General features: G+C 70.1%; 51 protein-coding genes and 1 riboswitch (1 of these 52 cut by a window edge). Of the genes, 19 read left to right on the forward strand and 32 right to left on the reverse strand.

Going from position 1 to position 56,749, the window contains the following annotated elements; all coding sequences use genetic code 11:
- Positions 1 to 1,144 carry the 5' portion of a DUF1996 domain-containing protein gene (locus tag QSK34_RS29350; RefSeq protein WP_285588716.1) on the reverse strand. Its footprint begins 335 nt before the window's first position, so the window shows 1,144 of its 1,479 coding nt (coding positions 1–1,144); the start codon lies at positions 1,142 to 1,144; the stop codon falls past the left edge of the window.
- 147 nt (positions 1,145 to 1,291) lie between these two features.
- Here QSK34_RS29350 and QSK34_RS29355 point away from each other — a divergent pair, with 147 nt between their 5' ends.
- Positions 1,292 to 1,942, forward strand: coding sequence for an HAD family hydrolase (locus tag QSK34_RS29355; RefSeq protein ID WP_285588718.1), 651 nt, complete (start codon positions 1,292 to 1,294; stop codon positions 1,940 to 1,942).
- A gap of 85 nt (positions 1,943 to 2,027) precedes the next feature.
- Here the strand turns inward: QSK34_RS29355 and QSK34_RS29360 are convergent, their stop codons facing one another.
- The 5 genes from QSK34_RS29360 to QSK34_RS29380 all read right to left on the reverse strand — a co-directional run bounded on the left by QSK34_RS29360 (position 2,028) and on the right by QSK34_RS29380 (position 6,239).
- A complete protein-coding gene (locus tag QSK34_RS29360; RefSeq protein ID WP_285588719.1) occupies positions 2,028 to 2,423 on the reverse strand; it encodes a hypothetical protein in 396 nt (131 codons plus the stop codon).
- Between the two features lie 233 nt (positions 2,424 to 2,656).
- The gene (locus tag QSK34_RS29365) at positions 2,657 to 4,150 is read right to left on the reverse strand and encodes a glycoside hydrolase family 13 protein (protein WP_285588722.1); all 1,494 of its coding nucleotides are present in this window, start codon (positions 4,148 to 4,150) and stop codon (positions 2,657 to 2,659) included.
- Position 4,151: 1 nt separating this feature from the next.
- Entirely contained in the window at positions 4,152 to 4,529 is a 378-nt protein-coding gene (locus tag QSK34_RS29370) for a globin (RefSeq protein ID WP_062354566.1), read from the reverse strand.
- A 34-nt stretch (positions 4,530 to 4,563) separates the two neighbouring features.
- Positions 4,564 to 5,451, reverse strand: a complete 888-nt coding sequence (locus QSK34_RS29375) for a mechanosensitive ion channel family protein (protein ID WP_285588726.1) — start codon at positions 5,449 to 5,451, stop codon at positions 4,564 to 4,566.
- Between the two features lie 527 nt (positions 5,452 to 5,978).
- On the reverse strand, positions 5,979 to 6,239 hold the full coding sequence (locus tag QSK34_RS29380) for a hypothetical protein (protein WP_030456760.1): 261 nt from the start codon (positions 6,237 to 6,239) through the stop codon (positions 5,979 to 5,981).
- 315 nt (positions 6,240 to 6,554) lie between these two features.
- On the opposite strand from QSK34_RS29380, the gene QSK34_RS29385 reads away from it, so the two are divergent.
- From QSK34_RS29385 to QSK34_RS29400, 4 genes are all read left to right on the forward strand, one after another.
- Positions 6,555 to 8,138, forward strand: coding sequence for a tetratricopeptide repeat protein (locus tag QSK34_RS29385; protein WP_285588729.1), 1,584 nt, complete (start codon positions 6,555 to 6,557; stop codon positions 8,136 to 8,138).
- Positions 8,135 to 8,641 (forward strand): GNAT family N-acetyltransferase, encoded by a 507-nt coding sequence (locus QSK34_RS29390; RefSeq protein WP_285588730.1) that lies wholly within the window; start codon positions 8,135 to 8,137, stop codon positions 8,639 to 8,641. The genes QSK34_RS29385 and QSK34_RS29390 overlap by 4 nt, the downstream gene beginning before the upstream one ends.
- 217 nt (positions 8,642 to 8,858) lie before the next feature.
- Positions 8,859 to 10,730 carry a tetratricopeptide repeat protein gene (locus QSK34_RS29395; protein WP_285588732.1) on the forward strand — a complete coding sequence of 624 codons (1,872 nt, stop codon included), beginning with the start codon at positions 8,859 to 8,861 and terminating at the stop codon, positions 10,728 to 10,730.
- Positions 10,727 to 11,893: an MFS transporter gene (locus QSK34_RS29400; RefSeq protein ID WP_285588734.1), complete on the forward strand. Its 1,167-nt coding sequence runs from the start codon at positions 10,727 to 10,729 to the stop codon at positions 11,891 to 11,893. Before QSK34_RS29395 ends, QSK34_RS29400 begins: the two co-directional genes overlap by 4 nt.
- Here QSK34_RS29400 and QSK34_RS29405 read toward each other — a convergent pair.
- Entirely contained in the window at positions 11,874 to 12,311 is a 438-nt protein-coding gene (locus tag QSK34_RS29405) for an NUDIX hydrolase (protein WP_285588736.1), read from the reverse strand. The two genes, QSK34_RS29400 and QSK34_RS29405, sit on opposite strands and share 20 nt — an antisense overlap.
- Positions 12,312 to 12,392: 81 nt before the next feature.
- Here QSK34_RS29405 and purU point away from each other — a divergent pair, with 81 nt between their 5' ends.
- On the forward strand, positions 12,393 to 13,241 hold the full coding sequence (gene purU / locus QSK34_RS29410) for a formyltetrahydrofolate deformylase (RefSeq protein WP_161482147.1): 849 nt from the start codon (positions 12,393 to 12,395) through the stop codon (positions 13,239 to 13,241).
- A gap of 184 nt (positions 13,242 to 13,425) precedes the next feature.
- On the opposite strand, the gene QSK34_RS29415 is transcribed toward purU, so the two are convergent.
- The gene (locus tag QSK34_RS29415; protein ID WP_285588739.1) at positions 13,426 to 15,492 is read right to left on the reverse strand and encodes a prolyl oligopeptidase family serine peptidase; all 2,067 of its coding nucleotides are present in this window, start codon (positions 15,490 to 15,492) and stop codon (positions 13,426 to 13,428) included.
- A 287-nt stretch (positions 15,493 to 15,779) separates the two neighbouring features.
- Here QSK34_RS29415 and QSK34_RS29420 point away from each other — a divergent pair, with 287 nt between their 5' ends.
- The 3 genes from QSK34_RS29420 (at position 15,780) to QSK34_RS29430 (ending at position 18,087) form a co-directional block, all read left to right on the forward strand.
- Positions 15,780 to 16,289 carry an HNH endonuclease gene (locus QSK34_RS29420; protein WP_062342319.1) on the forward strand — a complete coding sequence of 170 codons (510 nt, stop codon included), beginning with the start codon at positions 15,780 to 15,782 and terminating at the stop codon, positions 16,287 to 16,289.
- A 10-nt stretch (positions 16,290 to 16,299) separates the two neighbouring features.
- Complete coding sequence (locus QSK34_RS29425; RefSeq protein ID WP_285588743.1) at positions 16,300 to 17,115, forward strand: GNAT family N-acetyltransferase; 816 nt, start codon at positions 16,300 to 16,302, stop codon at positions 17,113 to 17,115.
- A gap of 756 nt (positions 17,116 to 17,871) precedes the next feature.
- Positions 17,872 to 18,087 carry an FmdB family zinc ribbon protein gene (locus QSK34_RS29430; protein WP_161482150.1) on the forward strand — a complete coding sequence of 72 codons (216 nt, stop codon included), beginning with the start codon at positions 17,872 to 17,874 and terminating at the stop codon, positions 18,085 to 18,087.
- Between the two features lie 214 nt (positions 18,088 to 18,301).
- On the opposite strand, the gene QSK34_RS29435 is transcribed toward QSK34_RS29430, so the two are convergent.
- The 4 genes from QSK34_RS29435 to QSK34_RS29450 all read right to left on the reverse strand — a co-directional run bounded on the left by QSK34_RS29435 (position 18,302) and on the right by QSK34_RS29450 (position 22,338).
- Complete coding sequence (locus tag QSK34_RS29435) at positions 18,302 to 19,048, reverse strand: serine hydrolase (RefSeq protein ID WP_285588746.1); 747 nt, start codon at positions 19,046 to 19,048, stop codon at positions 18,302 to 18,304.
- Between the two features lie 95 nt (positions 19,049 to 19,143).
- Positions 19,144 to 19,641, reverse strand: a complete 498-nt coding sequence (locus QSK34_RS29440) for a helix-turn-helix transcriptional regulator (protein ID WP_285588747.1) — start codon at positions 19,639 to 19,641, stop codon at positions 19,144 to 19,146.
- 38 nt (positions 19,642 to 19,679) lie between these two features.
- The gene (ilvD, locus tag QSK34_RS29445) at positions 19,680 to 21,515 is read right to left on the reverse strand and encodes a dihydroxy-acid dehydratase (protein WP_161482153.1); all 1,836 of its coding nucleotides are present in this window, start codon (positions 21,513 to 21,515) and stop codon (positions 19,680 to 19,682) included.
- 145 nt (positions 21,516 to 21,660) lie between these two features.
- Positions 21,661 to 22,338 carry a nuclease-related domain-containing protein gene (locus tag QSK34_RS29450; RefSeq protein ID WP_285588748.1) on the reverse strand — a complete coding sequence of 226 codons (678 nt, stop codon included), beginning with the start codon at positions 22,336 to 22,338 and terminating at the stop codon, positions 21,661 to 21,663.
- Between the two features lie 264 nt (positions 22,339 to 22,602).
- Between QSK34_RS29450 and QSK34_RS29455 the strand changes: the two genes are divergently transcribed.
- Entirely contained in the window at positions 22,603 to 24,000 is a 1,398-nt protein-coding gene (locus tag QSK34_RS29455; protein ID WP_285588750.1) for an amidase, read from the forward strand.
- Between the two features lie 6 nt (positions 24,001 to 24,006).
- Here the strand turns inward: QSK34_RS29455 and QSK34_RS29460 are convergent, their stop codons facing one another.
- Both QSK34_RS29460 and pepN read right to left on the reverse strand, forming a co-directional pair.
- Entirely contained in the window at positions 24,007 to 24,975 is a 969-nt protein-coding gene (locus QSK34_RS29460; RefSeq protein WP_161482156.1) for a hypothetical protein, read from the reverse strand.
- Positions 24,976 to 25,046: 71 nt separating this feature from the next.
- Complete coding sequence (gene pepN, locus QSK34_RS29465; protein ID WP_285588753.1) at positions 25,047 to 27,614, reverse strand: aminopeptidase N; 2,568 nt, start codon at positions 27,612 to 27,614, stop codon at positions 25,047 to 25,049.
- A 167-nt stretch (positions 27,615 to 27,781) separates the two neighbouring features.
- Between pepN and QSK34_RS29470 the strand changes: the two genes are divergently transcribed.
- From QSK34_RS29470 to QSK34_RS29480, 3 genes are read left to right on the forward strand one after another with little or no spacing between them, the layout of a single operon-like run.
- On the forward strand, positions 27,782 to 28,402 hold the full coding sequence (locus QSK34_RS29470; RefSeq protein ID WP_285588755.1) for a mycothiol-dependent nitroreductase Rv2466c family protein: 621 nt from the start codon (positions 27,782 to 27,784) through the stop codon (positions 28,400 to 28,402).
- Positions 28,403 to 28,439: 37 nt separating this feature from the next.
- A complete protein-coding gene (locus tag QSK34_RS29475) occupies positions 28,440 to 29,843 on the forward strand; it encodes an aldehyde dehydrogenase family protein (RefSeq protein WP_285588757.1) in 1,404 nt (467 codons plus the stop codon).
- Between the two features lie 43 nt (positions 29,844 to 29,886).
- Entirely contained in the window at positions 29,887 to 31,086 is a 1,200-nt protein-coding gene (locus QSK34_RS29480) for a nucleotide sugar dehydrogenase (protein WP_285588758.1), read from the forward strand.
- Here QSK34_RS29480 and def read toward each other — a convergent pair.
- Positions 31,083 to 31,571, reverse strand: a complete 489-nt coding sequence (gene def / locus QSK34_RS29485) for a peptide deformylase (RefSeq protein ID WP_285588759.1) — start codon at positions 31,569 to 31,571, stop codon at positions 31,083 to 31,085. The genes QSK34_RS29480 and def overlap by 4 nt on opposite strands.
- A gap of 70 nt (positions 31,572 to 31,641) precedes the next feature.
- On the opposite strand from def, the gene QSK34_RS29490 reads away from it, so the two are divergent.
- Positions 31,642 to 32,109, forward strand: a complete 468-nt coding sequence (locus tag QSK34_RS29490) for a ribose-5-phosphate isomerase (RefSeq protein WP_161482162.1) — start codon at positions 31,642 to 31,644, stop codon at positions 32,107 to 32,109.
- Here QSK34_RS29490 and QSK34_RS29495 read toward each other — a convergent pair.
- The gene (locus tag QSK34_RS29495; protein ID WP_161482163.1) at positions 32,106 to 32,252 is read right to left on the reverse strand and encodes a hypothetical protein; all 147 of its coding nucleotides are present in this window, start codon (positions 32,250 to 32,252) and stop codon (positions 32,106 to 32,108) included. The genes QSK34_RS29490 and QSK34_RS29495 overlap by 4 nt on opposite strands.
- Before the next feature lie 10 nt (positions 32,253 to 32,262).
- Positions 32,263 to 33,486, reverse strand: coding sequence for a GNAT family N-acetyltransferase (locus tag QSK34_RS29500; RefSeq protein ID WP_285588762.1), 1,224 nt, complete (start codon positions 33,484 to 33,486; stop codon positions 32,263 to 32,265).
- A gap of 116 nt (positions 33,487 to 33,602) precedes the next feature.
- On the opposite strand from QSK34_RS29500, the gene QSK34_RS29505 reads away from it, so the two are divergent.
- Positions 33,603 to 34,715: a PP2C family protein-serine/threonine phosphatase gene (locus QSK34_RS29505; protein ID WP_285588764.1), complete on the forward strand. Its 1,113-nt coding sequence runs from the start codon at positions 33,603 to 33,605 to the stop codon at positions 34,713 to 34,715.
- A 151-nt stretch (positions 34,716 to 34,866) separates the two neighbouring features.
- Here the strand turns inward: QSK34_RS29505 and QSK34_RS29510 are convergent, their stop codons facing one another.
- Positions 34,867 to 35,472 (reverse strand): response regulator transcription factor, encoded by a 606-nt coding sequence (locus tag QSK34_RS29510; RefSeq protein WP_285588766.1) that lies wholly within the window; start codon positions 35,470 to 35,472, stop codon positions 34,867 to 34,869.
- A gap of 200 nt (positions 35,473 to 35,672) precedes the next feature.
- Here QSK34_RS29510 and QSK34_RS29515 point away from each other — a divergent pair, with 200 nt between their 5' ends.
- On the forward strand, positions 35,673 to 36,974 hold the full coding sequence (locus tag QSK34_RS29515) for a M50 family metallopeptidase (protein ID WP_285588768.1): 1,302 nt from the start codon (positions 35,673 to 35,675) through the stop codon (positions 36,972 to 36,974).
- Here the strand turns inward: QSK34_RS29515 and QSK34_RS29520 are convergent, their stop codons facing one another.
- Positions 36,975 to 37,475 (reverse strand): DinB family protein, encoded by a 501-nt coding sequence (locus QSK34_RS29520; RefSeq protein ID WP_285588770.1) that lies wholly within the window; start codon positions 37,473 to 37,475, stop codon positions 36,975 to 36,977.
- A 58-nt stretch (positions 37,476 to 37,533) separates the two neighbouring features.
- Here QSK34_RS29520 and QSK34_RS29525 point away from each other — a divergent pair, with 58 nt between their 5' ends.
- On the forward strand, positions 37,534 to 38,328 hold the full coding sequence (locus QSK34_RS29525; protein WP_285588772.1) for an SDR family NAD(P)-dependent oxidoreductase: 795 nt from the start codon (positions 37,534 to 37,536) through the stop codon (positions 38,326 to 38,328).
- Here the strand turns inward: QSK34_RS29525 and QSK34_RS29530 are convergent.
- The 10 genes from QSK34_RS29530 to QSK34_RS29575 all read right to left on the reverse strand — a co-directional run bounded on the left by QSK34_RS29530 (position 38,303) and on the right by QSK34_RS29575 (position 52,332).
- Positions 38,303 to 38,722: a MarR family winged helix-turn-helix transcriptional regulator gene (locus QSK34_RS29530; protein WP_285588775.1), complete on the reverse strand. Its 420-nt coding sequence runs from the start codon at positions 38,720 to 38,722 to the stop codon at positions 38,303 to 38,305. The two genes, QSK34_RS29525 and QSK34_RS29530, sit on opposite strands and share 26 nt — an antisense overlap.
- Complete coding sequence (locus QSK34_RS29535; RefSeq protein ID WP_285588777.1) at positions 38,719 to 40,413, reverse strand: MFS transporter; 1,695 nt, start codon at positions 40,411 to 40,413, stop codon at positions 38,719 to 38,721. The genes QSK34_RS29530 and QSK34_RS29535 overlap by 4 nt, the downstream gene beginning before the upstream one ends.
- Positions 40,414 to 40,581: 168 nt before the next feature.
- Positions 40,582 to 41,913 (reverse strand): UDP-glucose dehydrogenase family protein, encoded by a 1,332-nt coding sequence (locus tag QSK34_RS29540; RefSeq protein WP_285588779.1) that lies wholly within the window; start codon positions 41,911 to 41,913, stop codon positions 40,582 to 40,584.
- Between the two features lie 21 nt (positions 41,914 to 41,934).
- Positions 41,935 to 43,140 carry a right-handed parallel beta-helix repeat-containing protein gene (locus QSK34_RS29545; protein WP_285588781.1) on the reverse strand — a complete coding sequence of 402 codons (1,206 nt, stop codon included), beginning with the start codon at positions 43,138 to 43,140 and terminating at the stop codon, positions 41,935 to 41,937.
- A 2-nt stretch (positions 43,141 to 43,142) separates the two neighbouring features.
- A complete protein-coding gene (locus tag QSK34_RS29550) occupies positions 43,143 to 45,008 on the reverse strand; it encodes a right-handed parallel beta-helix repeat-containing protein (RefSeq protein WP_285588783.1) in 1,866 nt (621 codons plus the stop codon).
- The gene (locus QSK34_RS29555; RefSeq protein WP_285588785.1) at positions 45,005 to 47,125 is read right to left on the reverse strand and encodes a right-handed parallel beta-helix repeat-containing protein; all 2,121 of its coding nucleotides are present in this window, start codon (positions 47,123 to 47,125) and stop codon (positions 45,005 to 45,007) included. Before QSK34_RS29555 ends, QSK34_RS29550 begins: the two co-directional genes overlap by 4 nt.
- A gap of 5 nt (positions 47,126 to 47,130) precedes the next feature.
- A complete protein-coding gene (locus tag QSK34_RS29560) occupies positions 47,131 to 48,396 on the reverse strand; it encodes a glycosyltransferase family 2 protein (protein WP_161482176.1) in 1,266 nt (421 codons plus the stop codon).
- 958 nt (positions 48,397 to 49,354) lie between these two features.
- On the reverse strand, positions 49,355 to 50,278 hold the full coding sequence (locus tag QSK34_RS29565; protein WP_285588787.1) for a coiled-coil domain-containing protein: 924 nt from the start codon (positions 50,276 to 50,278) through the stop codon (positions 49,355 to 49,357).
- A 52-nt stretch (positions 50,279 to 50,330) separates the two neighbouring features.
- Positions 50,331 to 50,468: riboswitch (cyclic di-AMP (ydaO/yuaA leader) on the reverse strand.
- A 74-nt stretch (positions 50,469 to 50,542) separates the two neighbouring features.
- Positions 50,543 to 51,559 (reverse strand): galactose-1-phosphate uridylyltransferase, encoded by a 1,017-nt coding sequence (locus tag QSK34_RS29570; RefSeq protein ID WP_285588789.1) that lies wholly within the window; start codon positions 51,557 to 51,559, stop codon positions 50,543 to 50,545.
- Positions 51,556 to 52,332: a DeoR/GlpR family DNA-binding transcription regulator gene (locus QSK34_RS29575; RefSeq protein ID WP_285588791.1), complete on the reverse strand. Its 777-nt coding sequence runs from the start codon at positions 52,330 to 52,332 to the stop codon at positions 51,556 to 51,558. The genes QSK34_RS29570 and QSK34_RS29575 overlap by 4 nt, the downstream gene beginning before the upstream one ends.
- Before the next feature lie 98 nt (positions 52,333 to 52,430).
- Here QSK34_RS29575 and QSK34_RS37970 point away from each other — a divergent pair, with 98 nt between their 5' ends.
- Complete coding sequence (locus QSK34_RS37970) at positions 52,431 to 52,508, forward strand: 50S ribosomal protein bL37 (RefSeq protein ID WP_407929421.1); 78 nt, start codon at positions 52,431 to 52,433, stop codon at positions 52,506 to 52,508.
- Positions 52,509 to 52,520: 12 nt separating this feature from the next.
- Here the strand turns inward: QSK34_RS37970 and QSK34_RS29580 are convergent, their stop codons facing one another.
- Both QSK34_RS29580 and QSK34_RS29585 read right to left on the reverse strand, forming a co-directional pair.
- Entirely contained in the window at positions 52,521 to 53,093 is a 573-nt protein-coding gene (locus tag QSK34_RS29580; RefSeq protein WP_285588793.1) for a TIGR03086 family metal-binding protein, read from the reverse strand.
- Between the two features lie 59 nt (positions 53,094 to 53,152).
- Positions 53,153 to 54,367 (reverse strand): ion channel protein, encoded by a 1,215-nt coding sequence (locus QSK34_RS29585; RefSeq protein ID WP_285588795.1) that lies wholly within the window; start codon positions 54,365 to 54,367, stop codon positions 53,153 to 53,155.
- 153 nt (positions 54,368 to 54,520) lie between these two features.
- On the opposite strand from QSK34_RS29585, the gene QSK34_RS29590 reads away from it, so the two are divergent.
- Entirely contained in the window at positions 54,521 to 54,937 is a 417-nt protein-coding gene (locus tag QSK34_RS29590) for a DUF7144 family membrane protein (protein WP_137251404.1), read from the forward strand.
- Here QSK34_RS29590 and QSK34_RS29595 read toward each other — a convergent pair.
- Positions 54,934 to 56,670, reverse strand: coding sequence for an ATP-binding SpoIIE family protein phosphatase (locus tag QSK34_RS29595; RefSeq protein ID WP_285588797.1), 1,737 nt, complete (start codon positions 56,668 to 56,670; stop codon positions 54,934 to 54,936). The genes QSK34_RS29590 and QSK34_RS29595 overlap by 4 nt on opposite strands.
- Between the last annotated feature and the right edge of the window lie 79 nt (positions 56,671 to 56,749).

The following is a 56,749-nucleotide window of genomic DNA, read 5'->3' on the forward strand; positions in this document are numbered from 1 at the left end:
GCCAGTTGCCGTCGGCGCTGCGGCCGGTCTCGGCGCTGCCGGCGCACCAGAACTGGCCGGAGGCACCCTTGGGGGTCGCGACCTGACGCTTGGCGTCACCCTGGACCACCCGCAGGCCCGGCGGGAACGGCTTGACCTCGGACGGGTCCTTGAGGCGCGAGCCGTAGTAGGCGCGGAAGTTCTTCATCGCGACCGGCTTGCCGTTCTTCAGCAGCGTCGGCGCCCAGTAGGCGCTGTTGTCGCCGGGGGCGTCACAGGTCGTGGTGCTCTTGAGCAGGTCCTCGGTCGTGGTCTTCGCGGAGACCTTCGGGCCGAAGAAGGTGTGCAGGTGCGAGGCGCCGACCAGGCCGGGCAGGACGATCGGGTCGTCTGCGGCCTCGTTGGCCACCGTGCAGTTGGTGTGGAACTCGGGCACCCGGACGATGTTGGCGGGAACCGTCTCGAACGGGATCTTTTCGTACGCGTCCAGCGTCCGCTTCCAGGCGGCCTCGTCCACGGGCACCCAGCCGGCGGCCGGGGTGGTGGGGTTGGTCGTCGGGTTGCTGGTCGGGGTGGTGCTGGGCGTCGGCTTCGTCGGCGTGGCGGTCGGGGTCGGCTGCGGGTTGGTGCCGCCGCCGGCGCCGAAGACCTGGAACTCCCAGAGGGAGACGCCGTACTGGCTGGAGCGCTTGGTGGCGTACAGGCGGACGAAACGGCCGGTCGTGGACAGGTCGATCGTCTGGACGCCGCCCTTGTTCGTGGTGGTGTTGTACACCGTCTTCCACGGGCCGCTGCTGGAGGCGGCGGTCTGGATCTGGAAGGCCGTGGCGTAGGCGCGCTCCCAGTTGATGACGATCTTGTCGATGGCGGTGGACGCGCCGAGGTCGACGGCGAGCCACTGCGGGTCGCTGAACTTGCTGGACCAGCGGGTGCCGGTCTTCCCGTCGAAAGCGGCCGCGGGCGACAGGTCACCGCGCTCCGACGACGAGGCGATGGCGGTACGGCCCTGAGAGACGGGCGCTTCGGCTGCGATGGCCGGGGAGGTGACGCTCACCACGGAGGTGCCCAGGAGGCCGACGAGGGCACCGGCCAGCGCCAGGCTGCGGACCTGACGTGCACCGGACTGGCGTCCGGCTCGGATGCCGCGCGAGGCGGGTGTGCTCATGGTGGATGAAGTCCTTGTCCTGTTGAGGAGACGTGGAGGGGGCGCTCACTACGCGCCGCCACCTAGGAGACCCGCAGGTCGCAGGGGGATAACAAAAACCTGTGAGAAGCCGCGAAGTTTTTTCCCGGACAGGGAACGACCTGTCGAGTGAGAGTGATCACCTTCGACGGCGACGAGACGTTGTGGGACTTCCAGGGGGCGATGCGGCGGGCCCTCTCCCTGGCGGCGGGACTCTTCGACCCGCCGGTCACGGCGGAGTGGCTGAGCCGGGTCCGCGACGACGTGGCGGCCCGGCCCGAGTTCGCCGGCGCGCCGATGGAGGACATCCGCCGGACGGCCTTCGCCGAGTGCGCCCGGCTGACGGGCGCGCCCGAGGACTTCGCCGATCGGGTGCACGCCGCATACATGCGCGCCCGGCACGCCGGGGTGACGCTCTACCCCGACACGCTGCCGTGCCTGCGGGAACTGCGGTCGAAGGGCCACCGGCTGGCGTTGATCACCAACGGGAACTCCCGCCCCGACCTGGTGGGGGTGGCGGAGTTCCTGGCCTGTACGGTCGTCGCGGCGGAATGCGGGCATCGCAAGCCCGACCCGGAGATCTACCGCTACGCGGCGTCCCGGCTGGGCGTGCCGCCGGGGGAGTGCGTCCACGTGGGCGACCATCCGGTCGAAGACGTGGACGCGTCGGCGGAAGCGGGCATGCGCGCCGTCTGGCTCGACCGCGTGAGAGGCCTGGAGAGACCAAGGCGAGCCTGGCTAAGGATCGACAGCCTCGCGGAGCTTCCCGGCCTCCTGTGATCCTCTGGGGCCCTCACCGCGCGCGGGGATCACTCCGGACGACAGATCAAACACGCGGCGCGCACGCCCGGTGCGAAAGCGGGCCTCAATCAGATGACAGGGCGAATGGATCTTCGGGTAAGGCGCAGCCGTAGTCCTGCAACGGCGTGAGATCGCCGAGCATGATCTGCTGGACCTCGCCCGCCGGGGACAGGCCGTCGGGGCGGTCCAAGACACGGTGGCCCGGAGCCGCGCCACCGTAGCCGACCGGCGTCTCCGGCGCGTCGGCCGCGAGCCGTCCGAGCCGGTCGAGGAGGATGCCGACCGCGTCATACACATCCGCGACGCTGTCAGCGGCGACCTCTTCGCTGGCGCCGGGGTGGAGATCGCGGTATGCCGCCCGCGCCGCCGCCATGAAACGCGCCGGATCCACGACCACGACGTCTCGGCGCGTCCGGACACTGATCGTCATGCCTTCTCGCAACAACCTCTGCTCGTCCACCGTCCGAGTCTGGCGAGATCCCGGTTTTCGGTCCAGGCGTGGACGCCCGGTCCGCGCCGTCCCTCTCCGGGTGGAGTTTTTTCCTCCTGAGTGAAAGGCGGCGGGAGAAGAGAACGGGTGGAAATCTTTACTCCTCAGAACACCCCAAGACCGGCCGCATCCGAAGGAACAGTGTGGTGCCCAATGCGATGGCCGTCCGACGCCGGAGGCCGACCGCGGCGCCGTCTGCCGTCTCAGGCCAGCAACCAGGCTCCGCCGTCGGCCGGCAGCAGGTCGTCGATCAATGGTGTCGTCGCCAACACCAGCTCTTTGTGCTCCGGCAAAGGAACCGCGACGTCGCCGCAGTTCACCACGCAGATCACCGACCCCCGCCGGAAGAACAGCGTGTCGGGAGGCCCGGCCAGCCACTCGATCTCGTCGCCGGACATGATCCGCTTCCGCCACGCCAGCGCCGCCTTGTAGAAGGACAACGTCGAAGCAGGGTCGCCGGCCTGTCGCTCGGCGCTCAGCAGCGCCCAGCTCGACGGCTGGGGCAGCCACGGCTCGCCCGTGCCGAACCCGTAAGGACTGGCGGACCCCGACCACGGCAGCGGAACCCGGCATCCGTCGCGCCCCGGCAGTTCCCCGTTCGTCTGGAAGAAGGTGGGGTCCTGTCGCTTGTCCGGAGGAATTTCCTGTACCTCGGGGAGGCCGAGTTCCTCCCCCTGGTAGAGGTAAGCCGACCCGGGAAGGGCCAGCATGGCCAGGAGCGCGGCTTTCGCCCGGTCTATCCCGCCCGACGGCGTCAGGGAGCCCTCCCCATACCGCGTCACATGCCGGACCACGTCGTGGTTCGACAACACCCACGTCGGCGCCGCGATCTCGGTCAGGGTCTTGTCGATCACCGTGCGGAACGCGTCGGCCGACCACGGAGCCTTCAGCCAGGCGAAGTTGAAGCTCTGGTGGAGTTCGTCCGGACGTACATAAAGAGCGAGGTCCTCCGGAGTGTCGGTCCAGACCTCGCCGACGAAGGCACGCTCGCCGGGGTAGGTGTCGATGAGCGCCCGCCACTCCCGGTAGACCCCGTGGACCTCGGGGCGGCTCGACATCGGGCTGCCGGACACGAAGCCGGCGGTGGTGTCGGGCAGGTCTTCGGCCTTGTAGAGGCCGTTGGCGACGTCGATGCGGAAGCCGTCGACGCCCCGGTCGAGCCAGAAGCGCAGCACGTCGAGGAACTCGGCGTGGACCTCGGGGTTGCGCCAGTTGAAGTCGGGTTGCTCCGGGGCGAACAGGTGGAGGTAGTAGGAGCCGTCGGCGACGCGGGTCCAGGCCGGGCCGCCGAACACCGACTGCCAGTTGTTGGTCTCGGTGCGGAACAGGTAGCGGTCGCGTTTGACGCCGCGCAGCGCCTCCTGGAACCAGGGATGCTCGATCGAGCTGTGGTTCGGGACGACGTCGATCATGACCCGCAGGCCCAGTTCGTGGGCCTTCGCCACGAGGGCGTCGAAGTCGGCGAGGGTGCCGAACGTCGGGTCGACGTCGCGGTAGTCGGCCACGTCGTATCCGCCGTCGGCCATCGGCGAGGTGTAGAAGGGCGTCAGCCAGACGGCGTCGACGCCGAGGTCGGCGAGGTAGGGGAGCCGGCTGGTCACCCCGGGGAGGTCGCCGACGCCGTCACCCGAGGCGTCGGCGAAGCTGCGGACGTAGATCTCGTAGACGACGGCGTCACGCCACCAGGGGGAGGTCATCTCATGCGTTTACCAGGCTGTGGGCGGCGTAAACCAGGTATTGCCACAGCTTGCTCTCCTGCTCGGCGGGGAGTTGGAGCTCGTTGACGGCGTCGCCCATGTGCTTCAGCCAGGCGTCGCGCTCGGCCTCGCCGATCACGAACGGGGCGTGGCGCATGCGCAGCCGGGGGTGGCCGCGCTCCTGGCTGTAGGTGTTGGGGCCACCCCAGTACTGCTTGAGGAACATCCGCAGCCGGTCTTCGGCCCCCTCGAAGTCGTCTTCGGGGTAGAGGGGTTTGAGCACCGGGTCTTCACGGACGCCTTCGTAGAACCGCCTCACCAGCCGGTCGAAGGTCTCCTCGCCGCCGACGAGGTCGTAAAACGTCTGCTCGCTGCTCACCTTCTCAGGTTAAAACAGCTCCCGAGTGCCGGTGTCACGCGATCGTGGCGATGGCCAGGCCGCGCTCGTCGAAGGCCCTCTTGATGCGGGTACGCAGCTCCCGCGCCACCTCGTGCTGCTTGCCCGGGGCGGTCTTGGCGACGACGCGGAAGACGATGGCCGTGCCGGAGATCTGCTCCATGCCGAAGACCTGGGGCTCCTCGACGATGATGCTGTCGCGGTAGGCCTGGTCCTCCCACATCTCGGTCGTCACCTTCACGAGGATGTCGCGGGTCTGGGCCACGTCGGAGTCGTAGGCGACGGGGATGTCCACGAGGGCGCGCGACCAGCCCTGCGACTCGTTGGCGACGCGGGTGATGGTGCCGTTGCGGACGTACCAGACCTTGCCGTCGGCGTCGCGGAGCCGCGTTATGCGCAGGCTGACCGCCTCGACGGTGCCCGTGGTGACGCCGACGTCGACCACGTCGCCGACGCCGTACTGGTCTTCCATCAGCATGAACATGCCGGCGATGAAGTCCTTGACCAGTTCCTGGGCGCCGAACCCTATGGCGACGCCCAGGATGCCGACGCTGGTCAGCAGGGGCGCCAGGTCGAGGCCGAGGCGGGAGATGATCATCAGCAGGGCGGTGCCGAGGATCACTATCGAGGTGACGTGCCGCAGAACCGAGCCCAGGGTCTCCGACCGCTGGCGACGGCGTTCGGCGAGGATCGCGTCGAGGCCCTCCTGCGGGCCGCCGAAGCGGGACCGCAGCCGCTCCGGCATGGACACGGAGGAGGCGCGGGTGGAGATGCGCTTGATCAGACGGTGCACGATCGCCCGCAGGATGACGGCGACCACCAGGATCAGCACGATCGCGATGCTCGCGCTGAGCAGGCCCGCGACGATCTTCGCCCAGTCCGCGTTCCCTATCAGGCCGCTCACCAGATTGCAGATCCCGAAGTCGTCACTGCTGCACAGCGCGTTCGCCGCCGCCTTCGGGTCTATGAGGCCACTCGGAGTGGGACTGGGGGTGGGAGACGGGGAAGGGCTCGGGGAGAGCAGGAACACGGAGTGGATCCCCCTCGGATCGGCTCGGTCGGATTCGGGCAGGCCTGCACCCATATTGCCGATCGAACCGGCTGTCGTCACATTCACGCCGGGGGACGTGAGCACCGTCTCACCGGGCCGCGGAGGGCGGCGGGACCGGTGCTCCTGTGGCGGTCAGCGGGGCGGAGACGCGCACCCGGAAGCGTGTCTCGTGCCTTTCTCCGAGAGGGGGATCCCCCCCAATGCCACCCGCGCCGGCGGGTGGCAGATCAGGGAAAACCGTGGTGTTCGGAGCCGGCGGGCCGGCCACAACGTCCCCTCGGGAACGTTCCGCACCGGGCCGCCCGCCGGCTCCGTGAGGCCGCGGCGGTGACGCCGGGCTCAGGGTGACTGCGCTTCACCCGGCCCGTCGCCGTTTCGATCTACTCGCCCACCGCGGCGAGCACACGGGCGACCTTCGTGGCGGCTCCGGCCGGATCATCGGCTCGATGCATCCGCTCCCCCCAGGACCACCAGTAGTCGGCCGACTTGCAGACGACGTTCTCGGTGAGACTCGTCGCCTTCGGGTTGATCACTCGCACGAAGGCCCGACCCGATTGGGTGGTTACGACCCGTGCGAGGAGTCCCCGCGAGTCGAGCTCCGAAGCGAGCCGCTCCAGATGCCCGAAATCGTCCTCCCCCACCGTTCGTCCTCCTCCTCCCGCGATCCGAACCCTGTGTTCGTTGCCGGTTGGCCCAAGATGACTCACCGGGCCGGATGGGTCAACGAGGCCATAAGTAGGCGTTGGATGCGGTTAACACCAAGTGGGTTGAAGAATGTCGCCCGCCGGTGGACGATCCTCTATCAGCACGTTCTATTGCAGGTCCGGGCCACACCAAATCTGGTCCATTATTTCTCCTGGGCGTAGTGCAACCCCGAGGTTACGCTGTGTCAACGAAATGTGGACCGGTCGGGACATGTGGACGGCGCGTACGGCCGGCCACGGAGAGGGGCCGGTATGTCCGGCAGGCAGCACAAGGAAACGGAGACCGCCCGGCGGGTGCGGGCCAGGGGCCTGGCCGCGGGGCGGAGTCTGGCGAGCATCGCTGAGGAGATCTTCGAAGCGTGCTCGGTTCAGTTCGGTACGTCCCGGATCAAATGCCACCGCCTCTCGCACGGCATAGCACTCGCCGACGTCATCGAACAGGTACGCGCTCTCTTCGAGCGAGACGGCAAGAACCCTCCGGGGATCGGGGAGACCCTCCTGTCGGCGTACGAGTCCGGGCTCAAACGGCCCGGGCCCGAATACCTCCACTACCTGTGCACCGTCTACCGGGTTGAACCGGTCGCCCTCGGATACGAGGGCCCGTGCATCTGTGGCCATGGCCACCGCATGCCGGGCGTCGTACGCGGCGGCGACCCACAAGAGGCAAGACCCGACGTTTCCCCGATCCCGCGCGAGCTGCTGCTCCAACCGGACAGCGGTGACACCGCGCAGGGCGGGGGCGAGGAGGACGAGAACGTGCTACGGAGGACGCTGCTGAAGCTCCTCGCCGGTGGAGCCGGAGGATCGGCCATCGGGCTCGACGCCCCGGTCCTGGCTGCCACGGAGAACATCCGGCGCAAGCTGGACGAGGTCATGGTGTCGGCCACGGTTTCCCCGGCGATGCTCGACCAGTGGGAAGAGGCCACCATCGGCTTCGGCAGGCAGTACATGAACACCCCGCCCTTACGCTTGCTCTGCGACGTGCTCTTGGAGCTGTCCGCGGTGCGCAAGGCGCTGGAGCGGCGTCAGCCGGTCGACCTGCAGGAGCGGTTATGCCGCCAGGCGGCCCAGTTATCCGGCCTGACCGGCATGATCCTGATCGACCTGGGCGACCACCGTCTCGCCCGGACCTACTTCCGCACCGGCCGCACCGCCGCCGACGAGACCGGCGACCGCGCGTTGCGGGCGTGGGTGACGGCCCGCGAATCCCTGGTGCCGCTCTACTACGGCGACCCGCGTGAGGCCCTGACCCTCGCGAAGAAGAGCCGCGACCTGGCGGGGCAGACCCCGTGCGCGGCCAAGACGATGGCCCCCGTCGTGGAGGCCCGCGCGCTGGCGATGCTCGCCGGGGCGACCGGGCAGAAGAAGGACGTCGTCGAGCAGGCCAAGCGGGCCCTGTCGCGGGCACGGGCGGCCTTCGCCCAGATGGTGCCCTCGGAGCAGGAGGACGCCGCGTTCGGCTACACCGAGCGGCAGCTCTACTTCTATCAGGGCGACGTCCTGGTGAAGCTGGGCGAGACGCTGGAGGCCGACGTGGTCCTGGAACAGGCCCTCGGCCAGTACGCCGGCGAGCCGCTCGACCAGACCCTCATCCGCATCGACCTGGCCATGTGCCGGCTGCTCGAAGGAGACCCCGAAGAGGCGGTCAAGCAGGGCCTCGACGCCCTTCACCGCATCGAGTACATTCACCGGACGGAATTGGTCATGGGCCGTGTCAACGACCTCATCAAGGCGATCGTCACCAAGAACGGCGAGGGTGTGCCCGGCCTTGAGGCCCTGAAGGCGGAGGCGCTGCTCCGCGCGCCGATAGAGTTCACGCCGATGGGCAACGCGTGACGGCCCCTTTGCGGGTGCGCCGCTACCGCTGGTCGGATCTCGACGAGGTGTGGGCGATGCACCAGGCCGGTCTGGCACAGGTCGGGCTGACCCCCGGCGACGGCATCTACTACGACGACGACTTCCCCCGCATCCAGGAGGTCTATCTCGACGACCGGGGAGAGTTCCTGGTCGGCGAGGTGCCCGGTGGGCGGCTGGCCGCCATGGGCGCGCTGCGGCGGGTCGACGACGAGACGGCCGAGATGTGCCGCCTGCGCGTCCACCCCGATTTCCAGCGGCGCGGCTACGGCGCGCTGATCCTGGAGACCCTGGAGGAGCGGGCCCGCGAGCTCGGCTACTCCGTGCTGTGCGCCGACACCACGCTGCAGCAGAGCGCCGCGGTCGCGCTCTACCGGAAGTACGGCTGGCGCGAACTGCGCAGGGAGGAAAGAGGAGTTTCGGTTGTTCTTTATGTCGAGAAAGTCCTGACTTCTGCCCGTTCTTCGCTATTTCCCCCGAAATAGTCGGTCTCCACTATTGGCGAGACGCACATTCGTACTAATAATTGTGCGTTGTTGCCCAAAGTGGGGAACCCTTTAGCGGGGAAAGAGGCACGATGAAGAAGATCATTGTCCGTAAGCCCGGCACGGTGAAACTCACCGGCACCGCGAGCGTCATCCACAAGGGGTGAGGCCGGGGCCTCGGCGGATCTGGGTTCGGGGAGATCTCTCTCGTGACCGTATGGCGGCGCTCCGCACTCTCGGGGCGCCACCGCTCTTCATGGCCGTCGTCAACGCGCATCGGCGGCTGCGCGGGCCCTACACGTTCGGTGGAGCTCTGCTCCGCGTACTCGTGACCGAGGCCTTGGAGCGTTCCCCCGGCCTAGCCGACCGATTCGACATCGAGATCGACGCCGTCCTCCCGGGATCGCGGGAGCGTGCTCCCGGGAGGCGGCGTCCGATCGACGCCACCCTGCCCGAAGACGAGCGCATCCTGGTCCCGGCGCCGCGCCGCACGCTGCGCCTGGCCAACGGGATCGCCGAGCTGGCCCTCGCGGTCATGCCCGAGGGCGTCTCGCTGGTGGCCGACAACGTCCACGAAGCCGACCCGACCGACCTGGAGCTGCTCGAGGTGCTGTCCCGGCGGCTGCCCGGCGTCACCGTGATCACGTTCGACACCTCGTCGGCGCCTGCCGACGTGATCGCCTCCGACGGGACCACCGACGACCCCGCCGCCTGGGCCGCCTACGAGGCCCTCGATCCGCGGGAGCGCACGAGCCGCCACGACCGCCGCGCCGCGGAGCTCGGACCGGCGGAGATGCTCGGCGCGCTGCCCTGGCACCTGGAGCGGGGGAGCGACCCGGCCGCCGCGGTGGAGGCGCTGTGGGCCGCCGTCGACCGCTGCGTCGGCGAGGGTTTCCTGCACGCCGTCGTGGACCTCGGGCGCCGGGGCCTGGCGCTCTCCGAACCGGGTTCGCCCGGCTGGTGGCGCTTCGCCCAGCGCACCGCGACCGCCCTCGGCGGCCTCGGCCGCCGCACAGAGGCCCTTGAGGTGTACGACCAGGCCCGCCGCACCAGCGTCGACCCCGCCGTGCACGCCGCCTCGGCCTACGGCACCGCCATGCTGGACGCCCGCCACCCCGACCCCGCCCAGCGCGACCTGGGCCGCGCCACCGCCTGGATCAACCAGGCCATCGCGATCTCCACGATCCTGCCCGACCCTCACGAACGCGCCTTCAAACTGGGCTTCGACCAGAACGGCAAGGCGCTCGTCGAACTGCGCCAGGGCCGCCTCGACGCCGCCCTCGACCTGGTCGAATCGGCCCTCACCCTGGCCGAGGAACTGCCCGTGGGGGCCCACCCGCTGCACCGCATGGTCCTGCACGCCAACCGCGCCCAGCTGCTGGCCACGATGGGGAACCCGAAGGAGGCCCTGCACGACCTCGACCGGGCCATCGCCTACGACCCCGCCGTCCCCGACCACTACCTCGACCGGGGCAACCTGCGGCTGCGCCTGGGCCAGACCGACGCCGCCCTGGCCGACTACGAGACGGCGATCGAGGTCAGCCCGCCCCTCCCGGAGGCCTTCTACAACCGCGGCGAACTCCGCCTCGGCCAGGGCGACCTGACGGGCGCGAAGGCCGACTTCGACCACGTCCTGGAGCTCGACCCCGGCTTCCTGAACGCCTACGTCAACCGAGCGGGCATCCTGGAGATGCTCGACGACCACGAGGCCGCGCGCGCCGACGTGCGGGCCGGCCTGGCCCTCGACCCGCGCAACCCCCACCTGCACGCCGTGCTCGGCCAGCTCGAAACCGCCCAGGGCGACCACCGGGCCGCGATGGCCGCCTTCGACGTGGCCCTCGAAGGCGCCCCCGGCCTGGCCTCGATCTGGGCCAACCGCGGCATCCTCCGGTACGAGACCGGCGACCCCGCCGGCGCGATAGCCGACCTCACGAGAGCCCTGGAACTCGACGAGGACGCCGCCGTCTACTTCAACCGCGCCGTCGCCCACCGCGCCCTGGGCCAGGAGGAGGCGGCCTTGGACGACCTCAGAAGGGCTCAGGACCTCGACCCGGCCGACCCCGACATCCGGCACGCCCTTGACGCATGATCCGTGACTACGTCCTGTTCTGGACGGGTTCGACGATCTCGTTCCTCGGCACCAGGGCGACCGCGATCGCCTACCCGCTGCTGGCCCTGGCCGTCCTGCACTCCCCGGTCGCCGCCGGCCTGATCGCCTCGGTCGGCATGATCCCCTACGTGGTGCTCTACCTGCCGGGAGGGGTGTACGTCGACCGCCGCGACGCCCGCACGCTGATGATCGCCGCCGAGACGGCCCGGCTGGCGACCGCATCGGCCATGGTCGCGGTGGTGCTCACCGGGAAACCCGGCTTCGCGCTGTTCGCCCTGGTCGCGTTCGCCGACGGGACCGCCGCGGTGATCTACTCGCTGGCCGAGGTCAACCTGCTGCGCGGCATCGTCGACCAGCCCAGGATCGCCGGCGCCCTGGCCGGGAACGAGGCCAGAACCAGCGTCGCCGGGCTGCTGGGCCGCCCGGTCGGCGGCCTCCTGTTCGGCCTCGGCCACGCCGTGCCGTTCGCGGCGGGGGCGGTCACGTCACTGGTGTCGATCGGCACCCTGGCCTCGCTACGGCCCGTGCCCCCCGGCCCGCGTACGGACAAGGCCCTGCTGACGGAGGTGGCCGAAGGCCTGCGCTGGCTCCTGCGCGACCGTTTCCTGCGCGCCACCACCACGTTGTCGGGCCTGGAGAACGTGGTCGCGCACGCCCTCTTCCTCGTCTACCTGGCCGTCATGCAGGACCGCGGCGTCACGGCGGCGGCCACCACCGTGGCCTTCGCGGCGACCGGCGCGGGCGGCCTGGCGGGCGCCGCCTGCGCCCAGTGGTTCTTCCGCCGGTACGGCTACCGCCTGTTCTCCCTCAGCCTGTGGGTGTGGGCGCTGGCGATGATCCCGCTGGTCTTCTGGCTCACCCCGGCGACCTTCGCGATCAGCTCGTTCACGATGACCTTCGCCGGGATCGTCGGCAACGTCGCCTGCGGCACCTACATGTTCACCGAGGTGCCCCCGGGCATGCTGGCCCGCGTGAAGTCGGTCGACATGCTCCTGGAGACCGCCGGCGTCGCCCTCGGGCCCCTGGCGGGCGGCCTGCTCATCGCCTCGCTGACCCCGTCGGCGGCCGTCGCGGTCCTCCTCGCCGGCACGCTGCTGATCGCCGCGGCCTCGCTCCCGACGCTCAGACCAGGCGGTCGATGACGTCTCTGAGGTTCGGCGGTTCCACCCGCTCGGGCAGCGTGTCGAGCGAGTCGGGCGTGTGCCAGGCGTGCCCCCGGTAGGTGCCGGTCTCCTCCACGGTGAAATCGGCACTGCCGACCTGCGGCGTGCCCGCGAACCGGGCCAGGAAGAACGGCTCGGTCTTCACGTAGTGCACGCCCAGCCAGTGGAAGTCGCGTTCCACCTGCACCCAGACGTCCTCGACCGCCTCGCCGGGCAGGCCGGTCTCCTCGGTCAGCTCGCGCCGGGCCGCCGACAGGGCCGACTCGCCCGGGTCGATGCCGCCGCCGGGCGGTTCCCAGAAGACCTCGTCGCTGACGTGGTCGTGCCAGCGGAGCAGCAGCACCCGCCCGTCGCCGTCGAGGCAGATGACGCGTGCGGCCGGTCTGGTCTCAGCCACAGTGCCGTCCCCCATTCGCCAGTGCCGGTCCGGGTATCATTCTCCGTCCGAGTCACCCCGTCGACTGAAGGTTTGCGGAATATGACCGCCGAATACGTGCTGACGCTTTCGTGCCCCGACCGCCCCGGAGTGGTCGCCGCCGTCTCGGGGCTGCTGGCCCGCCACGGCTGCAACATCACCGAAAGCCAGCAGTTCGGGGACCCCGTCTCCGAACGGTTCTTCATGCGCGTGCAGTTCACCGCCGCGACCGCCGCCGACGTGCTGCGCGGGGACTTCGCCGCCCTCGCCCCCGACTTCGGCATGGAACTCCAGCTCTTCGACCGGGCGGTGCTGCCGAGGGTGCTGGTGCTGGTCTCAAAGTTCGACCACTGCCTCAACGACCTGCTCTACCGGGTCAGGTCGAAGTCGCTCGGCATCGAGATCGTCGCGGTCGCCTCCAACCACCCTGACCTGCGTCCCCTCACCCAGTCACACGGCATCGACTACCACCACCTGCCCGTCACCCCGGCCACCAAGGAGCGCCAGGAGCAGGAGATCCTGACCCTGGTCGACCACTACCGCGCCGACCTGGTGGTGCTGGCCCGCTACATGCAGGTGCTCTCGGCCGACCTGTGCGGCAAGTTGTCGGGCCGGGTGATCAACATCCACCACTCGTTCCTGCCGTCGTTCAAGGGCTCGCGCCCCTACCACCAGGCCCACGCCCGCGGCGTGAAACTGATCGGCGCCACCGCCCACTACGTGACCGCCGACCTCGACGAGGGCCCGATCATCGAGCAGGAGGTCGCCCGGGTGAACCACACCCACTCTCCGGAAGACCTGGTGGCGATCGGCCGGGACCTCGAATGCCAGGCCCTCGCCCGGGCCGTCAAGTGGCACGCCGACCACCGCATCCTCCTCGATGGCCACAAGACGGTCATCTTCCCCCGCTAGGGGGTCGGGACCGCCCTGCCGTTGCGGGGCGTGGCGGAAACGGGCGTCGGCGCCGGGTGCGGCCCTTGCCGGAGGCGGCGGGCGGGGTGAGGGTAGGCGGAGCCGTAACGGAAAAGGATCTTGAAGTCCGTGAGAGGAAGGACCCGGGCATGGCCCGGGTCCTCCTCTCTGTGGGATCCGGCGATCAGGCCCTGAGCCCCAGGTGGGTCGCGAAGAAGGCGAGCTGGTCGGCGGCGAGTTCCACGCTCTTGCTGACCGCACGCGCCCCGTGCCCCGCCTCGGCCTCGTTCCGGAGCAGGATCGGCCGGTCGCCGCTCGTGGCGTGCTGGAGGGCCGCGGCGGTCTTCCAGGCGTGCAGCGGGTGGACGCGGGTGTCGCTGGCGAAGACCGTGAACAGGGTCGCCGGGTAGTCGACGCCCTCCTTCACGTGGTGGTAGGGCGAGTAGGCCCAGAGCCAGCCGAACTCCTCGGGGTCGTCGGCCGAACCGTATTCGACGTTCCAGGTCGCGCCCAGGCCGAACTTCTCGTAGCGGATCATGTCGAGCAGCGGGGCCGAGCACACCACGGCCGCGAACAGGTCGGGACGGCGGGTCAGCGCCGCGCCCACCAGCAGGCCGCCGTTGGAGCCGCCGGAGATGCCGAGCATCTGGGGCGTGGTGACACCCTGGGCGATCAGGAACTCGGCGGCGGCCTCGAAGTCGCGGAAGGTGTTCTGCTTGTTGGCGAGCATGCCGTCGCGGTGCCACTCCTCGCCCTGCTCACCACCACCTCTGAGCTGGGCGATCGCGTAGACGCCGCCCGCCTCGACCCAGCTCAGCACCGACGCCGAGTAACCGGGCGTCATCGAGATGCCGAACCCGCCGTAGCCGTTGAGGATGGTCGGACGCGGCCCGTCGCGGTCGACGGGGGAGATCACCAGCAGGTGGACCTCGGTGCCGTCGGCCGACGGGTAGACCAGGTGCTCGGTCTGCACCGGCGGAACGTCGACCGTGCCCGGGGAGGCCGCCCACAGGGTGGTCTCGCCGGTGCGGGCGTCGAACCGCTGGATCGTGGGCGGAGTGGTGTTGTCGGTGTAGCCGAACCACGCCTCGTGGCCGCCCTCGGGACGTTCGGAGATGCCGCCGATCGTGCCGATGCCGGGCGTGGGCACCGAGCCGATGCGCTCGCCGGTCTCGAGCCGGTGGATGGTGATCTCGGAGATCGCGTGGCGGGTCCAGCCCGCCAGCATGACCGGCTCGTCGAGGTCGTCGAGGATGGCGTAGTCGCTCAGCACCGCCTCGGGGTCTTCGGGCAGCAGGTCGCGCCACGACTCGTAGCCGGGCTGGTCGGGCGTGGTCACGCACACCCGGGCCCGGGGCGCGTCGCGGTCGGTGAAGACGTAGAGCCGCCCGTCGCGCCCGAAGTGGAGCCCGGTCTGGGCGTCGACCCCTTCCTGGACGGTCACCAGCTCCGGCGCCGCGATGTCGCCCGCGCGCAGGTCGGCCAGCCACAGGTCGTTGCGCGGCGCGGTGCCCCGGGAGGCGGAGATGGTCAGCCACGACCCGTCGCGCGAGACGGAGACCCCGTAGTAGTTGGTCTTCTCGAGCCCTTCGCCGAAGATCAGGACGTCGTCGTCGGGCGAGGCGCCCACGGTGTGCAGGTAGACCCGCCGGTGGTACTGCTCCTCGTCTTGGGGCACCAGCTCGGGGGCGAGCCGGCGGACGTAGTAGAACCGTTCCCCGCCGGGCAGCCAGGCCACAGGGGAGTAGCGGCAGCGGTCGATCGGGCCCTCGACGATCTCGCCGGAGTCGACGTCCATGACGTAGAGCTTCGACTCCTCGTCGCCGCCCACCGAGATCTGGTAGGCGAGCAGGCGGCCCTCCTTGTCGGGCTGCCAGGTGTCGAGGGTGGTGAGGCCGCTCGGGTCGAGCGCCATCGGGTCGAGCAGGGCCCGCTCGGCGCCGTCGGCGTCGACGACGTAGAGGACCGCGTGTTCCTGCTCGGGGGTGCGCCGCATGAAGAAGCGCCGCGCGCCCCGCCAGGCCGGGACCCCGATCGAGCCCGACTTCAGCAGTTCCGCCACCCGGCCGCGGAACCGGTCACGGCCGGTCAGCTCGGCCTCGCCGAACAGCTTGGCCTGCGCCGCGAGCCAGTCGGCGACCTCGGCGGAAGCCGGCTCCTCCAGCCACCGATAGGGGTCGGGCACGGTGGTGCCGTGGAGCAGGTCGGCCACGTCGGCACGCCTTGCGGCGGGGTAGGAAGGTCGCGTCATGCCTGGCACTCTAAGGCAGCTCACCGACAGCCCGACACCGTAGGCCGACACGCTTGGCGGGGGGAGTAAAAAGATGATCGCCGGGGCATAAAGAGCATCAGGCGTACCAGTTGCCCAGGTTATGGGGTGGCGGACTTGTCTTCGCAAAGGACACACTTTGGTTGAGGACGGTGCCGTGGTGACCATCCGCTGGGCCGTCCGGCGGAGGTCCGTGTGAAAGAACGACCCGAGTCCCAACAGACGGGGCCACAACTTCGGCGCACAGCCATGGCCGGGGAGGTCGGCTGATGCGCCAGGTTCTACTCCTCAACGCAACCTACGAGCCACTGACCACTCTCTCGATGCACCGGGCGATCGTGCTCGTGCTCCGCGAGAAGGCCGACATCATCCATCGCGACGGCCGCGGCGGTGTGCTCCGCTCCGCGACCCGGACCCTCGACATCCCGTCGGTGATCCGGCTTCGCCGCTATGTCCGCATTCCCTACCGGTCGAGGATCCCGCTCACGCGGGCGGCGCTGATGCGCCGCGACGACTTCCGCTGCGCCTACTGCGGCCAGCGGGCCGAGACGATCGACCACGTCATCCCCCGCTCCAAGGGCGGCCCGCACACGTGGGAGAACTGCGTGGCGTCCTGCATGCCCTGCAACCATCGCAAGGCCGACAAACTCCTGGAGGAGATCGGCTGGCAGCTCCGGGTGCTCCCGGTGGTCCCGCGCGGACCCCACTGGAGGCTGATCGGCGCCCAGCTCGACGGGGACCCGCAATGGGCCCCCTACCTCGAGGAGTCGGCGGCCTAGGATCCGGTGCATGACCTGGGTTCTGAGCGACGATGTCACCGGTTTCCCCGGTGACGCCGAAGACTGGCTGCTCCGCGACCCCGTGCGCAACACGGTCCCGCTGACCGTGCTGCGGGGGTTGCGGAGCGGCGTCTTCCGCGACGACAACCTCTGCGGCTGGTTCGTCGAAGACGATCAGGTCGCCGGGGCGATTCTGCATACCCCGCCCTACCCGCTCCTCCTGGGCGCGGTGCCCGTGCGCACCCTAGGGGCGCTGGCCCGCGAGTTGATCGCGATCGACCATACGATCCCCGGCATCTCCGCCCCGCTGGAGGTGGCCGAGGCCTTCGCCCAGGTCTGGTGGCGCCCCGAGACCTCCCGCCGCAGCGAGCGCCTCTACCGTCTGACCACCCTGGCCCCCCACACAACCCCCGGCTCCTCCCGTACGGCCACCGCCGCCGACCGCGACCATCTCGTCTCCTGGTTCCGCGCCTTCCAGAACGAGGCCCACGTCGACCGCGACGCCGACCCGACCCCCCTGGTCTCGGCCCGGACCAACCGGGAGGAACTCGTCTACTGGGACGACGGGGGATCCCCCGTCTCCATGGCCGCCTTCTCCCAGCCGATCGCCGGCATGTCGCGCATCGGCCCGGTCTACACGCCGCCGGAACTGCGCGGGAAGGGCTACGGCACGGCGGTCACCCACGCGGCCACCGCCGCCGCCCAGGCGGCCGGGGCGACCGAGGTGCTGCTCTTCACGGACCTGTCGAACCCGACCTCGAACTCGATCTACCAGAAACTCGGCTACGTCCCGGTGGGCGACTACGCCTCGGTGTTCTTCACCTGAGCCGCAGATCCGGGCGACGCACCGGGGGTTGTGCACCCGGGCCACGCATTGGGCCGTGTGCTTGAGCCGCTGGCCTGGGCAGCTCGCTTGGGTCGCGCACCGGGCGGATTGGGTGGGGCGCTCACCTGGGTCGTTCCCGAGGCTGCGCGCCAGCCGTGCGATTGGCTTGCCTGTCTGAGCAGCTCCTCTGGGCCGCACACCGTGCCGCTCGCCAGGGCCACTTATCGGGGCAGCTCGCTTGGGCCGCGCCCTTGGGCCGCTCACCAGGTCGTTCCCGAGCCGCCCACCCGTCGTGCACTTGGCCCGCTTGCCTGGGCAGCTCATCCGGGTCGCGCACCGACTCGCTCGCCAGCGTCACTTGCCTAGGCGCCTCACTTGGGCGACTCGCTTGGGTCGCTCGCTTGGGCCACGAATCGGGCTTGCGAACCAGCCCGAGAACTGGGAGCGCAAACGGGGGCCGCGCAGCAACCCGCTATTGGGCCCGTTCACCTGGGTCGCTGAGCCCGTTCACCTGGGTCGCGACTTGGGTCGTGCGCTCGGGCAGCTCCCCTGGGTCGCCCATCGAGCCGTGCGCTGGAGCCGCTTAGCTGCGCAGCTTGTTTGGGCAGCTGGTTTGGGCCGAGTACCGGACGGCTTGCTGGGGTGGCTCGCCTTGGCGTTCGCTGACGATCAACTGGCCATGGGCGCGATCGTCAAGATGGCGCCGGAGGGGCCTTCGGGCGTGAGTCGGCGGCGCGGGGACCGTACCCTGGTCCCATGCCGCGTTATGACTACCGCTGCCGCGCCTGCGGTTCGACCTTCGAGCTCAACCGCCCCATGGCCGAAGCCAACGCCCCCGCCTCCTGCCCCGGCGGCCACGACGACACGGTGAAACTCCTCTCCACGGTCGCGGTGACCGGCACCGCCTCAGGCTCCGCCCCCCGCCCGTCAGGTGGCGGTGGCGGCTGCTGCGGCGGGGGTTGCTGCGGCTGACCCGGGGCCCGCCGCTAGGAGGTCCACTCTCAGCGGCGGATCGCCGAAACTACGCGGGGGGCGGCCTGTGCCCTGGGGGTTCGCCGCGAGGACGTGCACCCCTCGGCGGCGGATCGCCGCGAGCCAGTTCGTGACCTGGGCTGCGACCCCACAGCGGCGGATCGCTGTGATCACGCAGCAGGCCAGTTCGTGATCCGGGCCGCGGGTACGTCCCTCATCGGCGGATGGCCGAGATCACGAGCCCGGCCAGTTCCTCCGTCGTCCTGACACCCGTCCCCTTGTCGGGGTTGCGTTCGGTCAACACCGCGATGAGCAGGTCAGACGCCCCCGACGACAACCGGCCCACGCTGTTGACCACCCATCTGCCCCCGTGGTCGTCGACCGGCATCCAGCCGTTCTTGAGCGCCACCTGCTCTCCCGCCCGGGCCGCCGCGCTGACGCCCCAGGCCTGGGAGGGCTCGACCGAGGTCATCAGCGTGTGGGCGTAGGCCTGGTGGCCGGCCGTCACCGGCCCGGTGGGTGAGGTCAGCAGGTCGAGGAGTTTGAGCTGGTCAGCGGGGCAGCTCCGGGTGGTGCCCCACGCGGGTGCGGGCCAGGTCTGGTCGACGCCCAGGTCGCGCAGCAGGCGGGTGAGGCCCGCGCTGCCGCCCAGTTCCTCCGCCAGCTCCTGGGCCGCCGCGTTGTCGCTGTGGCGCATCATCGCCTCGGCGCGCACCCGCTCGGCCGGGGTCAGCTCGCGCCGCGCCGACTGGGCGTTCAGGAGGGTGCCCAGCAGGATGCCCACCTTGGCGACGCTGGCCAGCGGGAACATGCCCGGATCGGGCTCCACCGTGAACCGGGTTCCGGCCAGGCGGTCGTGGACGGCCACCGCCCCGCGCCCCGGGCGGGTGCGCAGGTAGGCGGCCACCTCACGCGTCAGCGTCAGCCGGTCGGCGGGGCAGAAGGCCCTCTCAGGCGTCATGGGCACCTCGCGGGCGCATGCCGCCGGTAGGGACCTCAGGTTCATGATCACAGAGTCGGCCGAGGGCCCTGACCGGCGGTTTCACGACACGCGGGTTATGCCGCAGTCTTACTCCGGCGCTGGAACGGCAGGAAACGTTCGGGTAAGTGGGGACGCGCCGGGATGTCGGTGGACTCGACCGAGATGATCCGGTCGAAGCGGAACGCGCGGATGCCGCGGCGCATGCGGCACCAGCCCGCCAGATACCAGTGTTCGCGGTGGACCAGGCAGGTCACCGGCTCCACGTCGCGGACGCTGAGGTTGCCGGCGGCGTCGAGGTAGTGGATGCGGACGACGAGCCGGGAGGTGATGGCCTGGGCGACCGCGCGGGCGCGGCGGGCGACGTCGGGGGACAGGGGGGTCGTCAGGGTGGACAGGGTCGTCGCGATCACATCGTCGTCGAGCTCCGCGAGTTCGATGTGGTCGAGCGCGTGGCGCAGACCCCGGCGCGCGGTCACGGACTGCGGACCGGCGCCGAGGTGGGCGAGCGAGAGCGCGAGCGCGGCGAGCTCGGCGGTCGTCAGGGACCCGTTGTGCCGAATGACAGTGGCCATACCTTGATTTTAGATAAGCCCACTGACATTTTCTCGAACTAGTTCGCGAGCTGAGACAGGTCTCGTGAGGCTCCGGTGCTCGCCGAGGTGGTCAGCGCGGCGTAGGCCTGGAGGGCGGCGGTGACGGGGCGCTCGCGGTCGCGGGGGCGGTAGCGGCCGAGCTCGGCCAGCAGCTTCTCGCGGCGGGCGGCCAGGTCGGCGTCGGACACCTTGAGCTCGATCGAGCGGCCGGGGATGTCGATCTCGATCGTGTCGCCGTCTTCGACCAGGGCGATCGCGCCGCCCTCGGCCGCCTCGGGCGAGGCGTGGCCGATCGACAGGCCCGAGGTGCCGCCGGAGAAGCGGCCGTCGGTGACCAGCGCGCAGGCCTTGCCCAGGCCGCGTCCCTTGAGGAAGGACGTGGGGTAGAGCATCTCCTGCATGCCGGGGCCGCCCTTCGGGCCCTCGTAGCGGATGACGACGACGTCGCCCTCCTTGACCTTGCCGCCGAGGATGCCGTCGACGGCGTCCTCCTGCGATTCGAACACCACGGCCGGGCCGGAGAACTTCCAGATCGACTCGTCGACGCCCGCCGTCTTCACGACGCAGCCGTCGACGGCGATGTTGCCGTAGAGGACGGCCAGGCCGCCGTCTTTGGTGTAGGCGTGCTCGACGTCGCGGATGCAGCCCTCGGCGCGGTCGAGGTCGAGGGTCTCCCAGCGGTTGTCCTGGGAGTAGGGCTTGACCGTGCGCACGTTGCCGGGCGCGGCGTGCCAGAGATCGACCGGGTTCGAGAGCACGTCCCACTTGTCGAGCAGGTCGCCGAGCGTGCCGCCGTTCACGGTGACGGTGTCGCGGTGGAGCAGGCCGCCGCGGTCGAGCTCGGCCAGGATCGCGGGGATGCCGCCGGCCCGGTGGACGTCTTCGATGTGGTACTTGTTCGTCGCCGGGGCGACCTTGCACAGGCACGGCACCCGCAGCGAGATCTCGTTGATCTCCTTCAGGCCGAAGTCGACCCCGGCCTCGCGGGCCGCCGCCAGGATGTGGAGGATCGTGTTGGTCGACCCGCCCATGGCGACGTCGAGGGCCATGGCGTTCTCGAAGGCGTCCTTGGTGGCGATGGCGCGGGGCAGGACCGAGAGGTCGTCGTCCTCGTAGTAGCGGCGGGCGATCTCGACGACCTGCTTGCCGGCGTCCTTGTAGAGCTGCTCGCGGGCCTTGTGGGTGGCCAGGATCGTGCCGTTGCCGGGCAGGCCCAGGCCGATCGCCTCGACGAGGCAGTTCATCGAGTTGGCGGTGAACATGCCGCTGCAGGAACCGCAGGTCGGGCAGGCGTCCTCTTCCATCGCCAGCAGGTCTTCGTCGGAGACGCTGTCGTCGGCCGCCGCGATCATGGGGTCGATCAGGTCGAGCTTGCGGCCCTTGCCGGCGATCTGGGTCTTGCCGGCCTCCATCGGGCCGCCCGACACGAAGACGGTCGGGATGTTCAGCCGCATGGCCGCCAGCAGCATGCCCGGCGTGATCTTGTCGCAGTTGGAGACGCAGATCAGCGCGTCGGCGCAGTGGGCGTTGACCATGTATTCGACCGCGTCGGCGATCAGCTCGCGCGAGGGCAGCGAGTAGAGCATGCCGCCGTGGCCCATCGCGATCCCGTCGTCGACGGCGATGGTGTTGAACTCCCGGGGGATCGCGCCCGCCTCGCGGATCGCGCCCGCCACGACGTCGCCGACCTCGCGGAGGTGGACGTGGCCCGGCACGAACTGGGTGAAGCTGTTGGCCACCGCGACGATGGGCTTGCCGAAGTCGCTTCCGGCTACCCCGGTCGCCCGGAGCAGGGCCCGGGCACCGGCCATGTTCCTGCCGTGGGTGACCGTACGAGACCTGAGGGCGGGCATGGCCAGACTCCGATCAGAAGACGTTCGACGTCCATACATGGTAAGTCCGCCGCCCGAGCGCTGAGACACGGGTCCCAGAACGTGAAACGGCCCGTGCCGCACCCGGCACGGGCCTGATCGGACGATGGATTAGAACGTTCCTCTGTCAGACCTCGCTGTAGCGCGAGGGCAGGACGTTCTCGGCGGCCTTGAAGATCGCATCGACCTCCGAAGGCGTCAGCGACTTCTCCCGCTTGGTGATCCACTTGCGGACCATGCTGCCGGAGAACACGTCGACCTCGCGGATGTTGAGGATCCGCCAGGGGATCGCCGGCCCGTAGATGGCCAGCGACGGCACGACGGTGATCTCCCGGCCGAGCGCCTTGCTGATCAGGTCGCCGGCCTGGGTGGCCTCCCAGCGCGCCTCGTCGAGGCGCGGCTTCTGGTTGAACGGTCCGTGGAAGAGCTTGCGGTGTGACTGCACGCGCACGGGAAGACGCCGGTCCCACTTCTCGGAGTCGACCGCGTAGACCCCTGTCGGGCCCACCACCAGATGGTCGATCTGGGCGTCGCTGCCGGGGATCGACCGGGCGTGGAGCGTGCGGTATCCACCGCGTTCGAGCTTCTTCAACTGGGCCTCGGTCCGCCGCTCCGCGACCGACGGCCGCCGCCAGGCCGGGACGGACGAGGTCGTCCGGGCCCGGTAGACGGTCAGCCCGATGGCGGTCAGCACCAAGAACACGAGACCCGTCCGGACGCTGCCGAACAGCAGGCCCGTCACGATCCCCACCGCGACGGAGACGGCTGCTCGGCGTACCAGATCCTGGTATCTGGGTTGCTGCAAGGTGCTCCGCAGGGACGCGCGCTCTACTGGCGCGTAGGTCGACGCGGGCGTGTCGGGTCGCGTCGGGGGGCGCTCCTCACGATCGCTCACCCAGATAGGTGACGCATCGTGACCCTCTTCGGGCGCTAGACGGCTATCCACATAACAGACCGTAGTTGAGGCGCCAAGCTGTTGCCTAGTGGAGCCTGGTTCATACTTTTGTGGCCAACATTTGCTGATTCGCGCATGCTGGTATAGGGCATCATCTCTAGATATCTTCCGGCCGTGGCCGGCATTCATGATCTCACCGCTCTCGAACTCGCGTCCGCGGTTCGCGCCCGCGACCTGTCGCCCGTCGAGATCGCGGAACACTACCTCGCCCGTGCCGACGAGGTCGGCGCCTACGTCACCCTGACCGCTGACCTCGCCCTTGAGCAGGCACGACGCCTTGAGAACGAAGATCCGGGAGACCGCCCGCTGTTCGGCGTGCCGGTGCCGGTAAAGGACCTGAACTTCGTGAAGGGCGTGCCGATCAGGTTCGGCTCGGCCACCTACGAGGGCTTCACGGCGCCGGTGGACGACTCCATCGTCACCCGCCTCCGCGACGCCGGGACCGTTATGACCGGTAAGACCAATTCGCCAGAGTTTGGTTTGCCTTGTTACACGGAACCTACCGTCGCGCCACCGGCCCGCACCCCCTGGGACGTCACGCGGTCGGCCGGCGGGTCCAGCGGGGGCGCCGCGGCCGCCGTGGCGGCCGGGCTGGCGCCGATCGCCCACGGCAGTGACGGAGCGGGATCGATCCGCATCCCGGCCGCGGCGTGCGGGTTGTTCGGCATCAAGCCCAGTCGTGGACGCGTCTCGCTTGCCCCGATGATCCCCGACCTGGCGGGGTTGTCGGCCAACGGCCCGCTGGCCCGCAACGTGGCCGACGCGGCGGCGCTGCTCGACGTGCTGGCCCACCACCAGCCGGGCGACCTCTACTGGGCGCCGGACGCCCCGGCGTCCTTCCTGGCGTACACGAAGCGGGATCCCGGCCGCCTGCGCATCGCCCGCCACCGCGACCCGGTGATCGAGGGGGCCGAGCTCCACCCCGAGGTCGTCGCGGCCTACGAGAAGGCGTCGGCCCTCCTCGAACGGCTCGGCCACGAGGTCGTCGACATCGGCAACCCCTACGGCGCCGACGTCGTGCCGCTGTTCGAGCGCATGTGGTTCGCCTTCGCGTGCATGCACCCCGTCGCGCCGGAGAAGGAGCACCTGCTGCGGCCCATCACGGCGTGGCTGCGCGAGCGCGGCTTCGCCGTCCCCGCGCCCGACTTCCTTAAGGCCTGGTCGGCGCTCCAGCTCACGACCCGGTTCGCGCTGCTGGTCACCGACGCGTTCGACGCCGTGCTCACGCCGACCGTCACCGGCCTGACGCCGGAGATCGGCTGGTTCGAGGACGTCGACGACCCGTCGGTGACCTTCGAGCGCATGAAGCGGTTCGCGCCGTTCGCGGCCGCCTACAACCTCAGCGGCCAGCCCGCGGTCAACCTGCCGATCCACTGGACGCCCGACGGCCTGCCCGTGGGAGCCATGCTGGCCGCCCGGTGGGCCGACGAGGGCACCCTCATCATGTTGTCGGCCCAGATCGAGGCCGAGGTGGGCGGCTTCTGGGGAGATCGCCGCCCACCGGGCTGGTGAACCCCGTCAGGTCAGCAGCGAGACCACGTGTTCGGACACGTCGGCCAGCAGGCCCGCCGGGCGTACGTCGGTGCCCGCGATGGCCGACACCAGGCTCGGCAGCCCCTCCAGGGGGAAACCGTCGTTCTTGGTGACCTGGTGGCCGACGCCGTTCTTGTCGAGCACGGCCCTGCTGCGCCGCCAGGCCTCCAGCACCTCTTCGGGCGAGGGCACACCGAAGCCGTGACCGACCGGGGCGGCGTGGCGGAGCCGGACGAGCGGGGTGTCGGCGAAGGCCAGGGCCGTGCGGCAGCGGGTGGACAGGGTCTCCTTGTCGGGGACCCAGTCCATGGCCGTACAGGGGGTGCGGCACTTGGCGACGCAGACGGCCATCGCTCCCGCGACCTGGCTGTGCTGGCGGTCGAAGTAGGCCCGCCAGCCCTCGGCCGGCTCGGAGGCCACGCGCAAGGAGCGCTGGGTGGCCGACTGTTCGGAGCGGGTGTGGTCGCACTCCTTCTCGCCGATGACGCCGAAGCGGCTGCCCGGCGCCTGGAGGCCCTCGGGCCAGCGGGCCGGGTCGCCCGAGTGGCCCAGCGCCTCTTCGAAGGCGAGCAGCGGGAGGTATTCGGAGGTGATGTGCACCGCCGCCATCATCGCGCTCAGCTCGCGCTGGTCCCAGCGGACCTTGATCACCTCAAGGAGCAGGGAGTAGGCCGGCCGCAGCGAGTCGAGGGCGCCGCGGGGGCGTTCCTTGGGGGTCTGCGGCATGTGGCAGGCACGGGCCCGGCGGCGCAGGTCGGCCGGGATCACCGGCGCGTCGAGCTCGCTGGCGAAGTCTTCGGCGTCAAGGGTCAGCAGGCGCTGGCCGAACTCGCAGACGGCGGCGACCAGCACCGCGCGCGACTCGTCGGGCAGCACGGCGCCGGACAGGGCGCCGACGTCGCCGAAGGAATAACGGCGGGCCAGCGCGATGAGCAGGTCGTGGGCCGACTCCATCCATTCACTTTCTCACGGGGTACGGGGAAGGCCGGGCACGGGCCCGGCCTCCCCTGAACCTACGTGACCTTTCAGGCGGATGCGGCGTCCTTGGCCCGAGCCCGCAGGGCGCGGTTGATGCCGTCGGCGCCTTCGAGCAGCAGCCGCTTCAGGCCGTGGGGCGGCTGGGCGGAGGCGATGAGCTCGTGGGTGGCCTCGGCCGTCTCGGGGCGGATCAGGTGGGTCGGGTAGCAGCCGACCGCGAAGTTCTGGGCCGAGTCGCTGGTCCAGTTCTTCCAGATTCCGGTGACCTCGGCGAAGAACGCCGGGCCGTAGGGCTCCAGCAGGTCGACCCGGCGCGGCTCGCCGAACCCGAGGATGGTCGAGCGCAGCACCGCCCCGCTCAGCTCGCCGCTGACGATGCGGGCCCAGGCGCTCGCCTTGGCCTCCTCGGTCGGGATCGAGGCGCGGGCCTGCGCGGCCGAGCGCTCGCCCGTCGCGGTCGCGTCGCGCACCAGCTCGGCGTCGATGTCGGCGGCGCCGAGCACGCCCCCGACGACCAGGGCCCGGGTGAGGGTCCAGCGCAGGTCGGCGTCGACGGTCAGGCCGGCCGGGACGTTCAGGCCCAGCAGGATCGCGTGGAGGAGGTCGAGGTCGGCCTTGGAGGTGGCGACCTCGGCGAACGCGTTGAGGTAGGCCAGCTGGTGGTCGGACCCGGCCTCGGCGCCCTCGAAGAGGCGGCGCAGCGTGGCGGCCAGGGTGGCCAGGCCGGTGTCGCGCCACTCGGGGGCGGCGTACTGCTGGACGGCCATGCGCGCCTGGCGCAGCACCGTCTGCAGGACGGTCAGGTCGCGGACCGAGTGGATGCCCGACTCGACCAGGGTGACGTAGTCGCGGGTGGCCATCTCGCCGTCGCGGGTCATGTCCCAGGCGGCCGACCAGCACAGGGCGCGCGGCAGCGAGTCGGCGAACTTGACGATGCCGCCGTTGACCACGGTCGCGAGCGAGCGCTCGTCGAGACGGACCTTGGCGTAGGTCAGGTCGTCGTCGTTGACCAGGACCAGGTCGGGCTGGAGCTCGCCGACCAGCTCGGCCACGGCGGTGCGGGCGCCGACGACGTCGAGCTCGACCCGCTTGACCCGGGTCAGCACGCCCAGGACGTCGGAGTAGAGGCCGATCGCGACCCGGTGGGAGCGCAGCGTCGGGTAGTCGGCCGGGGCCTCCTGGAGCACCTCGAACCGGGTGAACCGGCCCTCGGCGTCGACGTCGAAGGAGGGACGCAGGGTGTTGACCCAGGAGGTCTCCAGCCACTCCTTCGACCACGACGACAGGTCGCGGCCGGAGGTGCGCTCCAGGGCGCCGAGCAGGTCTTTCAGCTCGGTGTTGCCCCAGGCGTGCTCGTTGAAGTAGTCGCGGACGCCCGCGAGGAAGTTGTCGAGGCCGACGTAGGCCACGAGCTGCTTCAGGACGCTGGCGCCCTTGGCGTAGGTGATGCCGTCGAAGTTGACCTCGACGGCGTGCATGTCGGGGATGTCGGCGGCGATCGGGTGGGTCGAGGGGAGCTGGTCCTGGCGGTAGGCCCAGGCCTTCTCGACGTTGGCGAAGGTCGTCCAGGCGCCCTGGCCCCAGCGGGTGGCCTCGGCCTGGCAGAGCACCGACATGTAGGTGGCGAACGACTCGTTCAGCCACAGGTCGTCCCACCAGCGCATGGTCACGAGGTCGCCGAACCACATGTGGGCCATCTCGTGGAGGATCGTCTCGGCGCGGCGCTCGATCAGGGCGTCGGTCACCCGGGAGCGGAAGACGTAGTCCTCCAGGAAGGTCACGCAGCCGGCGTTCTCCATCGCGCCCGCGTTGAACTCGGGGACGAAGAGCTGGTCGTACTTCCCGAACGGGTAGCGCAGGCCGAAGACGCGGTGGAAGAAGTCGAACCCCTGCTTGGTCACCTCGAAGATGTTGTCGGCGTCGAGGTGCTCGGCCAGGCTCTGGCGGACGTAGATGCCCAGCGGGATGCCGTCGTGCTCGTCGTGGACGGAGGCGTAGGGGCCGGCCACGAGGGCGGTGATGTAGGTCGACATCACCGGCGTCGCCGGGAAGTGCCACCGCTTGGCGGCCTGGAGCGTGCCATGACGGCCTTCGTGCTGCTCCAGCTCCAGCGACTCGTCGGGGGCGGAGTTGGAGATGACCTGCCAGTCGGCGGGGGCCAGGACCGTCAGCTCGAAGGTGGCCTTGAGGTCGGGCTGGTCGAAGCAGGCGTACATGCGGTGGGCGTCGGCGGTCTCGAACTGGCTGTGCAGGTAGACGCGCTTGTCGACCGGGTCGACGAACCGGTGGAGGCCCTCGCCGGTGCGCATGTAGGTGCAGTCGGCGTCGATGCGCAGTTCGTTGCGCTCGGCCAGGCCGCTGAGCGGGAAGCGGCCCGCCTCCTCGTCGTAGGCGCCGGCGTCGAGCCGGGTGCCGTTCAGGACGACCGACCGCACCCGGGCGTTGTGCAGGTCGATGAAGGTGTCGGCGCCGGGCTGCGCACACGTGAAGTGGACCGTCGTGACGCTCTCGAACCGCTCGTCGCCCTCGGTCAGGTCGAGCTCGACCGAATAGGACTGAACGGTCAGCAGCCGGGCGCGCTCCCGGGCTTCGTCACGGGTCAGATTGCCTGCCACATCCGCTCCTCACACACGGCCCGCCGCGCCGTCGCGACCGGGATGACCGCATCCTTCCACGACGACCGGACAAAGCCGCAATCAAATGTTTCCCTACCTGGAATAGGTAGATCCCTGACTCCGGTTGTCGATCGATGGAACCACATTCCTGTCGGGAGAGTGAACAAATGTCCGAACGCAAGATCGCCGATTTCTGGTTCGACCCATTCTGTCCGTGGGCCTGGCTGACCTCGCGCTGGATGCTCGAAGTGGAGAAAGTGCGGCCGATCGAGGTCCGCTGGCATCTGATGAGCCTCACCTTCCTCAACGAGGACCGCGACATCCCGGCGGATTATCGGGCACGTATAAGCAAAGCCATCGGCCCGGTCCGCGTCGTGGCCGCCGCGCGGCGGAAGTACGGCGAGGAGGTGCTCGGCGAGCTCTACACCCAGCTCGGCACCCGCTTCCACGACGGCGGGCGCATCAAGACCCTCGACGGCCTGGCCGACGTCGTCGCCGAGGCGCTGGAGGCCGCCGGGCTCGACCCCGCGCTGGCGGGCGAGATGGACTCCACCGAGTACGACGAGGAGATCCGCCGCTCCCACGACGCCGGAATGGACCAGGTCGGCACGGACGTGGGCACGCCCGTGATCGCCATCGACGGCAACGCCATCTTCGGGCCCGTCGTCACCCCTGCCCCGAAGGGCGAGGCGGCGGGGCTGCTCTGGGACGGCGTGGTGCTGGTCCTGTCCACCGACGGCTTCTTCGAGCTGAAGCGAACCCGGACGAGGGACCCCATCTTCGATTGAGTGGAACTATGACACCGATCACGCCAGGATGGGGCGCATGCGTCAGCTCTTCGTGAACGGTGCCTGGGTTTCCTCCGCGTCCGGCGAAGGGGTCGACGTGGTCAACCCGGCGACAGAAGAGGTCGTCGACCGGGTGCCGGCGGGGGCGGCCGACGACGTGGCCGAGGCGGTCACCGCCGCCCGGCGCGCCTTCCCCCGCTGGTCGGCCACCCCGCCCGAGGAACGCGGCGCGGTGCTCGCCCGCGCCGCCGAGCTGATCGAGGCGCGCGCCCGCACGATCGCGGAGATCATCGCGACCGACATGGGCGCGCCCCTGGGGTTCGCGCTGCGGACGCAGACCCTGATGCCCGCCGGGGTGCTCAAGACCTTCGCCGGCATGGCCGGGCGGCAGGCCGAGACCACCCGGGTGGGCAACTCCCTGATCCTGCGCGAGCCGGTGGGCGTGGTCGCCGCGATCACGCCCTGGAACTACCCGCTGCACCAGGCCGTCTGCAAGGTGGGCGCCGCCCTGGCGGCCGGGTGCACGGTGGTGCTGAAGCCCAGCGAGGTGGCCCCCCTGGCGGCCTACGCGCTGACCGAGGCGCTGGAGGAGGCCGGGCTGCCGCCGGGCGTCTTCAACCTGGTGAGCGGCCACGGCCGGACCGTCGGCGAGGCCCTGGCCGCCCACGTCGACGTCGACATGGTCTCCTTCACCGGCTCCACCGCGGCCGGACGCCGCGTCGCCGCGCTGGCGGGCGACACGGTGAAGCGGGTCGCGCTGGAACTCGGCGGCAAGTCGGCCAACGTGATCCTCCCGGGCGCCGACCTGGAGACGGCGGTCAAGGCGGGCGTCGGGCAGGCCTACAGCAACGCCGGGCAGACCTGCTCGGCCTGGTCGCGCATGCTCGTCCACTGGGACCAGTACGACGAGGCCGTCCAGATGGCCGTCGCGTTCTCCCGCAAGTACGTCGTGGGCGACCCCTTCGCCGACGACACCCGCATCGGCCCGCTCGTCTCCCGCGTCCAGCGCGACCGGGTGGTGCGCTACCTCAACGTCGGCCAGGAGGAGGGCGCCCGGCTGGTGGCCGGCGGCACCGAGCCGGTGCACGAGCGCGGCTACTACGTCGAGCCGGCCGTCTTCGCCGGGGTCGCGCCGGGCATGACGATCGAGCAGGAGGAGATCTTCGGCCCGGTGTTGTCGATCGTCCCCTTCGGCGCCGTCGACGAGGCCGTGGCGATCGCCAACGGCACCCCCTACGGCCTCGCCGGGGCCGTCTGGGCCCGCGACGAGGAGCAGGCCGTCGCCGTGGCCCGCCGGATGCGCACCGGCCAGGTCGCGATCAACGGCGGCCGGTTCAACCCGCTGGCGCCGTTCGGCGGCTACGGGCAGTCGGGGGTCGGGCGCGAGCTGGGCGAGGCCGGGTTCGACGAGTTCCTCGAGGTCAAGTCTTTGCAGATGTGAGCTTTCCGGCTTGACCCGGGCGTCGATACACAAAGTCATGCACGTGTTGATCGTGGGCCTGGGCTACGTCGGGCTGCCCACCGCGCTCGCCTTCCTGGAGGCGGGCTGCCGGGTCACCGGCTACGACGTCAGCGCCGCGCGGCTCGCCGCCATCCGCAAGGGACAGGTCGACCTGTCGCCCCTCGACCACGCGCGGCTGCGGTTCCACCGGCTGGAGACCACCACCGACCCGGCCGCCGTCGCCGCCGCCGACGTGGTGGTGATCTGCGTGCCCACGCCGGTCGACGAGCACCACGTACCGGATCTGAGCGCGCTGCGGGCCGCCTGCGGCACGGTCGTGGCGCACGCCGTCCCCGGCCAGCTCGTCGTGCTCACCTCGACGACCTACGTGGGTTCGACCCGCGACCTGCTGATCGACCACCTCAGCGGGGTCGACGTCGTGTTCAGTCCCGAACGGGTCGATCCGGGGCCGGGCGGGCGCCCGCTGGAACACTCGCCCAGAGTGCTCGGGCCCGCCTCCGCGAAGGCGGGCGACCGGGCCGAGGAGCTGCTCAGACGGGTGGCTCCCTCGGTGCACCGGGTCAGCTCGCCGGAGGCGGCCGAGTTGTGCAAGCTGCTGGAGAACTCGTTCCGGGCGGTCAACATCGCGCTGGCCAACGAGTTCGCCGACATCGCCCGGGAGGTCGGGGTCGACCCCGTCGAGGTGATCGAGGCGGCGGCCACCAAGCCGTTCGGGTTCATGCGGTTCGACCCGGGACCGGGCGTGGGCGGGCAGTGCGTGCCGTCCGACCCCTACTACCTGCTGTGGCGGCTGCGGCGGGCGGCGCCGACCGTGCTGACCGCCGCCATGGGGGCCATCGCGGCCCGGCCGCAGGCGGTGGTGGGGCGGGCGCTGGAGATGCTCGCGGCGGCCGGGCGGGACGTGCGGGACGCGACGGTGCTGGTCGCGGGGGTGTCGTACAAGCCGGGGGTGGCCGACGCGCGCGAGACGCCGGCGGTGCCGATCATCGCCGCGCTGCGGCGGCTCGGGGCGCGGGCCGAGTTCACCGACCCGCTGGTGGAGGAGCTGGTGGTGGGGGAGGAGGTGCTGAAACGCGCGAGCGACCCGGGGAGCGAGCCGTGGGACCTCGTCGTCGTGCACACGCTCGGCGGCGACCTCGCGTGGTTGCGGCCGGAACAGCCGGTCCTGGACGCCACCTACCGGCTCGAACGGCCCGGCGACAGCCGCTGGGAGGTGCCCTAGGGCGCCTGGAGCATGATCCGGCGGGCGGCGTCCTTCGGCAGGCGGTCGAGGTAGAGGCCGCCGTTGAGGTGGTCGAACTCGTGCTGGAAGCAGCGGGCCAGCATGCCCCGCGCCTTGATCTCCAGCGGGCGGCCGAGGCGGTCGAAGCCCGTGACGGTGACCCCGGAGGCGCGCGGGGTGGGCGAGTAGAGGGGCTTGCCGGTCGCCTTGTTCGGCACGGACAGGCAGCCCTCCTCCTCGACGATCTCGGCGTCGTCGTCGACGGTGAGCTCGGGGTTGACCACAGCGCCCTTGCGGTTGCTGATGTCGTACACGAAAAGGCGTTTCCCGACGCCGATCTGGGGGCCCGCGAGACCCACGCCGTCGGCCAGGTACATCGTCGCGAACATCTCGTCGATCAGGCGGCGCAGGTCTTTGTCGAACACCGTGACCGGCTCGGCCGGGGTGCGCAGCACCGGATCTCCGACATACCGGATCTCGCGCATTCTGATCTCCGCGGTAAGGGGCGACGGGGGTAGCTGGCCGTTACTTTAGTCGACCTGAGAAGCTCTCCGTATGCGCGTCTACATCGGTTCCGACCACGCCGGCTACGACCTGAAGAACCACCTGGTCGGCTGGCTCAAAGACAACGGCCACGACGTGGTCGACTGCGGTCCCTTCGTCTTCGACGCCGAAGACGACTATCCGCCCTTCGTGCTCCGCGCCGCCGCCGGGGTGGTGGCCGAGCCGGGCTCGTTCGGCGTGGTGATCGGCGGCTCGGGCAACGGCGAGGCCATCGCCGCCAACAAGGTGAAGGGCGTGCGCGCCGCGCTGGCGTGGAGCGACGACACCGCCACGCTCGGGCGGCAGCACAACGACGCCAACGTGATCAGCATCGGCGCCCGGATGCACTCCGAGGCCGAGGCCACCCGTTTCGTCGAGTTGTTCCTCGCCACGCCCTACTCGGGCGCCGAGCGCCACACCCGGCGCATCGACATGCTGAGCGACTACGAGCGGACCGGCGAGCTGCCCCCGCTGCCCTAGGGCTTCTTGCGGGTCTCCTTGCGGGGGACCTCGTCGCGCAGGGGCCGCCGGTCGGCGGCCTCCTGCTGTTCCTTCGACGGACGCGACACGTCGCGGGCGCGCATGGCGGTGATCGCCGTGATGGTCAGACTCTGCAGGGCCATGGTTCCGACCCTAGAAGACGAGCCCGCCCCACGGGAGTGGGCTCCACGACATGGCCGCCGACAACTCCCGCACCGCGCCCTCGCGGTGCTCGGTGATCTGCCCGGCCATCCGGTACGACTCCAGCGACCGCCCCCCGAGATAGCCGGCGCCCAGGATGCGCACCGGCAGGCTCAGGTCGGGCGCGTCCTCGGTCCGCTCACACGTCTGCTTGGCGGTCGACAGCCGCCAGCGCCCGGCGTTCCACGGGCACACGTCGTCGTCGACCTCGACGACCAGCTCCACCGGCGCGCTGTAGGCCCGCTGGGTGAGCGCGCCCGGCACGTCCACCAGGCGGATCCACAACTCGTCGAGGGTGCCCGCGTTCAGGTGCCGCGGTTCGGCCAGCAGGTGCATGACCGGGTCGTCCACGGGCCGGTTGGCGGCGAACACGCGGGCGCACAGGTCGCGGTCGAGCAGGCTGCGCCACAGGGCGGCGTAGGCGGCGGGGTCGACGGCGAACAGCTCCTGCAGCAGCACCTCGCCGTCGGGCACGTCGTGGTCGGTGACCTTGCGCTTCACCCGGAACAGCGCGTAGCCGCGCACGCCGTCGTCGTCCTCGGCCAGCACGCAGCGCAGCCGCCCGGCCGAGCCGCGGGCGTTGTCGTCGTCGGCCAGGGTCGCGTTCCAGCGGGCGGCGGTCCGCGTGTAGAGGCCCGGCCGCGTCGGCCGGACACTGTCGAAGACCCGCACGAAGTCCTCGCGGGCCCGCTCCGGCGGCTCGACCCGCAGGCGCAGCGTGGGATCGACCGGCGCGTCGGCGCGGAAGGCGCTGGAGTGCTTGGGGATCGAGTAGAAGACGTTGTCGACCGCGCGGCCGTAGCCGTAGCGGCCGTAGATGGCGGCCTCGGAGGCGTAGAGCGCGGCGAACACCTCGCCCTTGGCGTGGACGTCGGCCAGCTGCCGCCGCATCAGCGAACTGAGCACCCCCCGCCGCCGGTGGGAGGCCAGCACGCCGACGGAGCTCACCCCCGCCACCGGGAGCACGCCGCCCGGCACCGTCATGTCGAAGCTCATGACCTGGGTGAAGCCGACCATCCGGTCGCCGTCGAAGGCGGCCAGGGACCGGTCGAACTCCGTGACGCCCTTGAACCGCTCCATCTGACCGGGGGCCCAGGAGGAGACGAACGCCTCGTCGAGCAGGTCGCAGACGGCGGGGAACTCGGATTCGGCGATGGGGCGAATGGGGTGATTCACGGCACCACCGTAGGGCCGGGCAAAGAGGGACGGCCACCCAATATACGTGCTAAGTGATCAAGGTGTTGGTCAAGACAGCGCCTCACCACGAAGCCGACCGATACAGTCGGGACATCATGAGTTCCCGTCCGGTGCCGCTCATTCCCCCTCGGCTCCGCGCGATTTTGGTGCGGGTCCCGTTTCTGGTGCCGATCGTCCGGTTCGTAAGGAAGAGTTCGTCGAAAGATAGCCATCTGCTGATCGCTCTGGTCGTCGTGAGCCTGCTCATCGGAGTGCTCGGCGTCCAGATCTCGACGCGTTGGTTCTCGCCCTCGCTGCTCATCCTGGTGACCCTCGTCGCCGGGCTCCAGCTCCGGCTGCGCAGCCTGATGACGCTGCTGGTCGCAGTGGCCGCGTCGGTCACCTACCTGGGGATCACCTACGGCGCCCGGCAGGTCGGCCCCGGCTTCCTGCTCACCATGGCGTTCACGGTCGTGCTGGCCGGGCTGATGTCGCGCACCCGGGGCACGCTCGGCGTGCAGGGGCTGCGCGGCGACGCGATGCTGCTGGAGCTGCGCGACCGGCTCAAGAGGCAGAGCGAGCTGCCGTCGCTCCCCAAGGCGTGGGGCGGCAAGGTCGTGCTCAAACAGGCCGGCGGGTCGTCGTTCGGCGGCGACTTCGTGGTCTCCATGCGCGAGGGGACCAGGGTCGAGCTGGCCGTGGTCGACGTCTCGGGCAAGGGCGTCGACGCCGGCACCAGGGCCCTGCTGCTCTCGGGCACGTTCGGCGGCCTGCTCGGCTCGGTGAGCGACTTCCTCGGCGCGTGCAACGCCTACCTGCGCCGCCAGCGCGAGGGCGAGGGATTCGTCACGGCCGTCCACCTGAGCCTCGACCTGGCCACCGGCGCCTACGAGATCACGTCGGCGGGCCACCCGCCGGTCGTGAAGTTCGACTCGGGCACCGGCACCTGGCGGGTCTCCACGGCCAAGGGCGTCGTGCTCGGGGTGGTGCCCGACCTGGCCTGCGAGCCCGACCGGGGCACCCTGCGCAAGGGCGACGCGCTCATGCTCTACACCGACGGGCTGATCGAGCAGCCGGGCCGCGACATCGACGCCGGCCTCGACCGGCTCCTCGGCGAGGCCGAGCGGCTGCTGCCCGGCGGGTTCTCCAAGAGCGCCCGCCAGCTCGTGAACTCGATGTCGTCGGGCCACAACGACGACTGCGCGCTGGTCTTGATCTGGAGACCGTGACACTAGTCACTGGTCGTGCGCTGATCCCGGTTGAGACCCTTTATCCGGTCACCGGCGGTACGGGGGTGTCGCCGGAGAGCGGCCCCATTCAGGGTCCCCGGGCCTTCTCAGGTAGGCGGCGCGGCTCACCTGCGAAGGCCCGGCCCTCTGTCTATAACCAGCCCGAATCGGCGGCGATCCTGACCGCGTCGACCCGGTTCCTGGCGCCCGTCTTGCACATGATGCGCGACAGGTGGTTGCGGACCGTTCCCACCGACAGGAAGAGCTCGTCGGCGATCTCCTTCGACCGCGCCCCCTGCGCGGCGATGCGCAGCACGTCGAGCTCCCGCCGGGTCAGCGGGTTGTCGGCCGTCTGGAGGGCGGCCACGGCCAGGTCGGAGTCGACCGCCCGCCGCCCGGCCGCGATCAGGCGGATGCCCTCGGCCAGCTTCTCGGGCCCGGCGTCGGTGCCCAGGAAGCCCAGCGCGTTGGCCGCGAACGCGCGGCGCACCTGACCGGGGTTGGCCTGGGAGGACAGGATCATCACCCGGCACGCGGGCACTTTCTCGCGGAGCCGCGCCGCGGCGGCCAGGCCGCCCATGGCGGGCAGGTCGATGTCGATCACGGCGGTGTCGGGACGGTGTTCGACGGCGGCCGGGATGGCGTCCTCACTCGACGCCACCCCGGCCACGACTTCGAGGTCGCTCTCCCCGTTGAGGGAGGCGACCAGGCCATGCCGGACGAAGGGTAGGTGCTCGGCCACCAGGACCTTGATCATGAGGCGCCCCCATCTCATACCTCAGGGTGATCGGCCAGACGCACAGTGTCATCGAAGTCTCTCGATTCGGCAAACCCACCGCAAGCTCCCCCGAGGATCCACCGTGAAATGCCCACGAACGCGGACACGGCCGGACGCCGGGCGGCGTGGGCTACTCTCGATGCGACGACCGATTTTCCGCCTGCCGGGGGTATGCGCCGATGAGCTGGCAGTTCATTGCCGGGTTCGTGATTCTCTTCGTCGGCCTCCTGGTGTCGATCGCCCTCCACGAGCTCGGTCACCTCGTCCCGGCCAAGATCTTCGGCGTGCGCGTCACGCAGTACATGGTCGGATTCGGCTCCACCATGTGGTCGCGGCGGCGCGGCGAGACCGAATATGGCGTCAAGTGGATCCCCATGGGCGGCTACATCCGCATGATCGGCATGCTGCCGCCGCGCCCGAGCGACGATCCCAACAAGCTGCGCTCGATCTCGACCGGGCCGTGGCAGGGCCTCATCGAGAACGCCCGCCAGGTGGCGTCCGAGGAGATCAGGCCCGGCGACGAGAGCCGGGTCTTCTACCGCAAGCCGTGGTGGCAGAAGGTCATCATCATGTTCGGCGGCCCGTTCATGAACTTCGTCCTGGCCTTCGGGCTGTTCGCGGTCGTCATGATGGGCTTCGGCGTGACCGTGCTCAAGCCGACGGTCAACGACGTCAGCAAGTGCGTCATCCCGGCCTCCCAGGCCGACCGCGAGTGCACGCCCGCCGACCCGAAGACCCCGGCCCTCGCGGCCGGGCTGCGGAAGGGTGACACCTTCGTCTCCATCGACGGCAAGCCGGTGACCTCGTGGGAGTCGGCCACCTCGACCATCCGTGCCCACGGCGCCGGTCCGGTGCCCATCGTCATCGAGCGGGCCGGGCAACGGCAGACCCTCACGGTGAACCTGATCGCGACCGAGCGGCCCGACCTCGACGACCCCACCAAGGTCGTCCAGAACGTCGGGTTCCTCGGCGTCGAGCCGACCCAGGTGACCGAGCGCCAGGGCCCCGGCTACGTCGTCTCCGAGATGTGGGACATGACCTCGCGCACGGCCGTCTCGATGCTCGACATCCCGGGCAAGATGGTCGGCGTCTGGCACGCCGCCTTCTCGGGCGAGGAGCGCGACCCCAACGGCCCGATCGGCATCGTCGGGGCGGGCCGCATCGGCGGCGAGATCGCCGCCTCCGCCGCCCCGATCGAGAACAAGATCGTCATCTTCATCAACCTGCTGGCCGGGCTGAACCTGGCGATCGGCATCTTCAACCTGATCCCGCTGCTGCCGCTCGACGGCGGCCACATCGCGGGCGGCCTGTGGGAGGGCGTCAAGCGCGGCTTCGCCCGCGTGGCCCGGCGGCCCGCGCCCGGCTACGTCGACGTCGCCAAGGCGCTGCCGCTGACCTACGCGATGGCGGCCGTGCTGCTCTTCATGGGCGGCCTGCTGATCTTCGCCGACATCGTCAACCCCGTCAGGCTGAGCGGCTAGCTACTCCCCGGTCACGCCGTCGAGGCGCTCGCGCAGGAAGTCGGCGTGACCGTTGTGCCGGGCGTACTCCTCCACCATGTGCACCAGGATCCACCGGTGCGACATGAGCTCCCCGGCCCGGTTGGGCTTCTTCATCAGCGTGTCGAGCGGGGTCTGCGCGCTGATCTTCCGGGCGGCGTCGATCTCGGCCCTCCAGGTGGCGAAGACCTCCTCGACGGGCGGCGAGTCGAGGGCGTCGAAGTCGTCGTCGGGGGCGGCGTCGGTGAAGAAGATCGGCGGCAGGTCCTCGCCGTTGAGCCGGATGCGGAACCAGGCCCGCTCGACGTCGGCCAGGTGCCTGACCAGCCCGAGCAGCGACAACGACGACGGTTCCACGGCCCGGGTGCGCAGCTGCTCGTCGGTCAGTCCCTCGCACTTCATGGCCAGGGTGTCGCGGTGGTAGTCGAGGAAGGCGGCCAGGGTGTCGCGCTCGTCGCCGGCGAGGGGCGGGTCGATTCTCATGGGGTTATGGTGCCAAACCATTGCCAGATGCCCGACATCCTGCGGGAACAAGTCATTCATGACACTTGACGGGAAAGTCGCGATTGTCGCCGGAGCGAGCCGGGGGATCGGCGAGGTCACCGCACGGGCGCTGGCCCGTTCAGGAGCCTCCGTGGTCCTGGCCGCTCGTGATTCCACCGCCATCGAGACCGTCGCCGCCGACATCCGGGCCTCTGGGGGACGCGCGCTCGCCGTTCCCACCGACGTGGGCGATTCGGACTCGGCCGAGCGGCTCGTCGCCGTCACCCTGGAGAAGTTCGGGCGGCTCGACGCGGCGTTCAACAACGCCACCGACGGGCCCGTGCCCGCGCCTCTGGCCGAGATCGATCCGCTGGACTTCGACCTCGGTATCCGGACCAACGTCCGCGGGACCTTCCTCGGCATGAAGTTCCAGATCCCCGCCATGCTGGCCTCGGGCGGCGGGTCGATCGTCAACATGGCCTCGGTGGCCGGGGTCCGGGGGACCGCCAACCTGGCCGGGTACGTCGCGGCCAAGGCGGGGATCATCGGGCTGACCAAGGTCGCCGCGCTCGACTACGCCGACCAGGGGATCAGGGTGAACGTGCTGGCCCCCGGGCCCATCCTGACCTACCACCTGGAGGCGGCGGGAGACGACGTCCAGCGCAGGGCGGGTCAGGCCGCGCCGATGCGGCGCGTGGGGCTGCCCGAGGAAGTCGCGGCGACGGTGATCTGGCTGTTCTCCGCCCAGTCGTCCTACATCACCGGGGTGACACTGCCGGTCGACGGCGGGATGGCGGCCGGGGAGAAGCCCCCGCTGGCCAAGAACCTCACGAGGCGGCCAGCGCCTCTATAGCGGGCAGCGCCGCCGCCAGGGCCTCGCGCTGCTCGGGCGGCAGGGCCGAGATCCGGGCCACGAAGAAGGCGATGCTGTCGCCCCGCAACCGTCCCAGTTCCGCCTCGCCCTCCGGCGTGAGGCTGATCAGGGAGGCCCGCCCGTCGGCCGGGTCGGGCGTGCGGGCGACCAGGCCGAGGTTCTCCAGCCCGCCCACCACCCGGCTCAGCGTGGGCGCGCTGACGCCCTCGTGGGCGGCCAGGTCGCCGAGCCGTACCGGGCCGAGCTGGGCGGCGGCCGCCAGGGTCGAGATCTGACCGGCGGTCAGGTCGCCGCGGGTCTGCTGGCGGCCGCGCCGGCCCAGGCGGGCCAGTGCCGCCTTGAGCCGTTCGGCCAGCAGGTCCACGTCGGTCATGACCGGTGCACCGTGGCCGCCGCCACGGCCAGTTCGTCGTGGACGTACCGGCGGCCCCTCAGCAGCGACGCCACGGCGGCGATCAGCGACATCGCGACGGCCAGCAGGAACACCACCACCAGGCCCTGGTGGAAGGGGCCGGAGACGAGGTCGGGGAAGTACTCGCGGCCGGTCAGGGTCGCGGCGTTCCCCGGGCTCAGATGGGCCAGGGCGCCGGTCGGGGCGAGCAGGTTCTCGATCGGGTTGTAGCCCAGGAAGGCGGCGAAGAGCGTGCCGACCGGGGGCAGTGCGCCGATCGTCGCGGCGAGTGCGGGCGGGACGCCGTGCTCGGCCAGCCCGCCGGTCAGGGTCTGGGGCAGGGTGGCGGCCAGGCCGGCGATCATCAGGGAGAAGAACACGCCGATCGACAGGACCATCCCGGCGTTGGTGAACGTCGCCCGCATGCCCGAGGCCACGCCGCGCTGCCCGGCCGGGACCGAGTTCATGATCGCGGTGGTGTTGGGCGCGGTGAACAGGCCCGAGCCGACGCCGTTCAGGAAGATCAGCGTGGCGAACACCCAGTACGGGAAGTCGATCGGCACCAGCAGCAGCCCGAGGAAGGCCAGCGCGGACAGCACGAGCCCTCCCGAGGCGAAGGCGCGGGCGCCGTACCGGTCGGACAGGTGGCCCGACAGCGGGCCCGCCAGCAGGAAGCCGGCCGTCAGCGGCAGCAGGTAGACGCCGGCCCACAGCGGGGTGTCCTCGAAGGGGTAGCCGTGCAGGGGCAACCAGATGCCCTGGAGCCAGATGATCAGCATGAACTGCAGGCCGCCCCGGGCGACGGAGGCCAGCAGCCCGGCCACGTTACCGGCCGCGAAGGCCCTGATCCGGAACAGCGACAGGTGGAACATCGGCTGCGCCGCCTTCGTCTCGATCAGGCAGAAGGCCGCCAGGATCAGCACGCCGCCCGTGATGCCGCCGATCACCAGCGGGTTGGTCCAGCCCATCGCGTGGCCGCCGTAGGGCTGGATGCCGTAGGTCACCGCCGCCAGCAGCATCGTGAGGCCGGCCGCGAAGGCCAGGTTGCCCCACCAGTCGATCCTGGCGCCCTCGACCCGGGTGACCGTCTCACGCAGGCTCCGGTACGCCCACACGGTCCCCAGGACGCCGATGGGCACCGAGGCCCAGAACACCAGCCGCCAGTCGAGCTGCGACAGCAGCCCGCCTGCGACCAGCCCCAGGAAGGTCCCGGCGATGCCGGCCACCTGGTTGACTCCCATCGCCATGCCGCGCCGCCCGGCGGGGAACGCGTCGGTCAGGATCGCCGCCGAGTTGGCCATCAGCAGCGCGCCCCCGACGCCCTGGAACAACCGCCAGCCGATCAGCCAGAGGGCGCCGCCCGACTGCTGGAAGGGGTCGAGGGCCAGCACCACCGTGCCGACGGTGAAGACGGCGAAGCCCGCGTTGTACATGCGGACCCGGCCGAACATGTCGCCCAGGCGGCCCAGCGTGACCACCAGGACGGCCGAGACGAGCATGTAGCCCATCAGGATCCACAGCAGGTAGGAGACGTTGCCGGGTTCCAGCGGGTTCAGGTGGATGCCGCGGAAGACGGCCGGCAGCGAGATGATCACGATTGAGGAGTTGACGGTGGCGAGCAGCATGCCCAGGGTCGTGTTGCTCAGCACGATCCACGGATAACGGTCCGACATGAGACCCCCAACAACTTGCTTAACCTAACTAACGAGTTGAGGGAGGCGAAAATGCCCCAAACAACACGAAAAGGGACGCGCTTCCGCGCGTCCCTTTCCGGTCGTGACGTGTCTATCGGGCAGATTCAGGCGCGAGCCACGACCGGCCTTCGGCCGGCCGCGTCTCGCTTACGGCATGCCGAGCGCCCGGTATTCCCAGCCCTCGGCGCGCCAGAACTCGGCGTCCAGGGCGTGGCGGCCGTCGACGATGCGGCGGTGCTTGACCACCGACGCCAGGGCGGACGGCTCGATCTCGCGGAACTCGGTCCACTCGGTCAGCAGCACGACGACGTCGGCGTCGGCCGCCACGTCCATGGCGCTGGTGCCGTAACGGAGCTCGGGGTAGGCGCGGCGGGCGTTGTCGAGGGCGGCCGGGTCGTAGACGCGGACGTTGGCGCCCAGGCCGTGCATGGTGCGGGCCACGTCGAGCGCCGGGGCGTCGCGGATGTCGTCGGAGTTCGGCTTGAAGGCCGCGCCGAGGCAGGCCACCTTCTTGCCGTTGAGCTGCCCGCCGACCATCTCGCGGACCAGGTCGATCGTGCGCGAGCGGCGGCGGCGGTTGATCGCGTCCACCTCGCGCAGGAACGACACGGCCTGGCCGACGCCGATCTCCTCGGCGCGGTGGGCGAAGGCGCGGATGTCCTTGGGCAGGCAGCCGCCGCCGAAGCCGAGACCGGGCTGGAGGAACCGGCCGCCGATGCGGTCGTCGAAGGCCAGCGCCTTGGCCAGGTGGCGCACGTCGGCCCCGGTCGCCTCGCAGATCTCGGCCATCGCGTTGATGTAGGAGATCTTGGTGGCCAGGAACGAGTTCGCGGCCACCTTCACGAGCTCGGCGGTGGCCAGGTCGGTCACCACGACCGGGGTCTCGTTGTCGATGATCGGCTGGAAGGCCGCCTCCAGCTGCTGACGCGCCCAGTCGGAGGCCACGCCGAACACGAGCCGGTCGGGACGCAGGGTGTCCTCGACGGCGAAGCCCTCACGCAGGAACTCGGGGTTCCAGGCGAGCTCGACCTCGTCGCCGGCCGGGGCCAGCTCCTGGATCAGGGCGGTCAGGCGGGCGGCGGTGCCGACGGGGACGGTCGACTTGCCGACCACCAGGACCTTGCGGTCGAGCAGCGGCGCCAGGGCGGCCACGGAGGCGTCGACGTAGGTCAGGTCGGCGGCGTCCATGCCGGGTTTCTGCGGGGTGCCCACACAGATGAAGTGCACGTCGCCGTGGGCGGCGGCCTCCTCGACCGACGTGGTGAACCGGAGGCGGCCGGTCGCCATGGTCTTGTCGAGGAGTTCGGGCAGACCTGGCTCGAAGAACGGCACCTCGCCGGATTGCAGCCGCTCGATCTTGCGGGGGTCGGTGTCGAGTCCGACCACCTCATAGCCGAGGGAGGCCATGCAGATCGCGTGAGTGGCTCCGAGATACCCGGTCCCGATGACGGTGATCCGGGGGAGTGCGGTGTCAGTCATTGTCAGTTCTCTCGCAGAAACTCAGGAGCATTCGCTCTTCTTGGTGAGCGGGCCGCCGGTCACCTCGTTGTCGCAGGTGATCGTGTTGCCGCCTGCGGTGTCGTTGATGCCGTAGCCCCCTGAACCGCCCAGATCGATGACGTTGGCCCGGAAGGTGTTCCCGGTCCCCCAGCCATTGATGATCTTGTGGGTCTGGAAGCCGTCCGCGGGGGAGCCGCGGCCGGTGTTGCGCTCGATCAGGTAGCCGTTCCCCTTGACGTCCACCCAGCTGTCGTTGTGACCATCGCCGGTGATCATCGAGCCGTCGAAGATGTTGCCGATGATCTTTCCGTCGGAGGTGCCCTCCTTGATGTCGATGGCCTCGGCGGTGGCGCGGATGACGTTCCCGCGCGCGATGTTGCGGTCGCTCTTGTCCATCTGGCCGCCGGAGAAGGTGGCCCAGTTGCTCTCGGCGGTGCCGAAGTAGACGCCCTCGCCGTACTTGTCCTTGCGGAGCCCGGTGCCCCAGATGAGGTTGTACTGGGCGATGTTGTCGGAGCTGAAGTTCCTGAAGTGGATGGCCTCGTCGCCGATGTGGTTGACGTCGAGGTCCTGGACGACGTTGAAGTTCGACTTGTCGGCCATGACGCCCTTCTGGGCGTGCCGGACGGTGAAGCCGATGAGCCGCCAGTACTCGGCCTCGTTCAGGTGGAAGGCGTAGCCCTCCTTGAGGCCGCCGCCGTCGATGATCGCGTCGCGGGAGCCGCAGACGAAGATCGGCTGGTCCTCGGTGCCCTTCGCGGCGCCCACGAACCGGCCCTGGTACTCGCCCGGCTCCATGAAGATCACCGTGCCGGGCTCGGCCGAGGCGAGGGCCTCGGTGAGCTCCTCCGCGGTGGTCACGGTCACGGTCGGGTCGGGGCAGGCGATCTTGCCCGCGCCGTCGGGGACCGCGATGTCCGGAGGCTGCTGGACGGCGGTGAACGGCTCGAAGTCCTCTTCCTCGTCCTTCCGCACCGGCTCCTCCTCTTCCGCGAAGTCCTCACCCGGGTCCTCGGCCCCCAGGGTCGGCAGGGGCCGGGGACCGGTGTCCGGCTGGATGTTCTCGACCACCATGCCGGGTTGTTGCTCCTGACCACCGCCGCCGCCGAAGATCCCGTACAGGACGACCACGATCAGGATCGTGAAGGCCGCACCGGCCCCCGCGGCGATCATGGTCTTCTTGTCGATGTCGATCTCGATGCGCATGGTCAGGTCCTTTCGGCGGACGCCCCGGTGAGCGACCACACGGGACGCTCCTCCAGGACGGACTGCCTCTCGTACGGGTCGACGATGCGACGTCCGACGCGGGGCCCGTTGTTCCCGAGGGCCCGGATGGCGGAGATCACGATGAGCAGGATGACGCCGAACCAGATCAGGTTCATCGGCTTGGCGATGCGCTTGACCGTGGTCCAGAAGTCCGCCGTGTCCTGCCAGCCGGCGACGTTGTTGGAGGTCACCGCGGCCATCCCGGTCGCGCGGTCGGTGTCGAGGGCGCTGCGCCCGGCGCCGCCCAGCGTGTTGCCGACGACCTCGGTGCCCGTGGCCACGCCGAGCACGGAGACGCCGTGCAGGGTCGCCTGGTTGACGGTGTTGCCGGTCACCTCGGCCTCGGCGTTGCGCAGGTAGATCGCGGTCGGGACGTTGTTCACGATGTTCCCGACGATCTTGGCGCCGGTGACGCCGTCGCGCACCGCGATGCCCTGGCTCCACTGGCCGCTGATCCGGTTGCCGGAGACCCGGACCCCGGTCGCGTCCTTGTTCACCACGATGCCCGTCTGCCCGCCGGTCACCTCGGTAGTCTGGACCGCCAGGTCGACGCCGCCCTGGATCTCGACGCCGTAGCGCTTGTTCTCCCTGGACCAGGAGCTGGTCACCGAGCTGCCGCCGAAGCTCTGCAGCGACTCGCCCGAGGCCGACGGGCCGCGGGCCAGCGGCAGGCCGCTGAGGGTGAAGCCGTTGCCGCCGTTGCCGACCGCGCCCGACCCGGTGATGGTCACGTTCTGGGTGCCGCGCGAGAGCACGAACCCGTCGCCCCGCGAGCCGGTCACCGTGGTGTTCTCGATGGTGGCGTTGCGGGCGAACCGGTGCAGCAGCACCCCGTCGACCAGGCTCCCGGTCACCGTCACGTTGGCCATCCGGGTCTGGTTGGAGGCCGTGATGAAGATGCCGTAGGCGTTGCCCTTGATCGAGGTCTCGGTGATCTCCCCGGTGACGAGGTTGGCCTCCGGCAGCTGGTAGGCCACCTTCTTCAGGCCCTTGCCGTCGTGGATCACCACCTGGTCGTCGTCGCCCATGCGCGGCACCAGGGCGCCGCCCGGGAGCAGCACCTTCTCGTCGGTGGGCGGCGCGGGCGTGGTGAGGTCGGCGTCGAGGGTGGTGCGGTCGCTGCCGGTCAGCGCCAGGCCGCCGGTCGAGCCGCTCCAGAACCCGAGGTACTCGACCTGCGCGTGGCTCATCCGCAGCTCGCCGCCGATCACCCGCACGTAGGCCCGGCCGTCGTTGACCCGGCTGTCGGCCGTGTTGATGTTCGGGTCCCAGCTCGTGAGGCGCACCGGGTTCTGCGGGGAGCCGTTGATGCGGATGCTGGCGCCGAAGCCGACGATCGTGGTGAACGACCCCGGCTCGCTGCGCATCCGGATCACCAGCGGGCCGGTCGCGTTCTGCAGCACCAGCTTGGCGTTCGGGCCGACGAACAGGTTGATGCCCAGGATGTACGACCCGTCGTTCTGCTTCTGGAAGTACTCCCCGCCCAGCTTCTCCAGGTCGGCGACCCGGTAGGGCTCCCGGCGCGAGGGCAGCACCAGCGTCTGGCCGTTGGCCGAGCTGGAGATGTGCGGCTGCCGGGCCCGCTGGGCGTTGGGGCCGCCGCGGGCGATCGCCGACATGAGCGTCGCCCGCGTCTGCATGATCCGCAGGTCCTCCTGGTCGACCAGGTTCGACTGCTGCTTGGCGTCGGCGGCGGTCACGTCGTCGACGGCGGGCGTCGGCGGCGGCTGGTCCACATAGGAGAGGTAGGCCCAGGTGCCGGCGCCCAGCAGGAGCAGCACGAAGAACGTGATCCAGGCCTTCTTCATCGCCCGCCTCCCACGGTGACCGTCGGGACGGCCGGCTGCGTCGGCCTGCTGCGCCCGTTGAACCCGCTGCCCGTTGCCGCGGTGGCCGCGTTGGGCAGGGTCCAGGTCGGGCGCTCCTCCATCGCCTGCTGCTGCTCGTACGGATCGACGATGCCGCGGCGGCGCCGGTCCATGATGCCGCGCGACCGGAACGCCGAGACCAGGATGAGCAGGATGACGCCGGCCCAGATGACGTTCATGGGCTTGACGTAGCGCTTGGCCTTGCTCCAGAAGGTCGAGGTGTCGACCCAGCCGTTCTCGTCGTTGTTGTGGTCGTTCACGTCGCCGCTCGACCGGGCGGTGCTGACCGCGCTGGTGCCGGAGCCGACGATCGTGTTGCGGGCCACCTCCGAGCCGCCGGCCGCGCCGACGACCGTGACGCCGTGGGCGTTCGGGTCCTTCACCGTGGTGATCTTGTTGCCGACCACCTGGCCGTTGGAGTCGCGCATGTAGACGCCGGTCGGGCCGCCGGTGATCGTGTTGCCCGAGACGTAGGCGTTGCGCACGCCGTCGCGCAGCGCGATGCCCTGGCGCTTCTGGCCGGTCAGCTTGTTGCCCGACAACTGCACGGCCTCGGCCCCGGCGCGGACCACGATGCCCATGTCGCCGCCGACGACCTCGCTGGTCTGCACGGCCTGGCGGATCCCGCCCATGACCTCGATGCCGTAGCGGCCGTTGCCCCGGGCCACGCTGTTGTTGACCGAGCTGTCGCCGTAGACCGCCAGCGACTCGCCCGACGCCGAGGGGCCGTGGGCCAGTGCCCGGCCGTCGAGGGTGAAGCCGTTGCGCCCGTTGTTCTCCGCCAGGCAGTCGTTGACCTGGACCTTCTCGGTGGCCCGGGAGAGCACGAAGCCGTCGCCGCCGCTGCCGGTCACCTCGGTGTGCGAGATCGTCGCGTTCTTGGCGAACCGGTGCATGAACACGCCGTGCACGATGCTGTCGCGGATCTTGTTGTTGATGATCTGCGTCTGGTTGGAGCCCGAGACGAACAGCCCGTAGGCGTCGCGGGTGATCACACTGTTCTCGATCTTGCCGGTGACCAGCTCGTCGGCCGGCACGTGGGAAGCGGTGCCGGGCCCGATCGGGTAGGTCTCGACGTCGCCGTAGGTGCCGCCGCCCTGGTCCTTGGTGTTGTTCTCCAGGCGGTCGGCCTTGTCCTGGTGGCGCTGCGCCTTGGTGCGGTGCCGGTAGGTCGACGACGGGCGCTCGGTGCCGGTCAGCGCGATGCCGCCGGTGCGACCGCTCCAGAAGCCCAGGTCGGAGACCTGTCCGTACACCATGTTGAACTGGCCGCCGACCGCCCGGATGTAGGCCCGGCCGTCGCTGGTGTCGAGGTCGGGCTTGCTCGCCTTGACGTCCCAGCTCGTGATCCGGACCGGCTTGGTCGCGGTGCCCTTGATGTCGATGTTGCCGCCGAAGGTGATGATCGAGCTGAACGACCCCGGGATGCTGCCCATCCGCAGCGTCATCGGGCCGCGCAGCTGGAGCGTCGCGCCGTCGGCCACGAAGACGTGGATGCCCAGCAGGTAGGACCCGTCGGTCATCAGCCGGACGTACTTGCCCCGCTCGACCGCCAGCAGATCCTTCAGCGTGTACGGCCGCTCGTCGTTGCGCGCCGGCAGCACCATCGTGCGGCCGAACGACGAGGAGAAGATCTGCGGCTGCTTGCGCTGGGCCGCGAAGAAACCGCCCTGCTGGAGCAGCGCCGTGAGCGCCGCCCGGGTCTGCAGGATCCGCTGGTCCTCCATGTCGACGAGCGCCGCCTGAGATTCGGCGTCCTCGGGGGAGATCTTGATCAGCGGCTCGGGCTCGGAGCTCGGGATGCTCGGCGCGTCACTCGGCACGGCGCCGGGCGCCGCGCTGGGCACCGCCCCGGGGGCCGTACTGGGTGCCGCGCTGGGGGTGATGCTCGGGGCCGCGCTGGGCTTGCTCCTCGGGATGGTGCTGGTGATCCCGGTGTCGGCGGACGGCCGCGCACTCGCCGGGGGAGTCGGCGAGGGCGCGGCGGCGACGGGGGGCACGCCGATCGTGAGCGCGCCGAGCAGCAGGGCTCCGGCGGTCACGATGGTCCGGTTCACGGCCATCAGGCCAGTCCCTGCAGCGTGGCGGCCGTCTGGCCCTCCGAACCCGCCTGGTCGGCCTTGCGGGTCAGCCAGCCCTGCTTGTTCATGGTGAGGAACGCGTAGAGCTTGATCGGCAGGGCGATCCCGATGATGACCAGGGTCGTCAGCGGCAGCAGCAGGATCTCCTGCGGGTGGCGCTTGAGGTGCGACCAGCCCCGGATGCCGCGGCCGATCAGCAACCAGCCGACGCAGGTGCCGATGCCCCAGGGGGTCAGCTCCAGGCGGCTGAAGAACAGGTAGCCGAGCGTGACGCCCATGGTGACCGGGGTGAGCAGGATCTGCAGCACGGTGACCTTGGTGACCAGCGGCGTCTTCCACAACCAGCCCTTCCACAGGGCGGTCAGGTAGCAGCGGTAGGAGTTGCGGCTCCAGCGGATGCGCTGCTTGAAGAAGGCCCGGAACGAGCTCGGGAACATCGAGATCGCCCGCGCCGACGACTGGTGCACCGTCTTGTAACCGGAGGCCAGCACCAGCCAGGTGAGCCGCCCGTCGTCGCCGGCGATGCAGCGGCGGCCGAGGAAGAACTCGTTCTCCAGGTGGTGGACGACCGGCAGGATCGCCGACCGGCGGTAGGCGGCGGTGCGGCCGGACAGGCAGGCCACGCCACCACGGCTGCCCATGGCCGGCACGTAGTCGTAGTAACGCAGGTTGACCAGCCAGTCGGCGATGCGCCGCCAGACGCTGGTGGTGCGCTGGAACACGTTCTGCTGGGTGCCGACGCCACCGACCTGCGGGTCCTCGAAGGGCATCTGCACGGCGTCGAGCAGGCCGGGCTCCCACCAGGTGTCGGAGTCGGCGAACACCACGATGTCGCCGCGGGCGGCCCGGATGCCGACCCCCAGCGCCGACCGCTTGCCCGAGTGTTCGTAGACGAGCACACGCAGCCGGGGGTCGTTGACCTCCCGCAGCTTCGCGTGGCATTCGGTGTCCGCGACGTCGACCACGATGATCACTTCGCCCGGGTTCTGGGCGAGCCAGCTCCCCAGGCACCGGACCAGGATCTCCGCGTCCTCGCGGAACGACGGCACCACGACCGAGACGGACGCGCGGTAACCGTTGACGACGGGCTTGGCCAGCCGGGACAACACGACCCGGTAGATCCACAGACCCCAGACGAGCAGACCCGCCAACCCGAGCGGGACGATGTCTCGCCAACTCCCGTTGGCGCTCGACCTCACCAGCCATTCATAGGCGGTGTCGAGCCAATTCGCTGAATCAGACCCCACGACCTTGTTCTCCTGAGCTTTTCCGCACGCGAGAGAATGCCCCGAGTCGTTCCGGATCTCAAAGAATGAGATGACCGGCGGAGCACACTATTTGTTCGGCTTTAACGTCAACTTCCGCATCGAAGTCGATTTGAGTTCGGGCCCCCTATTGGGGGGTGAGCCCGACTGCCGAGCCGAGACGGCGGGCCCGGTGGCCGCGGGCCGGGGAAAAATCAGCGGATCTCACGCTGGTCCTCTCGCGTGGCATGGGAGGGAGAGTGTCGGGATCCGTGCCCGGCCGGCTGCGATGAGTCACAGCTGACACAGGTGCCACAACAGTCCCGAGGTGTACCGTTCCATAAGCTAATTTCGGGATAAGTCGGGTGTCAACGGGCCTGTCGTTGAAACTTTTATCTGTGGGGATGGCGGGGCCGGAGGTAAACACGGTGCGGCGGGCGACTTTCCTGGTGGGAGGCGGTTGGGGCTCCAGTTGGGGGGCTCGTGCACCCGTCCGGGCGACGGTTCTTTGCAGCAGAATTCACGTGCGTGTAACCAGCGCCCGGATAAATGCCGAAACATGATCGTTATCGAATCCGGGTAAACCTTCGGGCGCTTCTGTAGGTGATCACTTACTTCGGGTTCCGAAGGATGATCACGCGGGCGTGCGCACCGCGGGGGCAGGGCGCGCACACCCGCGTGATCGTGGGGTGGGGCAGTTGGTCTTTGAGAGCTTACGGGGGGTTCGATGAGCTTTGTGGGGGTTTTGGGGTCAGGGTAGTGCTTCTGCCTGAGAACTCCCTGGGCGGGGCGGCCGTTTCGCGGGGGTCTGACGCGGTTCCAGCCATCCGGGGGGTCGGTTCATGGCGGGTGCGGGCCGGGTTCGCGATGGGTCGATCGCGGGCTCGGCGCCGGGGCGGGCGGGGGAGTCGTGCGCGGTCGGCTCGCGGGGTCAGGGCGGGCCGGCCGGTGGGGTCGGGGCTCAGAACATCGAGATGTGAACGTGGTCGTAGTGGTTGGCGGTGTTGCCACCGCGGTTGCTCATGAAGCGCCAGCCGGTGCCGCTGTTGATGCGCTGCCGCCAGATGACGTACTTCACGCCGAGCTTGGTGCGGTTCTTCAGGGCCCACTCGGCGAGCTGGTCGCCGAGGATCTTGGCCGAACCCGTGGCCATCGCGCCGCCGGTCGTCATCATGAAGTCGCAGGCGCGGCCGAGCGGGTGCTCGCCCATGGTGTCGACGCGGAAGCAGCCGATCGAGTTGTTCAGCTTGAAGGCCGCCTTGGCCTCCTCGCGCATGAGGCGGGTGCGGGCGGTGATGTTGTCGGCGCCGGTCGGCAGCTGCGGGGCCCAGCCGCCGTTGGCGAGCTTGCCGGGGCCGATCGGGATCAGGTCGTCGAGCCGGTCCTTGATGTCGTCGATGAGGTCCTCCGCCTCCACGCGGCGCCTCTCGATGTCCTTGGACTTCTTGTCGATCTCGGCGATCAGGCCCTTGGCCTCGGCCGCCGCCTGCGCCCGCGCCTGCTCCTTCTGCTTGTAGTTGCGCACGATCGCGGCCTGCTCGTTGCCGAGCTGCATCGCGAGCGGCGACATGCCCATGCCGGGCGGCAGCACGATCCCGCCGTTGCCGGGGACCGACTGGTAGCTGAGCCCGGCCAGCCGGGCCATCTCGCGCTGGGCCGCCGCGAAGTCGGCGTGCGCCTTCTCCAGCTTCTCCTGGGCGGCCTTGGACGCCGTCTTGGCCTTGGCGAGGTCGTCGCGCGCCGCGTGGTACTGCGCGATCAGCGAGTTGACCTTCTTCTCCAGGCTCGACAGCTGCTTGCGCAGTTTGTCGGCGTCGGGCTTGGGGGCCGCGACGGCGGGGCCGGGCACCAGCGCGGCGCAGAAAGCGGCCACCAGGGCCGCCACCGGAAGGAGGAACAACCGGCGGTTGCGTCGGTGCGTCGTGGCGGGCAGCGCCCACTCCTCTCCTTGCGCCGGCCGGGTTAGCTGACGGATTCGGGCGGAGAAGCCCGGGCGCTCGATCGCGCCTGCACCCCAGGTTCTGGTGGGTCCCCGGCTCCCGGGCGACACGCCCGGGATTAGGCAGTCCGCCGAGGTCTCGGCGGGTTCGTGTGGATAGTAATGGTAAAGACGAGGCAAGTGCTACTTAAAGTTGCGACCATACGGAGATCAATCCGTGATCTGGCGCCCCATCTTTCCCGATGCAGCCCTGAGCATAGAGGCCGCCTCCTCGGGCCGCACGTCGTTGACGAACGCTCCCATACCGGATTCGCTACCTGCCAGGTACTTCAGCTTCTCCGGCGCCCTCCTGATGCTGAAGAGCTCCATGTGCACGTACGCCACCTCCCTTCCCCAGCGAACCGGCGCCTGGTGCCAGGCGGCCACATACGGCATACGGACCCCGAACAACCCGTCGAGGGCCCGCAGCACCCCGGTGTAGAGCGGCCCGAACGCCGCCCGCTCCTCGGGAGTGAGCGAGGGCAGGTCGGGCGCCTGCCGGTGGGGATAGAGGTGCACCTCGAACGGATACCGGGCGGCCCTCGGCACGAAGGCCGTCCAGTGGTCGTTCGCGGCGACCACCCGCTCCCCGGCACGCTCCTCCGCCACCACGGCCGCGAGCGAGCCGGGCCGGGCGACGGTGAGCATCCGCTGGGTGCGGGGTGTCACATAGGGATACGCATAGATCTGCCCGTGCGGATGGGGGAGAGTGATACCGATTTCGGCGCCCCGGTTCTCGAAGCAGAACACCTGCTCCACCCCGTCGAGCGCGGACAGCTCGCGGGTGCGGTCGACCCAGGCGTCCATCACCAGCCCGGCCCGCTCGTCGCTCAGGCCGGCGAACGAGGCGTCGTGGTCGTCGGTGAAGCAGACCACCTCGCAGCGCCCGATGGGCCCGCTGAACGAGGGGAACCGGTTCTCGAACACGGCCACGTCGTAGGCCGAGGGGATCTCCGACCAGGGGCGGCCGGGGCAGAGGGGGCACTCCTCGGGCGGGGGGAGATGGGTGCGGGTCTGCCGGTGGCCGGCGACGGCCACCCACTCGTCGAGCACCGGGTCGTGCCGCAGCTCCGAGGGGTCGGGCCGGGGCGGCAGGTCGCGCAGGTCCTTGGCGGAGTGGTCGCGCTCGTGGAGGTCGAAGTAGATGAGCTCCCGGCCGTCGGCCAGGTGGGTCAGATGGCGGTTCATGCGGGTTCGGCGACGATCAGCTCGCCGACGTGGCCGGCCAGTTCGTCGCGCGCCTCCTTGTCCAGGCCGGAATCGGTGACGAGAACATCGGCCCGGTCGAGCCGGGCGATGGTGGAGATGCCGACGGTGCCCCACTTGGTGTGGTCGGCCAGCACCACGAGCTGCTGCGCGGCGGCCACCAGCTCGCGGTCGGTCTCGGCCTCCAGCAGGTTGGGGGTGGTGAATCCGGCCCGCGCGTTCATGCCGTGCACCCCGAGGACGAGCGTGTCGACGTTGAGCGACCTGATCGCCTGCACCGCGATCGGCCCGACGAGGGCGTCGGACGGCGTGCGCACGCCTCCCACCAGCACGACCGTCTGGCCGGGCCGCCCGGACCGATGGAACACCTCGGCCACCCGGACCGAGTTGGTGATGAGGGTCAGGTCGGGCACGTCGACGAGGTGGTGGGCGAAGGTCCAGGTCGTGGTGCCGGCCGACAGGGCGACCGCGCTGCCCGGCCGGACCAGGTGGGCGGCGGCGCGGGAGATGGCCTCCTTCTCGGGCTGCTGCCGCACCGACTTGGCGGCGAACCCGGGCTCCTCGGTCGACCCCGGCCCGGCGACGGTGGCGCCGCCGTGCACCTTCTCGATCAGACCGCGATCGGCCAGCGCCTCGAGGTCGCGGCGGATCGTCATGTCGGAGACGCCCAGGTCGCGGACGAGGTCGGCGACCCGCACCCCGCCCGTGCGCCGGACCCGTTCGAGGATCGCCTGTTGCCTCTGCTGGGCCAGCATCAGCTCCCCCTCTCAAACATGTTCCAACAAATCATCGCATAGAAAATGTTGGAACATGGGAGGTGGACAGGTGCTCGCACGAGGCGCACAGTGGGCCAATGGGTAAACGACAGCGCAAGTCCAAGGCCCGCCGCAAGAAGAAGGCCAACCACGGCAAGCGGCCCACGGGCCGTTAGCCGGAGGCCCCGTCAGGAGGCCCGGCGTCCCCAGGCGGCCAGCAGCCGCGTCTGCGCGTCGGCGTTCTCCGGCACCGGCACGTGCCCGCCGATGATGCCCGAGCTGCGGTAACCCTCCTCGCAGCCGGCGAACCAGTCGGCGCAGAGCGAGACGAGCTCCGGGTCGAGCCGGTCGGCCACGCCGATGGCGTTCGACAGGTCCCACGTGTGGATCAGGGCGTCGGCGAACAGTTCGGTGACGTACTCGCGTCCCGGCACGTCTCCGAACGACAGGTGCACGGTGCGGTCGAGCACGCCCTCCGCCGAGGCGGCGGTGACGGCGGCGTGCGCGGCGAAGTCGAACGCCTTGACGGCGTCGTCGCCGATGAGGTCGCCGTCGAAGACGTCGCCGATCTCGGCCGGGCTGCGGCCGGCGAGCAGTTCGGGCGCCCAGAGAGATTCGTACACCAGGTGGTTCACCAGGGCATGCACGTCCCAGTCGACACACGGCGTCGGGAGGTCCCACTGGCCGGGCTTGATGAGGTGGACGCGCATACCGAAGGCGTCCAGGGCCCGGCGGTAGGCGTCCTCGATTCCGATCGTCACAATTCGACGGTAACCCGAACACGAGCCCACGTCATGGGGCTCCGGACCAAAGTGACAATTTAGGGCATTCCTGGCATGTGCGCTGGGACGACCATCTGTTTCTTGCCCGTCACCAGCAACCATGCGGGCAGAATCGTCACGCACGCCACGGGAATCAGCGCCGTGTCCCCGACGACGGCCACGGAGATGAACAGGCTCAGCCAGCCGTGCTGCGTGATCGCCAGCACGAACCCCAGCACCCCCGCGGTCAGCGCCAGGGCCGGCGGCACCGCCGGGACCAACGCGTTGGCGGCCACGCCCAGGGCGATCCCCATGAAGACGGCCGGGAAGATGCGCCCGCCCCGGAACCCGCAGGCCGCCGCCACGGTCAGCGCGACCAGCTTGACCAGGAGGACCAGGATCACCGTCCCGGTGGCGGCGTGGCCGCGCAGCAGCTCACCGGCCTGCGTCAGCCCCTTGAACATGGACACCTCGCCGCCGATGATCCCCAGGCCGCCGAGGACGACCCCGCCCGCCGTGACCATGAGCACCGGATGGGGGATGCGGTGGAAGGCGGCATGGGCGTACGGAAACGCATAGACCACCAGCAGCCCCAGACCCGCGCCGACGAGCGCGATGACCGGCCCCGAGACCAGGTCGGCGAGCCGGAACCCGGGGTAGCCGGGCACCTTCATGTACAGCGTCCGGCCGGAGAGGGCCACTGTGGTCAGCGCCCCGGCGGAGGCCGCCAGCAGCGGCGCGAAGAGTCTGTCCCAGAGCGGCGTCTCCGGTCTGCCCAGCGGCAGCTCCGACATGAGCAGCGCGGCGGCGAGCGGCGTGCCGAACAGGGCGCCGACGGTCCCGGCCGCGCCGATCCCCACCCAGACCACGCCGTCGGCCTGCGGGAACAGTCTCCGGCCCGCGGCGAAGGCGAGGGCCACGTTGACGGCGGTGATGGGGTTCTCCGGCCCCAGGCTCACCCCGCAGGAAAGGGTGACGATCACCGCCACCAGCACTCCCGGCAGCACCCGGGGCGGCATCGGCGGCGCCACCAGCCCCTCGGTGGCCGGGTCGGGCCCGGCGTGCCCCGGAAACCGCCAGATCAGCAGCCCCGTGACGGTTCCCGCCAGGGTGAGGACGACCAGAATGCGCCACCACTCGAACGACGGCCAAATCAGGCGCTCCAACCATTCGGCAAGTGCGGTGACGCCGAAGAGGATGAGACTCGAACCGACTCCAACCACCAATGCGGGCAAAACCAATGCCAGCAGCCTGATCCACGTCGCCCTCGGCATTGGCGTGTCCCCCCGGCCTCAATGCACTTGGAATACCCGTGGGGTTCTCAAAAGAAAGCCTCGCATCGCCAATAGTGCGCCATGTGAGGCATTTGTGGCGGTTTATGTGGTTATGGTGGCAATTGCTAGTCGACGAGGAAGGAGCTGGTCGCGTTGACCACCGCATCCACGACACCCACTTCGGGCGGACGACTGCCGCACCCCTCCAACTGGCTGCGCTTCGCCGGGATCCTCGGCATCGTGGTGGGGCTGCTCAACATCGTCGGCGGGTTCGCCGCGATCTTGAAGAGCCACTACCTCGTGGTCGGTTCATCCGGCGTGCTGATCTTCAACCTCACCGCGTGGGGCATCATCTGGCTGGTCGCCGGGGTCCTCATGGTGATCGCGGGCGTGGGCATCCTCCAAGGAGCGATGTGGGCCCGCATGCTGGGCATCGTCCTGGCGGCACTGGTCATCCTGGGCCAGTTCGCCTACGCCGGGGCGTTCCCGATCTGGTCCCTCATCGTCGTCGCGCTGGCCGTGGTCGTGATCTACGGCCTGGTGGTGCCGCCGCGCGGCAGTATCGCCTAGGGGAGCCGCTGTTCCACCCAGACGATCTTCCCGAGAGGGGTCGGGCGAGTGCCCCACCGGTAGGTGAGCCGCTTGATGAGCTGCAGCCCGCGCCCGGTGTCGTCCTCCGAAGTCGGAGTGCGCAGCGCCGGGACGGTGGGCGAGCCGTCGGCGACCTCGCAGACCAGGGTTCTGCCCCGGCCCCTCAGCAACCTCAGCTCGATCGGCGGCCAGCCGTGCTTGAGCGCGTTGGTCACCAGCTCACTGACGACCAGCTCGGTGGTGTCACGGACGGCGCCGAGCCCCCATTCCGCCAGCGTCGCCCGGACGAACCGCCGGGCGTGACTGACGAAGCGGGGATCGGCCGGCAGCGAGCAGGAGGCGATCTCGTCGGGCGCGAGTTCATGGACCCGGGCAAGCAGCAGCGCGATGTCGTCGCGCTCGTGCCCGGGTCGCTGACTGTTGATGGTCACGTCGCACATCTCCTCCAGATCCTGGTCGGGCGCCGACAGCAGCCGGCGCAGCGCCATGATCCCCAGGTCGATGTCTCTGGCCCGGCTCTCCACCAGGCCGTCGGTGTAGAAGGCGAGGATCCCCCCGGACGGCAGCACCATCTCCACCGTCTCCAGCGGGTCGTTCCCGATCCCCAGCGGCAGCCCCGAGGGCAGCTCGATGATCTCGGTACGACCGTCGGGATGGATCAGAACCGGCGGAACATGCCCCGCCCGCGCCAGCGCGCAGGTCCGGGTCACCGGGTCGTAGGTCGCGTAGACCGCCGTGGCGATCTGGGTGGGATCGAGGTCCTGGCTCATCCGGTTAAGCCGGAACAGCACCTCGTCGGGCGGCAGGTCGAGGGACGCCAGCGTGCGCGCGGCGGTCCGGAGCTGCCCCATCGTGGCCGCGGCCCGGGTCCCGTGCCCCATGACGTCGCCCACCACGAGCGCCGCCCGGCACCCGGGAAGGGGGATGACGTCGAACCAGTCGCCGCCGACCCCCATGAGGTCGCTGGCCGGCAGGTAGCGGGAGGCGATCTTCATGCCCAGCGGCTGGTGCAGGTCGGCCGGCAGGAGGCTGCTCTGCAGCGTGAGGGCGGTGCGCCGCTCCCGGGCGTACAGGCGCGCGTTGTCTATGCAGACGGCGGTCCGCGCGGCCAGCTCCTCGGCGACCGCGACGTCCTCCTCCTCGAACGGCGACCCGCCGGGGTTCCGGCTGAAGATCGCACACCCGAGCACCCGCCCCCGCGCCTTCAGCGGCACGGCGATGAACGACCCGCCCACCAGGAGCTTGGCCACCACCTCACGGTCGAGGCTGGCCCCGATCAGCTCCGCGGTGTGCTCGTCGAGCTCCGGATACATGATCGGATTCCCGGTCGACATGCACTGCGCCTGCGGCAGCTGCGCCGAGTAGACCGTGACCTCGTTGATCGGAAAGGCCTCGACCCACTCGGTCGGATCGGCCTCCGCCACCCCGATGGCCACCCGCCGCACGAGCGCGGTGCCGTCGACCGGCCGTGACGGGAACTCCCCGTCGATGACGAGCCGATCCTGCACCATGATCGCCGAGGTGTCGGCGAACCGAGGGACCGCGATGTCCATCAGCTCCCGGCTGGTCTCGCCCAGATCGAGGGTCGTCCCGATGCGACGGCTGGCCTCATTGAGATAGGCCAGCCGCTCCTGAGCGGAGGCCGCCGAGGCCTGCCGCCATTCGAGCCGGTCACCCGGCGCCGGCGTCTTGATCACGCTGTTCCGGTTCATCTCTTCCGCATCGTAGGGAGGACAACCACGGCATTTCATGCCTTTTCCCAGACTGTACGGCGCTTTACGCGGTGGATTG

Origin of the sequence: Herbidospora sp. NBRC 101105 (assembly GCF_030269205.1) — a bacterium.
GTDB lineage: Bacteria > Actinomycetota > Actinomycetes > Streptosporangiales > Streptosporangiaceae > Herbidospora > Herbidospora solisilvae.

Coding starts and splice junctions, on each gene's coding strand:
- QSK34_RS29475 (WP_285588757.1), top strand. CDS start 28,440: ATGCGTCAGCTCTTCGTGAACGGTGCCTGGGTTTCCTCCGCGTCCGGC.
- QSK34_RS29525 (WP_285588772.1), top strand. CDS start 37,534: ATGACACTTGACGGGAAAGTCGCGATTGTCGCCGGAGCGAGCCGGGGG.
- QSK34_RS29440 (WP_285588747.1), bottom strand. CDS start 19,641: ATGGCCACTGTCATTCGGCACAACGGGTCCCTGACGACCGCCGAGCTC.
- QSK34_RS29540 (WP_285588779.1), bottom strand. CDS start 41,913: ATGACTGACACCGCACTCCCCCGGATCACCGTCATCGGGACCGGGTAT.
- QSK34_RS29430 (WP_161482150.1), top strand. CDS start 17,872: ATGCCGCGTTATGACTACCGCTGCCGCGCCTGCGGTTCGACCTTCGAG.
- QSK34_RS29535 (WP_285588777.1), bottom strand. CDS start 40,413: ATGTCGGACCGTTATCCGTGGATCGTGCTGAGCAACACGACCCTGGGC.
- QSK34_RS29425 (WP_285588743.1), top strand. CDS start 16,300: ATGACCTGGGTTCTGAGCGACGATGTCACCGGTTTCCCCGGTGACGCC.
- QSK34_RS29495 (WP_161482163.1), bottom strand. CDS start 32,252: ATGGCCCTGCAGAGTCTGACCATCACGGCGATCACCGCCATGCGCGCC.
- QSK34_RS29570 (WP_285588789.1), bottom strand. CDS start 51,559: ATGAACCGCCATCTGACCCACCTGGCCGACGGCCGGGAGCTCATCTAC.
- QSK34_RS29415 (WP_285588739.1), bottom strand. CDS start 15,492: ATGACGCGACCTTCCTACCCCGCCGCAAGGCGTGCCGACGTGGCCGAC.
- QSK34_RS29365 (WP_285588722.1), bottom strand. CDS start 4,150: ATGACCTCCCCCTGGTGGCGTGACGCCGTCGTCTACGAGATCTACGTC.
- ilvD (WP_161482153.1), bottom strand. CDS start 21,515: ATGCCCGCCCTCAGGTCTCGTACGGTCACCCACGGCAGGAACATGGCC.
- QSK34_RS29420 (WP_062342319.1), top strand. CDS start 15,780: ATGCGCCAGGTTCTACTCCTCAACGCAACCTACGAGCCACTGACCACT.
- def (WP_285588759.1), bottom strand. CDS start 31,571: ATGCGCGAGATCCGGTATGTCGGAGATCCGGTGCTGCGCACCCCGGCC.
- QSK34_RS29510 (WP_285588766.1), bottom strand. CDS start 35,472: ATGATCAAGGTCCTGGTGGCCGAGCACCTACCCTTCGTCCGGCATGGC.
- QSK34_RS29545 (WP_285588781.1), bottom strand. CDS start 43,140: ATGCGCATCGAGATCGACATCGACAAGAAGACCATGATCGCCGCGGGG.
- QSK34_RS29515 (WP_285588768.1), top strand. CDS start 35,673: ATGAGCTGGCAGTTCATTGCCGGGTTCGTGATTCTCTTCGTCGGCCTC.
- QSK34_RS29385 (WP_285588729.1), top strand. CDS start 6,555: ATGTCCGGCAGGCAGCACAAGGAAACGGAGACCGCCCGGCGGGTGCGG.
- QSK34_RS29550 (WP_285588783.1), bottom strand. CDS start 45,008: ATGAAGAAGGCCTGGATCACGTTCTTCGTGCTGCTCCTGCTGGGCGCC.
- QSK34_RS29435 (WP_285588746.1), bottom strand. CDS start 19,048: ATGACGCCTGAGAGGGCCTTCTGCCCCGCCGACCGGCTGACGCTGACG.
- QSK34_RS29505 (WP_285588764.1), top strand. CDS start 33,603: ATGAGTTCCCGTCCGGTGCCGCTCATTCCCCCTCGGCTCCGCGCGATT.
- QSK34_RS37970 (WP_407929421.1), top strand. CDS start 52,431: ATGGGTAAACGACAGCGCAAGTCCAAGGCCCGCCGCAAGAAGAAGGCC.
- QSK34_RS29490 (WP_161482162.1), top strand. CDS start 31,642: ATGCGCGTCTACATCGGTTCCGACCACGCCGGCTACGACCTGAAGAAC.
- QSK34_RS29470 (WP_285588755.1), top strand. CDS start 27,782: ATGTCCGAACGCAAGATCGCCGATTTCTGGTTCGACCCATTCTGTCCG.
- QSK34_RS29460 (WP_161482156.1), bottom strand. CDS start 24,975: ATGGAGTCGGCCCACGACCTGCTCATCGCGCTGGCCCGCCGTTATTCC.
- purU (WP_161482147.1), top strand. CDS start 12,393: ATGACCGCCGAATACGTGCTGACGCTTTCGTGCCCCGACCGCCCCGGA.
- QSK34_RS29520 (WP_285588770.1), bottom strand. CDS start 37,475: ATGAGAATCGACCCGCCCCTCGCCGGCGACGAGCGCGACACCCTGGCC.
- QSK34_RS29400 (WP_285588734.1), top strand. CDS start 10,727: ATGATCCGTGACTACGTCCTGTTCTGGACGGGTTCGACGATCTCGTTC.
- QSK34_RS29595 (WP_285588797.1), bottom strand. CDS start 56,670: ATGAACCGGAACAGCGTGATCAAGACGCCGGCGCCGGGTGACCGGCTC.
- QSK34_RS29575 (WP_285588791.1), bottom strand. CDS start 52,332: ATGCTGGCCCAGCAGAGGCAACAGGCGATCCTCGAACGGGTCCGGCGC.
- QSK34_RS29585 (WP_285588795.1), bottom strand. CDS start 54,367: ATGCCGAGGGCGACGTGGATCAGGCTGCTGGCATTGGTTTTGCCCGCA.
- QSK34_RS29395 (WP_285588732.1), top strand. CDS start 8,859: ATGGCGGCGCTCCGCACTCTCGGGGCGCCACCGCTCTTCATGGCCGTC.
- QSK34_RS29530 (WP_285588775.1), bottom strand. CDS start 38,722: ATGACCGACGTGGACCTGCTGGCCGAACGGCTCAAGGCGGCACTGGCC.